We start from the raw sequence: 41,605 nt of genomic DNA on the forward strand, positions 1-41,605 counted from the left end.
GGGTCGAACTCGCAGATCTCGGCCTGCTGCCCTCCCGGCCCGACTGGGCCAAAGGATTGCGCGAGACATGGCAGCCGGGCGAGGCCGGCGCGCTGAAGCGGCTGCTCCGCTTTCTCGGCGGCGGCTTGCATGGCTATGCCGAGGGTCGGAACCGGCCGGACCTGCCCTCGACCTCCATGCTCTCGCCCCACCTGGCCGTGGGCGACATCTCCGTGCGGCGCGTCTGGCAGATGACGGAGCAGGCGCTGGCGACGGGAGAGACGCGCGGCACGAACGAGGATGTCGAGAAATTCTTTTCCGAACTCGGCTGGCGCGAATTCGCCTATCACCTTCTCTACCACTACCCCACGCTCGCAACCGTCAATTACCAGCCAAAATTCGATTCCTTCCCCTGGGCCACGAACCCGCTGGCACTGGCCGCCTGGCAGAAGGGGCAAACCGGCTATCCGATCGTGGATGCCGGCATGCGCCAGCTCTGGCAGACCGGCTTCATGCATAACCGCGTGCGAATGATCGTTGCCTCGTTTCTCATCAAGCACCTGCTGATCGACTGGCGGGCGGGCGAGGCCTGGTTCTGGGACACGCTCTGCGATGCCGACCCGGCGAACAACGCCGCGAGCTGGCAATGGGTGGCCGGTTCAGGCGCGGACGCAGCCCCCTACTTCCGGATTTTCAACCCCATCACGCAAGGTGAGAAATTCGATCCGGATGGGAATTTTGTCCGTGCTTACGTTCCGGAAATTGCTAAGCTTCACGGAAAGTTGATCCATCGCCCCTGGGAGGCGCCCGGCGCCATCCTCACCCGTGCCGGCATCCGGCTCGGCGAAACCTACCCCCGGCCCGTCGTTTCGCATGAAGATGCGCGCGAAAGGGCCCTTGAAGCCTTCAAGTCGCTGCCGCCGGCAGCGTCCAACGTCTGACAGAAGGGACGCTCCATGCGCATTGCAGTAATCGGCAGCGGGATTTCCGGCCTCGGCGCGGCCTTTCGCCTGAGCCGGCATTTCGGGCCGGAAGCCGTGACGGTCTTCGAGAAGGAGAACCGCCTCGGCGGCCATTCCGCGACGGTCGATATCGAATATGCGGGCGTGCCGGTTTCGGTCGATACCGGCTTTATCGTGTTCAACACCCTGAACTATCCGCTGCTGACGGCCCTTTTTGCCGAACTCGGGGTGGCCACGCATCGTTCGAACATGGGTTTCTCGCTCTCGCTGGATGGCGGGCGGTTCGAATGGTCGGGGCAGGAAACGAATGTCATCTCCTCGTTTTTCGCGCAGCGCTCGAATGTGCTGAACCCCCGGCTGTGGCGCATGCTCTCGAGCATGCGGCGTTTCTCGGCCGAGGCGATCGAGGATCGCGCCGCCGGCCGCGTGGGCAAGGGGTCCTTGCGTGATTATCTCGCTGAAAAGCGGGCCTCGCGCGAACTCATCGAGGATTACATCCTGCCGATGGGCGCGGCAATCTGGTCGATGTCGGCGGAAGCCGTGCTGGACTTCCCGGCGGAGAGCTTCATCGCCTTCTTCGACAACCATCGCCTGCTGCACTGGAACCGCCCGGCCTGGCGCACGGTAACCGGAGGCTCGCGCAGCTACGTGCGGAATCTCGTGGCGACAGCGGGTTTCAACACCCGCATCGGCGAAGGCGCGGCATCCCTCCGGCGCATGGCCAAGGGTGTCGAGATCATCACCACGCGGGGCCAGCGCGGCCTGTTCGATGCGGTGGTCTGCGCGACCCATACTGATCAGGCGCTGGCCTTGCTCGACGATGCCGGAACCGAGGAGCGGGCCGTGCTCGGTGGCCTCGCCTATGCGGAGAACGAGGTAATCCTCCACCGCGATCCGCGCCTCATGCCGAAGCGCAAGCGCGCCTGGGCCGCGTGGAACGTGCTGCGCGAATCTGGCGAGGTCGGCCGTCCGGTAATGGTCAGCTACTGGATGAACCGCCTGCAGGGCATCGATAACAGACACCCGCTTTTCGTCACGCTCAACCCGAGCATCGAGCCGGCACCGGAGACTGTGTTCGGCCGCTTCTGCTATGCCCATCCGCAATATGATGCCTCGGCGCTCGTGGCACAGAAGGCGCTTCCGGGCATCCAGGGGCGCGGCGGGCTGTTCTATGCCGGGGCCTGGACCGGCTACGGCTTCCACGAGGACGGCCTGCGCGCGGGCTTTGAGGCCGCGGACCGGCTGATCGCCGCGCATGGGCTGCAGGGGGGCACCAGCGTGCCGCAGCGCGCGGTAGGTGCGCCACCCCGCCTTTGAGCGCCATGGAACCGCGCTTCCTCCCGCCCCCGGATGCCGCGCTCTTCTATGTCGGCTCGGTGATGCATGCGCGCATGAAACCGAAGGTGCATCGCTTCACCTATTCGGTTTTCGCTCTGCTGGTCGATCTCGACCGGCAGGAGGAAGCGCATCGGCTCTCGCCGTTCTTCTCGATCGGGAAATTCAACCTCATCGGCTTCGATCTTTGCCCGCATGGCATCGCCAGGGGCTCGCCTAACCCGAAGGCGGATGTGGTGGCGGCGCTGAAGGCCGCTGGCCTCGCCGAGGAGCCTGCACGCGTGATGCTGCTCTGCTACCCGCGCGTGCTGGGTTTCGTGTTCAACCCCCTTTCGATCTACTTCGCCTATGCGGCGGATGGCCGGCTGATCGGGGTGCATTACGAGGTGCGCAACACTTTCGGCGAGCGCCATGCCTATGTGGAGCCCGTTGTGCCGGGCCAACTCACCGAAGCCGGCCTGAGGCAGGAAGCGGACAAGCTCTTCTACGTCTCGCCCTTCATGCCCATGGAGCAGCGCTACCATTTCCGCGTTCGGCCGCCGGGCACGGCCGACATCGCGGTGCGCATCCACGAGACGGATGCGGAAGGGCCGATCCTTGCGGCCACCTTCCATGGCAAGGCCGAGCGCATCACCGCCCGCTCCTGCCTGCGGCTGGCTTTCGCCATGCCCTTGATGACCCTGAAGGTCTTCGCTGGCATTCATTGGGAAGCGTTGCGCCTTTGGGTGAAGGGTGTCACATTGGTATCGAGGCCGGCACCTCCACCTGCGGCTTCTCACGGAGGGCGATTTCTGTCGGTTACGACCGACGCGACACGGAAAGTGCATCATGCAGGATAAGTCGACGAAGGCGCCCATCCGCCTGACGGACGCCAATTTCGCCGCCGAGACCCGTTTCGTGCCGCGCGCCAGCCGCGAAATGCTGCGTTTCGCGCTGGGCCTGAGCGTGGGCTCGCTGACGGTCACATTGCCCGATGGCCGGGTTTTCATGGTGGATACCGGCCAGCCTGGGCCAACGGCCGAAATTCTCATCCGAAACTGGCGCTTCGCGCGCCGCGTGATGTTCGCCGGTGATGTCGGCCTCGGTGACAGCTATGGCGATGGCGACTGGAACAGCCCGGATGTTACCGAAGTCGTGAAGATCTTCGCGATCAACGAGAATCTCACCGCAAATTTCCTGGCGCGCTCGCCCCTCGCACGTTTCGCCTTCCAGGTGCTGCATTTCCTGAACCGGAACACGAAATCCGGCTCGAAGCGCAACATTTCCGCGCATTACGACCTCGGAAACAGCTTCTACAGGGAATGGCTCGATCGCTCGATGACCTATTCCTCGGCGATTTTTTCGCCGGGCGACAACGATCTTTCCAGCGCGCAGGAGCGGAAATATCGTCGCCTTGCCGACGACATGGGTGTGAAGCCCGGAGAGCATGTGCTGGAAATCGGCTGCGGCTGGGGCGGCTTCGCGGAATTCCTCGCGCGTGAACGCGGCGCGAAAGTCACCGCGCTCACCATCAGTCGCGAACAGTTCGAATATGCGCAGAAGCGCATCCAGAATGCGGGCCTCTCGGAGCAGGTGGAAATCCGCTTCCAGGATTACCGTGACGAGCGCGGCACCTATGACCGCATCGGCTCGATCGAGATGTTCGAAGCCGTGGGCGAAAGCTACTGGAACAGCTATTTCTCCACTCTGCGCGACCGGTTGAAGACCGGCGGCACGGCAGGATTGCAGATCATCACGGTCGCGGATCGGTTCTTCGAGGATTACCGGCGGAACATCGATTTCATCCGCCGTTTCATCTTTCCGGGAGGCATGCTGCCCTCGCCCGGCAAACTCGCGGAGCTTTCAAGCAGCCACGGTTTCGCGAGCCAGTCCGATCTTTCGATCCGCCATGATTACGCGGAAACGCTTCGGCAATGGCGCGCGAGCTTTGATTCCGCATGGCCGCGCCTGCAGCCGCTCGGTTTCGACGATCGCTTCCGCCGGTTGTGGCGGTATTATCTCAGCTATTGCGAGGGCGGCTTCGATGCGGGCTCGATCGACGTCCACCAGTTGGTCTATCGCAAGATGTGAAGGACCCGGGCGGGCCATGGCCCTGCCTTTCCCGGCCCGCGCCGCTCAATGCGCACCAGTCGAGCGCTTCATGATCCAGAAATAGACACGATAGGGCAGAATTGCGAGGAACTTCAGCTGCCAGGCGAACCGGCGCGGGAAGAAGATCTCGAAACGCCCGTCATCGAGGCCATCGGCGATGCGCCGCGCGGCCTCGTCCACGGGCATCAGATAGGGCATCTCGAAGGCGTTCTGCGCCGTTGCCGGCGTTTCCACGAAGCCGGGATTCACCAGCTGGAACAGAATTCCACGCCGATCGCCATCGAATTTCAGGCTTTCGACCATGTTGATCAGGCCGGCCTTCGTGGCACCATAGGCCGCCGATGTCGGCATGCCGGTATAGCCCGCGACGCTGGCATTGACCGCGATCTGCCCGCCATGCACGAGCATACCCGGCACGATTGCCCCGAGCGCATTGACGACGCCGCCGAGATTGACCGCGAAGCTCTTGTGATACTTCGCGGTATCGAAAGGCTCGATCTCCACCGGGTAGAACACGCCGGCATTGAGAAAGGCGCGGGAAATCCGGCCGTGTCTTGCCTCAACCTCCGTCACCAGAGCGCGAATTGCGACTTCATCGGTCACGTCACAGGGGGCGGGAATGATCGCGTTCGGAATGGGCGACGCGCGGGCCAAGGCCTCGAGCTCGTCCGCACGCCGGGCGGTCGCGACCACGCGCCAGCCACGCCGCACGCATTCCAGCGCCAGTTCACGCCCGATGCCGGAGCTCGCCCCGGTGATCCAGAAAAGACCATCCGAGGGTTTCTGGGGCCGCGCCACGATCACGGCGTCAGTGCCGGATGAAGCGGTTGAGATACTTTCCGATGGGACCGGTGAGGCGCAACGGGGCATCCGTCACCGCGAAACACAGGCATTCCTCGCCCTCGACCGCAACCGGCGTATGGTCGACATGCTCATCGGTGATCGCGACCGCCCCGCGGCCATAATACCCAGTTTCGTCGCGGAACGCCCCACGGATGACGAGTGTCACTTCCGAACCCTCATGCGTGTGCTGGGGCATCTTCTTGCCCCCGCGGATGCGGTAGAGGATGGCCGTGGTGCCGTCATCGGTCTCGATGTGGCATTCCTTCACGCCCGGCAGGACCGTGCGGAATTCTAGGGATTCGATGCTCCGGCCCAGGAAATGCCGCAGCGCCCTGGGCTCATCCGACGGGGCTGCATCGGAGAGATGATCGCCGCTCACCCGGCTTTTCACCGGCTCGGCCGAGAAGATCTGGTCAAGACGCGCAAGACGGTTCTTCACGCTCACGGGCTCGACCTCATCCACGGAGGAAGCGAGCGCGGTTTCAAGCGCATGCACATAAACACGGCTATCCGGATTGAGCTCGAGATGCGAGCCGACCAGGGCATGCAGGGATTTCGGCAGGCCGCCGGAAGCGAAGGCCGCGAGCAACGCGTCCATGGCGGAACCCCGCACCTGCAATGGCGAATGCTGATTCAAGCCCTTATACTCCGAAGAGGTGTCAGACATTATCGATTACGCTGCTCTACGCGAGACTTTTGGCGCTGGATCACAATCAATAACGCTTCATACCCGTCCAGCCTTTCCCACTCAATTCCGCCGATTGACGCAGAGCAGCCGAACCGCCCCACGGCAACCCGCCCCGGCCGGTGCTTGCGCCGCAGGCCGCTGGCATGCCATGCCTTGTCCATGCCTTGTGCCTGACCAAAACGGCCGGCGCGGCCGCGCGAGCTTGATCCATGATTCCCGAACCGACTGAAATTATATCCACGTTTCCCGCAACGCAGATGATCTTCCGTGACGATGCCTATGCACGGGAGGCAGAGGCGACGGGATTGGGCGCCGCCGGTGATTTCCTCATCCTCGATGCGACGCTCTTCTACGCAGCGTCGGGCGGGCAGCCGGCCGACCATGGTCGAATCACATGTTCCTCCGGAGAGGTTCTGCCCATCACGGAAGTGCGCTTTCTCGATCCCGCCAAGACGCGGATCGGTCACATGCTGCCGCCAGGCGTTGCGGCGGGCCTCGCGGGGCAGAAGGTGCGGCTCATGCTCGATTGGGAGCGCCGCCACCGGCTGATGCGGGTGCATACGGCGCTGCACCTGCTTTCCGTGGTCCTGCCTTATCCCGTCACCGGAGGCGCGGTGAATGCCGATGATGGCCGGCTCGATTTCGACATTCCCGAGGCGGGGCTCGACCGCGAGGCGATCGAAGCCGAGCTCAACCGGCTGATCGCCACCGACGCCGCTGTGACCGACCGGCTCATCACCGAGGCGGAACTTGATGCCAATCCGGGCCTCGTCAAGACGATGTCGGTCCAGCCGCCACGCGGGACTGGCACGGTGCGGCTCGTGGAAATCGCAGGATCGGGTGAGAAACCGCTCGATCTGCAGCCCTGTGGTGGCACGCATGTGAAGAAAACAGGCGAGATCGGCCACATGACCGTTACGGCCATCGAGAAAAAGGGCAAGCTGAACCGCCGCGTTCGGATCGCCTTCGCCTGAGCGCGCGATCCGCAACAGGCACCACAATCCGGGAACAGCATGCCCTTCAACAAGATCCACGTCCCCACCGCCCTGCCCGCCGCTATGTGCGGCATGATCAACGAACAGCTGCACGAATCGCTCGTCGAGACCTGCGGTGTGAACCCGGACGACAATTTCTGCCTCGTCACGCGGTATGCTTCGGACGATATCATCCTCCATCCGACCTTCCTCGGCGAGCGCGACCCGGCCGGCACCATCGTGATCGAGGTCACGCTGCTGGCTGGCCGAACGGATCAGCAGAAGGAAGCGTTCTACAAGAACATCCGGCATCGGCTGCGGAAAATCGGGTTCGAACCGCGTAACTCGATCGTCTTTCTGGTCGAAAATCGGGCCATTGACTGGTCGTTCAGTGAAGCCGGCTCCGTGAAATCAGTTTTGGGACTGTGAGGCACCCGCCATGGCCAATCTTTTCGCTGAAATCCCGTTCGTTTCCACGTCTTGGCTCGCCGAGAACCATCACCGGCCCGAGGTGAAGGTGGTGGATGGCAGCTGGCACCTGCCGCCCGCGGGCCGCAAGGCGCCGCAGGAATATGCCGAGGCGCATATCACTGGCGCGGTGTTCTTCAACATTGACACCGTGGCGGATCTCTCCTCCGGCTTGCCGCACATGCTGCCGACGGCCGAGCATTTCGCGCGCGATGCCGGGGCGCTGGGCCTCTCCGAGAGCGATACGATCGTAGTCTATGACCAGCTCGGCCTCTTCACGGCGCCGCGCGTGGCCTGGATGTTCCGCATCTATGGTGCTCGCGATGTGCGCATTCTGGAGGGCGGGTTACCCGCGTGGAAGGCGGAAAATCGCCCGCTGGAAAGCGCGATCCCCTCGCTTCCGGCCGCGAGCTTCCGCGCGAGCCTCGATCGCAGCATGGTCGCGGCCTTGCAGGACGTGCAGGGGGCGCTGGCGAGCGGTTCCGCGCAGGTGGTGGATGCCCGGCCCGCCCCGCGCTTCCGGGGTGAGGCGCCCGAACCGCGCCCAGGCGTGCGCTCCGGCCATATGCCCGGCAGCCGCAGCCTGCCTTTCGATGTCGTCACGCAATCCGGCGCGCTGAAATCCCCGGAGGAGATTCGCGCGGCCATGGCGACCAGCGGGATCGACCCCTCGAAGCCGGTCGTCTGCTCTTGCGGGTCGGGCGTCTCGGCGGCCATCATCGCCATGGCGCTGAGCCGCGCGGGCGTGGAGGTTCAGGGGATCTATGACGGCTCCTGGGCCGAATGGGGCGCGCGCGAGGATTTGCCGCTCGCAACCGGGCCGGCGGATTAAGCCCCGCGGCGGGGAAGCCAGCCCGGCGTCAGCGCGAGATAGGCAAGGTATGGCGCACCAAACCGGCGGGCCAGTTCCTTTTCCTCGAAACGCGCCTGCGCGATCACCGCCACAATTCCGGCCACGAGGCAGATCAGCGAGAAGACCGAAGGCAGGGCAAGGAAAAACCCGATTTGCGAGATGAGCACGCCCAGGAACATCGGGTGCCGCAGCCTTGCGAAAGGGCCGGAGGTAATGAGGTTCGTCTCCGCGCGCTCCTCGACACCCGTGCGCCAGTCGCCCGCCATGTAGTGATGGACGTAGGAACACAGGGCGAAACCGACGAGCAGCAGGGCGAGACCGGAGAGCACCAAAGCCGGATGCATCAGCACCGGGAATACACCGATCTGCGCATCGAATTGCGGGAATGGCACGCGGATGACGGTCACGCCCCAAACCGCGAGCCGCAGCGTGCGGAACAGGGAATGCGTCACATGCTGCACCGTGCCGGGCCGAGCGCTGGCTCTCAGCGAGAAACCGGCGCGTGCCTCTGCGCCCGCCATGCGCGTGACATACACGAGCGCGAGCAGCGTAAAGAAGGTCGGCAATGCCGCGCGGGCAAAGTCGAGAGCAGGCACCGGCTTCCCCCTTCCGATGCGAATTTCACCTTTCTTCTTATGAGCCTGGCGCCCTGCGGGCGATAGCCCCCCGGGCGCTTATGTCGCGCCTGGTCGGGACATGCCGGAGGCAGGCGGCTGTGGCGGGCAGCCGAGGGGCCAGATTTCTCAATGCAGATATCTCAGTGCAGGATCTGGCTAAGGAAGAGCCTGGTGCGCTCGTGCTGAGGGTTCTTGAAGAAGGCATCGGGCGTGTTGATCTCCACGATCTGGCCCTGATCCATGAAGATCACGCGGTTCGCCACCTGCCGGGCAAAGCCCATTTCGTGGGTCACGCAGAGCATGGTCATGCCCTCTTCCGCGAGGCTCACCATGGTGTCGAGCACTTCCTTCACCATTTCGGGGTCGAGCGCCGAGGTCGGCTCGTCGAACAGCATGATCTTCGGGCTCATGCAGAGCGAGCGGGCGATCGCCACGCGCTGCTGCTGGCCGCCCGAGAGCTGGCCAGGATATTTGTTCGCCTGCTCGGGGATCTTCACGCGGGTGAGGTAGTGCATGGCCACCTCTTCCGCCTCCTTCTTCGGCATCTTCTTTACCCAGATCGGCGCGAGCGTGCAGTTCTCGAGGATCGTGAGATGCGGGAAGAGGTTGAAGTGCTGGAACACCATGCCGACATCGCGACGGATCTCGTCGATCTTCTTGACATCGTTGGTAAGCTCCACGCCATCCACCACAATGTGACCCTTCTGGTGCTCCTCCAGACGGTTGATGCAGCGGATCATGGTCGACTTGCCGGAACCCGAGGGGCCGCAGATGACCACGCGCTCGCCCTTGGCGACCGTGAGGTTCACATCCTTGAGCACGTGGAATTCGCCATACCATTTGTGCACATCCGTGAGCTTCACGGCCGTGTCGGTCTTGAGCGGGGTGGGCTTCAGGTTCGCAATGGCCATCGAGATGCTCCTTAACGCTTGTCGCCCACGGAGAGCCGTCGCTCCATCGAGCGCGCATAGACGGCCATCCCGTAGCAGAAGATGAAATACACGATCGCGGCGAAGGCATAGCCGGTCGCCGAGGTGGTGGGCGCCGCCCATTGCGGATCGACGCGGGCGGTCTCGATGGCCTTCAGGAAGTCGAAGATGCCGACGATCAGCAGCAGAGACGTATCCTTGAACAGCCCGATATAGGTGTTGACGATGTTCGGGATAGTGATCTTCAGCGCCTGCGGCAGGATGATGAGACGCATCATCTGCCAGTAGCCGAGCCCCATCGCCATCGCGCCCTCATACTGGCCCTTCGGCAAGGCCTGCAGGCCGGCGCGCACCACCTCCGCCATGTAGGCGGAGGCGAAGAGGCCGATGCCGACGAGCGCGCGCAGCAGCTTGTCCACCGTGATGTTGTCCGGCAGGAACAAGGGCAGCATCGTGTTTGCCATGAAGAGCACCGTGATGAGCGGCACGCCACGCACGAATTCGATGAACAGCACCGAGAAGAACTTCACCACCGGCAGCTTCGAGCGGCGCCCCAGCGCGAGCAGGATGCCGAGCGGGAGCGAAGCGACGATGCCGACGCCGGCGACCACCAGCGTCACCATCAGCCCGCCCCAGCGGGCGGTATCCACCGGCGCAAGGCCCAGGATCGACGAGCCGCTCAGCAGGAAGAACGAAACGATCGGCAGCACCAGGACAAAGTAGTAGAAGCCAATGTCGCGACGCGGGGCCTTCTGCCACAGCATCCACGCCACGCCGATCGCGCCGAGCAGGAAGAACAGGTCCACCCGCCAGCGTTGGTCGATCGGGTAGAACCCGTAGATGAAAAAGGACAGACGATCACGCACGAAAGCCCAGCACGCGCCGGGCACAACGCCATTCCTGGCGATGCAGGCCTCGCGATCCGCGCCGCTCCACACCGCATCGGTGATCAGGAAGCTGATGAAGCCGGGCAGGACCCAGAGCGTCAGCAGGGCTATGGCCAGCGTCAGAACCGTATTCGCCGGCGAGGAGAACAGGTTCGCACGTATCCAGCCCACCACGCCGACCATGCTGGCGGGCGGCGGCAGGACCTGGGCCGGTGTCGCGCGCACGAAGGCGACGGATTGTCCCGAGAAGGTTGCGGTTTCAGACATGGCGCCCTCCTCAGCGTTCCACCAGCGCCTTGCGGCTGTTGTACCAGTTCATGAACAGCGAGGTCGAAAGGCTGATCGTGAGATAGACAAGCATCGTGATCGCGATCACCTCGACCGCCTGGCCGGTCTGGTTCAGCACCGTTCCGGTGAAGACCTGCACCAGATCCGGGTAGCCGATGGCGACCGCGAGCGAGGAGTTCTTCGTGAGGTTCAGATATTGCGAGGTGAGCGGCGGGATGATCACCCGCATCGCCTGCGGGATCACCACGAGATCCAGCGTGGGACCCGGTCTCAGTCCAAGCGCATAGGCAGCCTCGGTCTGCCCCTTGCTGACGGCCTGGATGCCGGCGCGCACGACTTCCGCGATGAAGGCCGCCGTGTAGATGACGAGGCCGACGACCAGCGCCACGAATTCCGGGAAGATCTGCAATCCGCCCTGGATGTTGAAGCGCCCGAGATTGGGATAGGTCAGCGTCAGCGGTTGCCCCGCGAGGAAGTAGACCGCCAGCGGCAGCACGAGGATCAGCCCGATCGCCACGGGCAGGGAGCGGGCCTGCTGGCCCGTCGCATCCTGTCGCCTCTTCGCCCAGCGGCTATAGAAGAAAAAGGCGATGCAACCCAGCAGGAAGACGTAGGTGACATACTGGAAGCTCGACCCGAAGCTCGGATCCGGCATGAACAGGCCGCGATTGTTCAGGAAGGCGCCGCCCGGCAGGGCCGCGCTGTTGCGCACTTCCGGCAGGGCTTTCAGAACCGCGTTGTACCAGAAGAGCAATTGCAGCAGCAGCGGCGTGTTGCGGATGAGTTCGACATAGACCGTCGCGATCTTCTGCACGAGCCAGTTCCTGGACAGGCGCGCGATGCCGACAATGAAGCCGAGAAACGTCGCCAGCACGATGCCGATCGAGGCGACCAGCAGGGTGTTCAGCAGGCCGACCACGAAGGCGCGGCCATAGGTCGAGGTGTTCGAATATTCGATCAGCCGCTGGCCGATATCGAAGCCCGCCGTGACGTTCAGGAAGCCGAAACCAGATGCGATCTTCTGCTTGGTCAGGTTGTCGATGGCGTTCGACGTCGCTTCATAGACGAGGAAGGCCACAATCAGAAACAGAACAAATTGGAAGGCGTAACCCCGTTTTGCGGGGTCGTTCCAGAACGCGACCTTCGGCGGCTCATCAGCCGGAACGGTCGCCGAGGCTTGTTGGCTTGCCACGAATCTCACTCCCCAAGACGATGGCTCTCCCCGCCATCGATCCGGCGCCACAGGGGGCGCCGACCCCGACCACGCATCCGCGATCCGGCATCAGAGGCCACGGTTCTCCCGAAACCGCGACGGACGCCAGATGCTCCCACCCAAGGGAGCACCCCGGAATGTCTGAGGCCCTCATTCGCCGATCCCGGACCGCCGGCTGCCGTCCGGGAACGCTTCTGGAAATGACCAGTCGCAACGACATCCGACATGGTCCGAAGGATCAACGAAAATCGGGGGCACCCAGGCTCGGGGCGCCCCCGGATGATGGCGATGCCGCTCAGCGGATCGGCGGGGCGTATTGCAGGCCGCCCTTGTTCCACAGCGCGTTCACACCGCGGGCGATCTTCAGGCGCGAGCCCTGACCAACGTTCCGCTCGAACACTTCGCCGTAATTGCCCACGTGCTTGATGATCCGGTAGGCCCAGTCATCGGTCAGGCCGAGCATTTCGCCGAACTTGCCTTCGGTGCCGAGCAGGCGCTTGATTTCCGGATTGGCGGACTTCAGCTGCTCATCCACGTTGGCCTTGGTCACACCGAGCTCTTCCGCGTTCAGCATGGCGAAGTGGGTCCACTTGATGAGGTCGTTCCACTGGGGGTCGCCCTGCCGGACGGACGGGCCGAGCGGCTCCTTCGAGATGATTTCCGGCAGGATCATGTGGTCATCCGGGCTCGTGAGCTTCAGGCGCTCGGCAAAGAGGCCCGAGGCGTCCGTGGTGAAAACGTCGCAACGGCCGGCATCATAGGCCTTGATGGTCTCGTCGGAGGTGGCGAAGATCACCGGCTCATACTTCAGCTTGTTGGCGCGGAAGAAGTCGGCAAGGTTCAGTTCGTTCGTCGTGCCCTGCTGCGAGCACACCGAGGCGCCCGAGAGGTCCATCGCGGACTTCACGTTGAGCTTCTTGCGCACCATGAAGCCCTGGCCGTCATAATAGTTCACAACCGCGAATTCGAGGCCGAGCGAGGTATCGCGCGACATCGTCCAGGTGGTGTTGCGGACGAGCAGATCCACTTCACCCGACTGGAGCGCCGTGAAGCGATCCTTCGCGGAGAGGGGAACGAACTTCACCTTGGCCGGATCATTGAAGATCGCCGCCGCGACGGCCCGGCAGAAATCGACGTCAAGGCCCGTCCAGTTGCCCTGCGCATCCGGCTGGCCGAAGCCGGCGAGGCCGGTATTCGAGCCGCATTGCAGAACGCCGCGCTGCTTGACCTGGTTGAGGGTCTGCGCCGAAACTGCGCTCGCGCTCATCGCAAGAGCCGCGCCAGCCGCGACCGTCATCATAATTTTCTTCATGGAACTCGTCTCCCCGAGTGTTGATGGTGGTCCAGCGCCCGTGATCCGATCAACTGCCGGATGGGGGCTCGATCGCCGGTCTGCCCTTGTCTGCGATCTGAAGATCGCATGCAAAGGGAGTTTGGGCGAGCGGTCAAGACCTACATGTACTAAATCGAACGGGAAGCGGGTCCATGATGCAATTTTTGCATTGGAATTGCCGAATGGGGGAAAACTTCCAGGCAAAACCAGAGTTTCCATCTAACATTCGACCAAAAAACGGGATGATTTTTCCGTAAATAACTCATATTTTAGAATTCAAAGCCATAAGTCATTCAAAAGGCGGAACAGAAATGCGGAAGCTCGAAAAGCGCATCGCGGAAACCCTGAAATCGGCAACAAAACTCGCGATGAGAGGCCGCAGACCGGAAGAAACCTTTGGTTTTGTCAATGTTCCGCCCTTCCGCGGCTCGACCGTGGTCTATCCGGATGCGGAATCCTGCCTCGCGCACAAGAACCGCTACACCTATGGCCGGCGCGGTAATCCCACCTCCGAGGCCCTCGAAGAGCTCTGGAACGAGCTGGAGGGTGCGGCCGGCACGGTGATCTGTCCGTCTGGTGCATCGGCGGTCACCACGGCGATGCTCTCGGTCCTGAAATCGGGTGACCATGTTCTCGTCGTGGATAGTGTATACCGCCCGACGCGCAACTTCTGCGAGAACCATCTTCGGCGCTACGGGGTCGAGACAACCTATTATGATCCGCTCGTCGGGGCCGGGATCGAGGCCCTGGTCAAGCCCAACACGCGCGCCATCATGATGGAAAGCCCCGGTTCGCAGACCTTCGAGGTGCAGGATGTGCCGGCCATCGTCGCGGTTGCGAAAAGGCACGGCATCGTCACGATGATCGACAACACCTATGCGACGGGCCTGCTCTTCCGGCCACTCGATTTCGGGGTCGACATCTCCATCAACGCCGCCACGAAATATCCTTCCGGCCATTCCGATGTGCTGATCGGCCTCGTGGCCGCGAATGAGGCGCATCTGCCGGCGCTCAAGGCGACACATGGCGATCTCGGCATCTATCTCGGGCCGGACGACGTGTTCCTCACCCTGCGCGGCCTGCGCACCATGAATATCCGCCTGAAGGAGCAGGGCATCAACGCGCTGCATGTCGCGAAGACGCTTGCAACCCGCAAGGGCGTGAAGCGCGTGCTGCACCCCGCTTTGCACTCCTGCCCCGGCCACGAGATCTTCCAGCGTGATTTCAAGGGCCCTTCGGGGATGTTCTCGATCATCCTCGACGTGATGAGCGACAGGCAGGTTGCCGCCTTCCTGAACAATCTCGGCCTCTTCGGCATGGGCTATAGCTGGGGCGGGTTCGAGAGCCTTGCCGTGCCCTTCGATTGCACGCCCTTCCGCACGGCCACGACCTACGCGCCGGGCGGGCGCGGCATCCGCTTCTCGATCGGCCTCGAAGATCCGGAGGATCTTATCGCGGATCTCGATCGCGGGCTCGCGGCGATGCATGCAGCGGGTTGATCACGGCGCGAGCCAGCGGGCGGTAAGTGCGCCGCCCGCATTCCATGAAAACAGCGCGCGCCGATGCCCCGCGAAGGCGAGATACAGGCTTTCGAGGCTCTCGATCTGCATCACCACGGCGGAAAAATGCGCGCGACCCGCTTCCAGCCCCTCCGCGTCGTCCGGGCTCGGCAGCGCGAAAGCGTCACCGGCCTCGATCTCCGAGCCCGGCGCCGGCGCGGTGCCGTAACAGACGCGGCTCATGGCGCGCGAGGCCTGCCAGGCGGCCTCGGCCACCGCATCATCGTGATGCAGGCTCACGCGGCCCAGGAGACGGATCTGCAGCTTCTGCCCGGCATCATAGCCGAGAATGAAGACACGCGGATCGGCGCGCCATTCCGCGATCTTCTCCGAACGCATATCGGTATGGACGCGCAGGCTGCGCGCCGCGATGTCCACCCCGCGCAGGATCATCACCCGCGAGCGCGGCGCCCCATCGAGCCCGATGCTGGAGATCACGGGATGGTGGAAACCCGAGCGGCGATCGGCCACGCCGCGCGCGAGGAAGCTCCAGCACGCGGCCAGCGTGCCGGGAAGATCATCCTGCCAGGAGGGCAGAGGCGCCCGGCCGGTCATGTCACTCCCCGCCCTCGATGCCGACCTTGCCGCGCTGGCGGCGTTCCTTGGCGATCAGCGCAAGATTGCGGAAATAGATGAAGAACGACAGGGTCTGCCCCAGGATGATCACCGGATCGCGTCGGTGAATGCCGTAGGCCAGCACGATGGCCGCACCACCGATCGAGAAAAACCAGAAGGCCAAGGGCACCACGGAACGTCCGGCCCGCTCGCTCGCGATCCATTGCACCACGAAGCGCGCCATGAAGAGCAGCTGGCCGAAAATGCCGATCACCGCCCACCACGTGAAATTCGTGACGAACACATCATGCAGGAAGCCGTCGATGGATTGGGAGAACTGGATGAGCATCAGTTTTCCTCCCGCGTCGGGGTATCCGGCTTGCGGCGACGGACGAGCCACCACACGCCGATGAGATCGACAATCGCGACCTTCGCCCGCGCCAGGGACGCGTAGTTCGAGACACCCGAGCCGCGCGCGCGATCCAGCACGTCGAGATGGGCGATCTTGTGCCCGTCGCGCACCATCAGCGCGGGCGTGAAGCGATGGAGAGCATCGAAATACGGCAAGCGGAGATAGGCCGCGCGGCGCATCACCTTCAGGCCGCAGCCGGAATCGCGCGTGCCATCCTTCAGCATCGCGCCACGGACCTTGTTCGCGATCTTCGACTGGAACTTCTTGAAGCCGGTATCGGTGCGGCCCACGCGCTGGCCCTGCACGAGCGCGATGGCCGGATCGGATTCGAGCAGGCGGATCATCGCCGGCAGGAAGGCGGGGTTGTTCTGGCCATCGCCATCCAGCGTGCAGAGGATTTCGCCACGCGCCAGGCGCGCGCCATCGCGGATCGCCGCGGATTGGCCCCGGTTCTCGGCATGGTGAAGCACCCGCAATTGCGGATAGGTGCCGCGCAGGTTCACAAGGACCGTTCCGGTTTCGTCGGTCGAACCGTCATTCACCGCGATGATCTCATGCGCTTCGTCTTCCAGCGCATTGGCGATCTCCGCGATGAGGGGGGCGACATTTCCCTCCTCGTTCCGCATGGGGATGATGACGGAAATGCGCGGCAGGAGGGGTTCGGCGCGTGTCACGCCGGCTTCTTCAGGCATGGAGGGCTCGCTGTTTCAGCGCCGCACATACACCGCGATATCCAGCACGCGCAACCGCCGCTGCTTGTCGAAGGCTGCGTTGAGGTTCACTCCGCGCACCCGCGTGACCAGAGCCGGGGCGGAATCGCCCTTGAGCGCGGCACGGAAAGCCTCCTCGAAGCGCCGCTCCACGAAGGCGATGCGGCAGCCCGGACCCGCCCGCTCGAGGAAAGCCGCCGCCTCGGCCGGCTCGGCCATCAGGATATCCGTGCGCGTGAGGAAGACGAGGCTCGGCTCGCGATAACCCACGGTCACGAAGGCGGGATCCACGCAACCTGTCGCGCGCGCGGCTTCCGCGAGGCGGGGCGAGAGGTTGATCGCCTTGAGCATCGGCATGCCCAGGGGATAGGCCGCGACGATCAGGCCGGCGGAGGCGAAGGCGCCCAGCAGCAGGGCCCGCACCGGTCGGCGCTGGACGAGCGAATAGGCGCCCGCCAGGCCGAGCAGGAAGGCCACCACCAGGAAGGGCAGCGCGAGGAACGGCAGGCGGAGGATCGCCAGCCCCTCCTCCATGATCAGGAAGAGCGCGGGCGCTCCGATGAGGAAGACCAGCGGCACGAGCAGCATCAGGAACGCCGCCACCCCGCGCAGCGCGCGATTGAGCACGAGGCCGGTGCGTTCAACCGCCAGCATCGCGAGGCTGGCGATCGCCGGGTAGACCGGCAGCACGTAATGCGGGAGCTTGGTCGGCACCGCTTCGAGGATCAGCCAGAACGGCACGATCCAGGCCAGCAGGAAGGCCACGCCGTCATCGCGCCGCTCGCGCCATGCGAAGCCCAGCGACAGCAGCACCAGTGGTGCTGCCGGCCAGAAGGTGACCCAGAAGACGCCGAGATAGGTGCCCGGCGGCGCGCCATGCTTTTCCTGCGCGCTACCCACCTTCGCGAGCATGTCCTTGCCAATCGAGTCCTCGAGGAAGGATCCGCCCGACTTCATCAGGATCATCACGAGCCAGGGCAGCACGATCAGCGCCACGATCAGCAGACCGAGGCCAGGGCGCAACCCCTTCAGCCAGCCCGCGCCGCGATCGCGGATCGCGAGCGTGCCGATCGCCAGTGTCGCGACGAGCGGTGTAATCGGCCCCTTCACCAGCACGGCCGCACCAATGGCCACCCAGAACAGGATGAGGTGACGGTTGGCGAGCACGGGTGCAACGCCCGGCGCCCGCGCCGCGAGATAGGCCCGCGCCAGGAACCCCATGGCCGCGACCGAAAGCGCGCCCAGCACCGCATCGGTTTTTGCAAGGCGCGCCTCGACACCCAGCAGCACGCTGGCCGCCATCATCAGGCCGGCGAGCATCGCGCCCTCGCGCGAAAGGAAGGCGAGCGCCGCCCAGTAGGTCAGCAGCACCATCGCGACCGCGCCGAGCAGGGAGGGGATGCGATAGAGCCAGATCTGCCGCCGGGCATCGCTGACGCCCAGCGCCTCGCCGATCGCCACACTGGCCGATTGCAGCCAGTAGATGCCGACAGGCTTCTTGTGGCGCGCCTCCTCCTGGAAGCGGATATCGACAAAGTCGCGCGTCTCCAGCATCTGCTTCGAGGCCTGCGCGAAGCGTGGCTCGTCCCGGTCCATCGGCTGGAGCGACATTTGGCCAGGCAGGAAGAAGCAGAAACTGACGATGGTCAGCGCGAGCAGCGCCCGCGCATGGCTGAGCGTGAGGCGATGGAAACGTTCCCGCCATTCCAATGCTCCAAAGCGGCTCGTGAATGCCCGCATGGCCGGCTCCGCCTCCCAGGGTTGGACGCCTGCCTTTCGACATGAGCCTGAGCGGAAGATCAAGCGGAAAGGCGTGTATCATTCCGGCCGCTTGCGGGCCGTGGCGCAGGAACCGATTCCGCTTCCTCATGCACTAAATCACGGCGTGCAGATTTTTTCGTGGCGGACTCTTGACGCCCGTTAGCGATCCGATTCATTTAGGGCGCATCATCGATTTCGCACCTGCGAAATGCGGGTCGGGAAGGGCGATCGGCTTTTTTGGGTCGTTGCGGACCTGATTTCGAATTTGCCCAGATAAAGGCGCGGAACTTCAATCCCACCTCTTTTCATCTGCGGCATGCCTTCGACCGGAAACGAATCTCGGTTGAAGCACTTGAGCCTTGCCGCTCAGGTGCCGGAATCATTTTCTGAAGAACCGGAATCAAAATGCGAAGGGCTTCCCAATCTGGCTGAACCCCTCGATTCAAATTGCGAGAAACACCTCGTAACCCTTTGACAACCATAAATTTTTGGCGACCCCTGCAGGGCTCGAACCTGCGACCTAGTGCTTAGAAGGCACTCGCTCTATCCAGCTGAGCTAAGGGGCCGGCAAAGGCAGATTTTGATCGTCCAGAAGTCGAGAAGCTGCGGGAAACACGGCTGGCGGGCCGGGTTCAATGCGTCCAGGCGCCAATGCGGTTATGCTTGAAATTGTCCGAATAGGCGGCCGGCCGGCGCTTGGCCTCCTTCGGTTCCTCGATGCGATAAGCGAGCCCGTTGCGCGTGGCAAAGGCGATGGCTTCCTCCTTCGTGTCAAACCAGAGCTTTACTTGGCCGAGCGTGTCGGAGGAGGAGGTCCAGCCCATCAGGGGCTCGATCGTGCGGGCGGCGCTGACTTCGAATTCGAGAAGCCAGCGGTTGCTCTTGGCAGTGCCGGACTGCATCGCGGTCTTGGCGGGACGGGAGATACGGGCCGTCATCGGTGGACTCCGGGGCGGTGGATCAGGCGGGAGGCACCCCGCTTCCGCCTCGTGATACTGGCACTTTCCGCGCGAGGCAACCGCGGCCTTGGTCGCTGGGCAAGCGCAGATTGACAGCCCTCCCCGCCCCTGACACGGATGGAGCGGACGGGGAGACAAGCATGGCCGAGCGCCCGAGCCTCGAGACCTACCTCATGGGCTTTGCCCGCCACGCCGCGTCGCGCTCGAAAGACCCGACGCAGGTGGGCGCGGCATTGATCGGACCCGATGGAGAAGTTCGGCTGACGGGTTAAAATGGGCCTCCACGCGCCGTTGTCGACAGTCCGGACCGCTTCGAACGGCCGCGGAAACATCTCTTCGCCTCGCATGCCGAGCAGAACATCGTGGCCTTCGCCGCACGTGAAGGCATATCGACAAGGGGCTGCACGATTTATGTGACGCACCACCCCTGCAGCGCCTGCGCCCGTTCGATCATTCATGCCGGCATGGCCTGCGTGGTGATCGGCGATGGGGTGACCTCGATGCCACCGGAGGAATTCGAGGCTGCCGCCGCCATGTTTGCCGAGGCGGGCGTGATGGTGCGGAAATTCGCCGCTGCCGAATAACGAAATGAGATGGTCGGGGTAGCAGGATTCGAACCTACGACCTGTAGTACCCAAAACTACCGCGCTACCAGACTGCGCTATACCCCGAATTCAAGAGCCGCTACCACTTGTTCGTGGAACGGGCAAGGCATGGAAAACCTTGTCCGCCTCACCGGAACATCGGGTGCACGACGCGATCGCCGGGCCGGATGCCCAGGCGCTCGGCCGTGCCGGCATTCAGTTCGAGCACGGCCCGCACCGGCACGCCGGAGGAAATGGTCCGCTCGCTCTCAACCTCCGTGCGATGCTCGATCCGATGGATGCGGCCATCCGCGAAGATGAAGAGCATGTCGAGCGGAATGAAGGTGTTGCGCATCCACATCGAGACCATCTGGTCGCGTTCGAAATCGAAGAGCATGCCCTGATCCGCCGGCATGGATTGCCGGAACATCAGGCCCCTCGCACGGTCGGCATCGGTGCGGGCCATCTCGATGCGGAAATTGTGGCGCTTGCCCCCGGAATCGATGGTGAGCGGTTCAAGCCGGATGCCGCCCTCGGCCTGCCGGGCGCGCGCGGCATCGCGCTCGGCCATGCGGGTGAGATTCGTGAAAACCGAAATGCCCGCCACCGAGAGCATGAAGCCGACGAACAGGATCAGGAACACGCGGCCACGTATGAGACCGGAAGGCTTGGATTCGCCGGGCATCGCAACACTCATCAGGGCTCGACCGCGTCACGCGGCCATGCGAGGCGCTATGGGATGTTCCGCGGCGGGAATCAACCCGCCCGCCAACCCTTCAGTGCGAGTTCGGCGGATCGCCCTCGTCACCCAGCCGGATTTCGGAAGCCATCAGGCCCTTCGGACCCTTGCCGAAGCGGACATAGACCGTATCACCCGGAACAAGCTCGGCGACGCCGGTCCGGCGCAAGGTTTCCATATGGACGAAGATATCCTCCGTCCCCTCCCCGCGCGAAACGAAGCCGAAGCCGCGCAGCCGGTTGAACCACTTCACCTCGGCCTTTTCGAGCCCGCTCGTCGCTGTCACATGCACATGCGTGCGGGCCGGCGGCAATTGGGAGGGGTGGACGGCGGTGGAAAGATCCATCGAGAGGATGCGGAAGGCCTGGTATCCGCGCGGACGCTCGATCGCTTCCACCACGATCCGCGCCCCTTCGGGCGCGGTCTGGTAGCCGTCGCGGCGGAGACAGGAGACATGCAGCAGCACATCGGCCAAGCCGTTATCCGGCACGATGAACCCGAATCCCTTGGAGACATCGAACCATTTGATCGAGCCGGAAATCTCGACAAGGTCGAGTGGCTGATCATCCGGGCGCCCCTCGGAATCGCGACCGAGAGATGGAACCATGAAGCGGTTCCCGAATGCCTTGGCTCCGAAATCGTCACCCATGAACGTGTCCGACCCGCGTTTTCCATCGGCGTCGCTTCCGATTGGGAGAGCCGACGCACGACGAATCTTTGTTACTGAGGACTTAACCATAACATTGATTGGGATGGCTTTCGCAATCCCCTTTCGCGCGGCATTTCACAGGCCAGAGGGAGCAAGGCCCCGGTCTTTTGGCTCCCGGAACGAAAGGCCGGCAAAGGCCTCTCCGATTTCGCCACGCACGACGAGATCTGCGGCCGGATCAAGCGGGGTCTGCTCGCGATTGACAATGACCAGCGCGGCGCCATTCGCCTTCGCCACGAGTGGCAGTTGCGCGGCGGGATGCACCACGAGCGAGGAGCCGATGACGAGGAACAGATCGGCTTCCCGCGACCATCGGTCGGCCTGCCGCATCGCGGCTTCGGGCATGCGCTGGCCGAAGGAAATGGTCGCGCTCTTCACCGGCCCGTCACAATCCTCGCAGCGCGGCGCGCGTCCCGTGGCCTCGAACACCGGGCGGATCACATGCAGTTCGTGGCGCATGCCGCAATCGAGGCACGTGGCATAGGTGCCGTTGCCATGAAGCTCCACCAGTTTCTCCGCCGGCGTCCCCGCCTGCTGATGCAGCCCGTCGATGTTCTGCGTGACGAGGCCGATCGCCCTGCCCTCACGCACGAAATCCGCAAGCAGGCGATGCACCGGCGAGGGTTTCGCGCCGGCGAAACTGTCATCCATCGTGAACTTGCGCCGCCACGCCTCGCGGCGGGCCTCGGCGCTCGCGAGAAAGGCCTCGAACGGAATGGGCTTGTTCGCCGTCCAGGGCGAGCCGGGCGTGCGGAAATCCGGCACGCCGCTCTCGGTGGAAAGCCCCGCGCCCGTGAAGATCACGAGCCGGCGGGAGGCCAGCACGGCATCATGCAGGGCGAGGCGGAGGGCGGGCGCGACCATGCCCCGATTGTTGATCGCGCGAGCCAGGCATTCAAGCCCCTGGCATCAGGCGCGGGCGCGCAGGGCCGCCGCTTCCGTCGAGAGGCGCGTGATCTCGGCCCAATCGCGGTTCGCCAGCGCCGCCCTGGGCACAACCCACGAACCACCGACGCACATCACGTTGGGAAGCGCGAGATAATCCGGCGCATTGGCGGGCGTGATGCCGCCCGTCGGGCAGAATCGCAGTTCGGAAATGGGCCCCGCGACGGATTTCAGGTATTCGCGGCCGCCCGCGGCTTCGGCGGGAAAGAATTTCATCTCCCGGAAGCCCATCTCCATCAGCGCCACCATTTCGGAAAGCGTGCCAGCACCAGGAAGCGCCGCGATGCCCTGATCCGCCAAGGCACGGCCCAGCCTCTCGCTGGTGCCGGGGGTAACGAGAAACCGCGCACCGACATCCACCGCCTGCTTCACCTGTTCGGGCGTGAGAATGGTGCCGATGCCGAGCACGACATCCGGGCATTCCCTCGCAATGGCCGCGCAGGCAGCCAACGCGACCGGCGTGCGCAAGGTGACCTCGATGACACCCAGACCACCTGCATGCAGGGCGCGCGCCAGCGGCACGGCCTCCTCCAGATGTTCGATCGCGAGAACCGGGATGACGCGCGCTTCACCGAGCAGGGGCGCGAAAAGGGGGCGCGGCATGGTCACTCCAGCAAGAAAACGGTTGGCAGAAAAGCGGTTGGCAGAAAAGCGGTTGGCAAAAAAACGGTTGGGCGGGCGCGGGAGTTAGCCCGCCCGAAAATCGGGATAGCACCTATGTAGGAAAAAATCATCATATTTTTGTTTCCTACTTATGGTTTCAGGCTTATGGTTTCAGGGCATTTGCCGCGTCCGCCGCCTTGCCATTGGTTGGCCTGCCGCACCATATGGAAAGGACATTTCCACCCGGAGCGCCGCCATGGAATACCTGCACACGATGATCCGAATCCGCAACATCGAGGAGAGCCTGAAATTCTTCTGCGATGGCCTGGGCCTCGTGGAAACACGGCGCACCGAAAGCGAGAAGGGCCGCTACACGCTCATCTTCCTCGCGGCACCCGGCGATGTGGAGCATGCCAGGGCGCATCGCTCGAAAGAGGTGGAGCTCACATTCAACTGGGATGACGAGGAGTATCAGGGCGGGCGCAATTTCGGCCATCTCGCCTATCGCGTGGATAACATCTACGACACCTGCGCGCATTTGCAGAAGCAGGGCATCACCATCCTCCGCCCGCCGCGCGAGGGCCGCATGGCCTTCGTGAAGAGCCCGGACGGCATCTCGATCGAGCTGCTGCAGAAGGGCGACAATCTGCCCGTGGCCGAGCCTTGGGCCAGCATGCCGAATACCGGGAGCTGGTAACGGCACGGGTTGCCTCCTGCCCTCCCGCGCTGCACAAAGCTGGCATGATTTCTCGTGACCCTCAGGCCGGCGTGACCGGCATCGCCGCGCGCCTCTCGCCCGAAGCCTTCCGGGCCGAGCAGGAGGCGCTTGGCCAATGCTGGACCTTCCTCGGCTTTGAATGGCAGGTGAGCCAGCCGAATGACTGGTTCCGCACCATGCTCGGCGGGCGGAGCATCATCGTGCAGCGTTTCGAGAAGGGTATCTCGGCCTTCGAGAACAAATGCGCGCATCGCGGCTTTCCGCTGCGGCACGAAGACAGGGGCAGCGGCCCGCTGATCTGCGGGTTCCACCACTGGCGCTACAATGCCGAGGGCCTGGCACTCGGCATCCCCGAATGCCCGGCCCAGTTCAGGGTGACACCGCGCGAGGTGGATGCACGGTTGAAGCGCGTGGAGATCGCCGCCGCCGGGCCGATGCTGTTCGGGCGGCTCGCGGGCGGGCCGGACGTTTCCTTCGAGGAGTGGATGGGGCCGGGCCTGCCGATCCTGAAGCATCTCGCGGGGCAGGTCGCACCCTCGAAAGCGATCTACGAGCGCGTGGTGAAAGCCAACTGGCGCTACATGATGGATATCTCGCTCGATGATTACCACATCGTCGCGGTTCACCCCTCGACCTTCGGCAAGGACGGGTATCTGAACCCGGACAACGTGCATTACGCCCGGTTCGGCGCGCATAGCGCCTATCTGCCGGGCGGCGCGCCGGGCGCGCTGGATGCCATGGCAGAGGCCTGCGCGCGAGGCGACTATACACCGCATCGCTATCGCATCTTCCAGTTCTTCCCGACGCTGATCTTCGCCATCGTGAAGATCGCAGATGCCCTGGGCGACACCTACTGGGCGCTGACCGTCCAGCGTCTGGTGCCCGAAGCGCATGATCGCACGCGGTCGATCTCGACCTTCTTTCCGCTCGCGCCGAAGCCCGAGGGCGGAGGGCATAAGGCCATCCAGCGCCGGCTCACCTGGCCGGGCATGCTCGCGGGCTTCAAATACTACGGCGCGAAGGTCCACAACGAGGACAATGAAGCCTGCGAGAAATTGCAGGCCAGCGCACGGCTCGACGACCCCACGCCCTACCTCGCGAAACACGAGGAGCGCATCGGCTGGTTTGATGACAGCTATCGCCGAATTCTCGCGGGCGAAGAGGTCCGCGCCTGAGGCGCGAACCGTTTTCGGGGCTTCAGGCCCGGCCATATCCGCCCGGCGTGGGCGGGATGATGATGATCGCCTCGCCTGGCTTCAGCACCGTCTGGTCGCAGCCCTTCAGCGTTTCGATTGCCCCGCCGAGGCGGCGCACCTGGTTCTTGCCGATCTGGCCGTTCTCGCCACCATTCAGGCCGAAGGGCGGCACGCGCCGGTGCCCAGAGAGCAAAGCGCAATCCATCTCCTCAAGGAAGCGGATCTGGCGATGGGTGCCGTCGCCGCCCCGGAACCGGCCCTTGCCGCCCGAGCCGCGCCGGATGTGGAAATCCTCCAGCACCACGGGAAACCGCAGTTCGAGAATCTCCGGATCCGTCAGCCGCGAATTGGTCATGTGGGTATGCACGCCCGGCGTGCCATGCCAGCCCGGACCGGCCGGGGAACCGGAGCAGATCGTCTCGTAATACTGGTATTTCGCATTGCCGAAGGTGAGGTTGTTCATGGTGCCCTGCGCGGCCGCCATCGCGCCGAGCGCGCCGAACAGGCAGTTCGTGACCGCCTGGCTCACCTCCACATTGCCCGCGACCACCGCCGCCGGATAACGCGGCGAGAGCATCGAGCCTTCCGGCACGATGACCTTGATGGGCCGGAGGCAGCCCGCATTCATCGGGATGCTGTCTTCCACCATCACGCGGAACACATAGAGCACCGCCGCGCGCGTCACCGGTTCGGGCGCGTTGAAATTGTCGCTGCGCTGCGGCGAGGTGCCGGTGAAATCGACGGTCGCTTCCCTTTTTTCCCGATCCACCGTGATCTTCACCTTCACCTTGCAGCCCTGGTCCATCTCGTATTCGAAGACGGCATCATGCAGCCGCGCCAGAACGCGGCGCACGCTCTCGGCGGCATTGTCCTGCACATGGCCCATATAGGCCTGAACGACAGCAAGGCCGAAGCCGTCGATCATCTTTTCAAGTTCGGCGACGCCCTTCGCGTTGGCCGCGATCTGCGCCTTCAGGTCGTTGATGTTCTGGACGATGTTGCGGACCGGATGTTTTGCGCCGGTCAGGAGCTTCACCAGCGCCTCCTCGCGGAACTCGCCTTCATCCACGAGCTTGAAATTGTCGATATAGACGCCCTCCTCCTCGATATTCACCGCGAGCGGCGACATCGAGCCCGGCGCGATGCCGCCGATATCCGCGTGATGCCCGCGCGAGGCGACCCAGAAGAGCAGCGTCTTGCCGGCATCATCGAAAACCGGCGTGCAGACCGTGATATCCGGCAGATGCGTGCCGCCATTATAAGGCGCGTTGATCGCGTAAACATCACCCGGCCTGATATCGGCATTGCCCTTGATGATCGCCTCGACGGAGCGATCCATCGAGCCGAGATGCACCGGCATATGCGGCGCATTCGCCACGAGTCGCCCCTCCCGGTCGAAGACCGCGCAGGAGAAATCGAGCCGCTCCTTGATGTTCACGGAATAGGCCGTGTTCTGGAGCGCCACGCCCATCTGCTCCGCGATGGACATGAAGAGGTTGTTGAAGATCTCGAGCAGCACCGGATCAGCCTCGGTGCCGATGGCCTTCACGCGGTCGAGCGCCTCCCTGCGGGCGAGCACGACATGGTTCTTCGGCGTGATCGCCGCTTCCCAGCCCTGCTCGACCACGATGGTCTGGTTCGGCTCGATCAGGATCGCCGGGCCCATGAATTTCATGCCAGGCTTCAGATTGGCGCGCAGGCAGACCTGCCCCGCGCGCCATGCCCCCTGGCTGAAGAAGCGCACGGGCCTTTCCGGTGCCGGCATGTCCTTCGCGGTGGCGAAGCTCGGCTCGTCATGGCCGGAGCCGCCGCCGATGGCTTCCACATGGATCGCCTCGACGACAATCGGTTTGGCTGAATCCATGAAGCCGAAGCGGGCGAGATGCGCGGCCTCGAAACGCGCCCGCAGCGCCTGTGGAACATCCCCCGCGCGCCATTCCACCTCGATCGGGCTATCCGTGCCAGCATAGCGCAGATGCAAGGCGGTCACGAGTTCGATCGCGTCGCGGACAATTCCCTGCCCCTCGACCTCGGCCACGGCCTCGTTGCCGATGGTGGCCTGCGCGCGCGCGACATGTTTGCCGACATCGCCGCCAAGCGGCACTTCCACTGCCAGCTGGCGCGTCGAGCGGATCGCCGCGAGGCCCATCCCGTAGGCCGAGAGGAGGCCGGAATAGGGGTGGATGAGGATCTTCGTCATGCCGAGTTGATCCGCCACGAGGCAGGCATGCTGACCGCCCGCACCGCCGAAGCAATTCAAGGCATAGCGCGTGACATCATAGCCGCGCTCGACCGATATCTTCTTGATCGCATTGGCCATATTGGCGACGGCGATGGCGATGAAGCCGTCGGCGATCTCCTCCGCGCTCTTGCCCGGAACCTTGGAAACGAATTCCGCGAAGCGCTTTCTCACCGCCTCGACATCCAGCGGCTCGCCCCGATTGGGGCCGAAGATTGCGGGGAAGAATTCAGGCATCAGCTTGCCGGTCATCACATTGGCATCCGTCACGGCGAGCGGGCCGCCATTGCGATAGCAGGCCGGGCCGGGATCAGCACCGGCGGAATCCGGCCCGACGCGGAAGCGCGCGCCGTCATAATGCAGGATGGAGCCGCCGCCGGCCGCGACCGTGTGGATGCGCATCATCGGGGCGCGCATGCGTACGCCCGCCACTTCCGTCTCGAAGGCGCGCTCGAACGTGCCGTCATAATGCGCGACATCGGTCGAGGTGCCGCCCATATCAAAGCCGATCACATGGCTGAACCCGGCGCTGCGCCCGGTCTCGGCGAGCGCCACCACGCCGCCGGCCGGCCCCGAGAGAATCGCATCCTTGCCCTGGAAGAGATCCGCCGCCGTCAGGCCCCCCGAGGACATCATGAACATCAGGCGCGCACCGGAATTCTCGAGATCGAGTTCTTCCGCGACCTGAGTGACGTAGCGCCCGAGGATGGGGGACAGATAGGCGTCCACGACTGTGGTATCGCCGCGCCCCACCAGCTTGATCAGCGGGGAGACCTCATGGCTGACCGATACCTGCGGGAAGCCCATGCCGCGCGCGATTTCCGCGACACGCTTCTCATGCGCCGGATAGCGATAGGCATGCATGAAGACGATGGCGATGGCCTGAACACCCCTGTCCTTCAAAGCCTTGAGCGCCGCCATGGCGGCGGCTTCATCGAGGGGCTTTTCCACCATGCCGTCGGCGAGGACGCGCTCGTCGATCTCGATCACATCGGAATAGAGAAGCTCGGGCTTCACGATCTCCTTGGCGAAAATGTCGGGCCGCGCCTGATAGCCGAGTTCGAGGGCGTCGCGGAAACCCCTGGTGGTCACGAGCACGGTCTGCTCGCCCTTCCGCTCGAGCAGCGCATTGGTGGCAACGGTCGTGCCCATGCGCACTTCATGCACCACGCCATGCGGGAATTTCTCGCCGGGCCTGAGGCCGATCAGCTCGCGGATGCCCTGCACGGCTGCGTCGCGATAGGAGCGCGGATTCTCGGACAACATCTTCTTCTGATGAAGTCTCCCGGCCGGGTCACGCCCGATCACATCGGTGAAGGTGCCGCCCCGGTCGATCCAGAAATCCCAGGCCCCCTGCCCATCGACCCTGCCATTCGCTTCCACGGAGGCCTCCCTTGCGCTTTTCATGGTATTGCGATTTCGCATTTAAAACGTCGATATTTTATTGACAAGATGATTTTGTAAGTTAGCCTCATCTTCTGTGAAGCCGGCGCGGAAAGGCGCGGGTGGAAAGGCGCGGGCAGAAAGGCGCGGGCAGAAAGGCGCGGGATGGGGTTGGGAGCCCCGCCCGGACCCCTTTCTGACCAGGGAGGCGCAGGATGAACGCACAGGTGCAGACCACCGAAGCGAACGGGCGGCCGGGCCGCGATCTTCCGCCCGAAGAATTGCGCATGCTGATCCGTTCCGGGCGGTATCAGGGTGCGACATCGGGCCTCGCGCCGGGTTTCGTGCAGGGCAATCTCGTGATCCTGCCGAAGGGGCTTGCGAGCGATTTTCTTGCCTTCGCGCATCAGAACCCCAGGCCCTGCCCGGTGATCGGCCTTTCCGAGCCCGGTTCGCCGCGCGTGCCCGATCTGGGCAGCTCCATCGACCTGCGCACCGACCTCCCCCGCTATCGGGTGTGGAAGAATGGCGAACTCGTCTCGGAAGTCCCCGATATTCGCGACGATTGGCGCGATGATCTCGTGAGCTTCGTCATCGGCTGCAGCTTCTCCTTCGAGGAGGCCTTGCTGGAGGATGGAATTCCGCTGCGTCATGTGGCGTGCGGCGCGAATGTCGCGATGTATCGCACGAACATCGCCTGCGCTCCGGCCGGGCCGTTTGCCGGGCCGATGGTGGTTTCCATGCGCCCCCTGAAGCCGGCGGATGCAATCCGCGCGATCCAGATCACCTCGCGTTTCCCGGCAGTGCATGGCGCGCCAGTGCATCTCGGCGACCCGGCGCTGATCGGCATCGAGAACCTCGCCAGGCCGGATTATGGCGACCCGGTCGAGGTGAAGGATGATGAAATTCCCGTTTTCTGGGCCTGTGGCGTCACCCCGCAGGCGGTGATCGCGGCAGCGAGGCCCGCCTTCGCGATCACGCATGCGCCGGGTGCCATGCTCATCACGGACAAACGAAATTCGCGGATGTCGGCCTTCTGACATCCGCGGGGAGAGGTGCCGGGCTCGGCCTGGCGCGGGGATCACAACAGGGAGACCACAATGAACCAAATGCTCCGAATGACCGCTGCGGCCGGTTTTGCCGCGCTTGCGACCGGCGCTTTCGCCCAGACCAAGTGGGATATGCCGACCGGCTATTCCGACGGCACCTTCCAGACGCAGAACGTGCGCAGCTTCGTGGACGACGTGGCGCGCCTATCCGGCAACAAGCTCGCGATCACCGTGCATTCCAACGGTTCGCTCGTGAAGATGCCGGAAATGAAGCGTTCGGTGCAGTCGGGTCAGGTCCCGATGGCCGAAATGCTGGTGTCGGTGCTCTCGAACGAGAATGCGATCTTCGGCTTTGATTCCGTGCCGGGCCTCGTCGGCTCCTATGCGGAAGCCCGCAAGCTCTACAACGCGGCCCGCGCGCAGCTCGCGGAGACGCTCGACAAGCAGGGCCTCGTGCTCCTTTATTCGGTGGCTTGGCCGCCGCAGGGCGTCTACACGGCGAAGCCGATCACCGCGCTCGCGGAGCTCAAGGGCACGAAGTTCCGCTCCTTCAACCCGGCCACCGCGCGCTTCGCGGAACTGATCGGGGCCGTGCCAACCACCATCCAGGTGCCGGAAATCGCGCAGGCCTTCCGCACGGGCGTGCTCGACGCGATGATCACCTCGGGGGCCACGGGCGTGGACAGCCAGGCCTGGGACTTCCTGAAATACTTCTACGACACGCAGGCCTTCCTGCCGCAGAACATCGTGATCGCGAACAAGCGCGCCTATTCGGCCCTGCCCGATGACGTGAAGACGGCCATCCAGAACGCGGCCAAGACGGCAGAGGATCGCGGCTGGAAGATGAGCGAGGAGCTCAACGGCACGCACAAGAAGACGCTGGCCGAAAAGGGCATCAACGTTCTTCCCCCCACCGACGCCATGAAGGCCGAACTGAAGAAGATCGGCGAGACCATGGCCGCCGAATGGGCGAAGCGCGCGGGCGCCGAAGGCGAGAAGATCCTCGCCGAATTCCGAAAGTAATCGCGGGCTCTCCCCGAGACCTCGCGGGACCGTGGCGACGCGGCCCGCGAGGGTTTCTTCCTTTGCTCCAGACGTGCTTCCGCGGGAGAACCCGGCCGAATGCCGGGTTTCGGGAGCGGGTTTGCGTGTTTTTCCAGGGAGGTGGTGCCATGCGCCGCGCACTTGATTCACTTTACAAGCTCTGCGGGGTGCTGGCCGCGGCCGCCATGCTCATGATTGCGGCACTGATCCTCGCTCAGGTCTTCCTGCGGTTCTTCGGCAGCCAGATCAGATCGGCGGATGACATTTCCGGCTGGGCGCTGGTCGCGACCATCATCCTCGGCCTCGCCCCCACCTACCGGCACAACGCGCATATCCGCGTGACGCTGCTGATCGACCGGTTCCCGCTCGGCACGCCATTCCGCGCCTTCCTCGAACGAGCCGTGACGGCGCTGTCGATCGTTCTCGTCGGCTGGGCGGCCTATGTCAGCGTCCATTTCGTCTGGGAAAGCTACATCTACAACGAGCTGAACCAGGGCCTGCTCGCGGTTCCCATGTGGATCCCGCAATTCTTCATGGCCTTCGGCTTTCTCGTCTTTCTCATCGCGCTCGTGGACGACCTCGTGGTCGATCTCATGGGCGGCAGGCAATCGCATCTCGCAGCCGCGGCAGACGGCGACGAGATGCCGGTCGAACGCTGATCCGGGGGCACATCATGGAGCCTTCAAGCGCATCTCTCCTTCTCATTGTCGTGATGTTCGTCACGCTGGCCTGCGGCCTGTGGATCGGGCTCGCGCTCGGCCTCGTGGGCTTCATCAGCTTCGCGGCACTGACCAATTCCGACCCCGCGCTCTCCTTTGGCACGACCGTCTGGGGCAGCCTCAATTCGTGGACGCTGACCGCCCTGCCGATGTTCATCTTCATGGGCGAGATCCTGTTCCGGTCGAGCCTTTCGGACGACATGTTCAAGGGTCTCGCACCCTGGATGCAACGGCTCCCGGGCCGCCTGCTGCACACCAATGTGTTCGGCTGCGGCATCTTCGCGGCGATTTCCGGCTCCTCGGCCGCGACCTGCGCCACAATCGGCCGCATGACCATCCCGGAACTCAGGAAGCGCGGCTATGACGACATGATGTCGCTCGGCTCGCTCGCCGGCTCCGGCACCCTGGGCCTGCTCATCCCGCCCTCGATCATCCTGATCGTCTATGGCGTGGCGGCGGAGGTTTCCATCGCGCGGCTCTTCATCGCGGGCGTGATCCCAGGCATCGTGCTGATGCTTGCCTTCTCGGTCGTGCTGATGATCTGGGCGACGCTCCAGCCGCAGAAGGTGCCGGATCGCGACGCGCCGATGACCTTCCTGCAGAAGCTGAACGAGAGCCGCCGGCTCATCCCCATCGTCCTGCTCATCATCATCGTGCTCGGCTCGATCTATGCTGGCATCGCCACGCCAACCGAGAGCGCGGTGCTGGGGGTCGTGGGCTCGCTGGCGCTGACCCTTGCAACAGGCACCTTCTCGTGGAAGATGTTCACCGACAGCGTGATGGGCGCCGTGCGCACCAACACGATGATCGGTCTCATCCTCGCGGGCGCGGCGTTCCTGACGACCGCCATGGGCTTCTCCGGCCTGCCCCGCATCTTCGCGGATTGGGTGAACAGCCTCGGGCTGAGCCAGATCGGCCTCATCATGGCGCTGACCTTGGTTTACATCGTGCTCGGCTGCCTGATCGATGGCATCTCGATGGTGGTGCTCACCGCTGCCGTGGTCCTTCCGGCCGTGAAGGCCGCGGGCATCGATCTCGTGTGGTTCGGCATCTTCGTGGTGCTGGTGGTGGAAATGGCGCAGATCACCCCGCCCGTGGGTTTCAACCTGTTCGTCATTCAGGGGCTGACAGGCCGTCCGCTTGGGTATATCGCTCTCGCCGCCCTGCCCTTCTTCTTCGCGATGCTCGGAATGGTGGCGATCATGGTGATCTTCCCTGATCTCGCGACCTGGCTTCCGAACCAGATGCTCGGGCAGAAATGAACCAGCCAGAGGAGGCGATCATGTCGAACCGCAAGGAGCCGGATGCCATCAGCGCCCGCGCTTCCGATCCGCTCGGCCCGATTGTCTCCTCCGCGCATCTCGCCTCGGGCGCGAGCCCTTCGCTTTCGGAATTCGAATTCGGGCTGATCCTCGTCAGCCACGCCTTCGAACGCTGGATGGTGCGCTGCATGGCCGCAGCCGGCGTGAAGGATGTCTCCGCGCTCGACGTGCTGGTGCTGCACACGGTGAACCACCGTGGCCGTTCGAAGAAGCTCGCGGATATTTGCCTCGTTCTGAACGTCGAGGACACGCATACCGTCGCTTATGCCATCAAGAAGCTCGAACGGCTGAAACTGGTGAAATCCGGCAAGGCGGGCAAGGAAAAGACGGTCATGATCACCGCTGCGGGCGAAGCCGCCTGCCTCACCTATCGCGAGATCCGCGAGGCGCTGCTGGTGCGCACCATCCGCTCTCTCGGCCTCGAGGAGAGCATGCTTCATGACGTGGCGCAGCGCATGCGCGCACTCTCCGGCCATTATGACCAGGCTGCCCGCTCGGCCGCGAGCCTCTGACAACCTTCTGGCAAAGACCGTGTATCCGTCTGATGCGCGGGCGACGCCCATGGCGGCTTGACCTCGCCCCGCCACGACCTTGGAATCAAGGGGTGCGTCTTGCCTCGGCGTCTGGGCTGTTTTTCGCCGTGGGGGGCCTCTCACGCGTTTCAGCCGCATCCGGCAAGCGACGAGCGAGACCGTCGCCCCCGTCGAGGCGAGGCCGCCCGAGCGGTCAGGCCTCGACCCGGCGCAATCCGAACCCGGCCCTGAGCGCATCGAAGCTCAGGTTGAAGCGATCCGCCCGGAAGAAAAGCTGCGTATGCAGCACGCCTCGCCCGATGGAATCATAGAAGCTGCGCGCAATCGACAGAACCGGGTCGCCGCCCGCGAGGCCGAGCATCCGCGCCACTTCGCCCTGCGCGGCCTCCGCTCCAGCCACCTGCAGGCCGCGTTCGACGGGGTTATCCGCGCCGATCAGCGGCCCGAGCAGCCAGTCGCTCGCAAGATCCGCCTCCGAAAGACGATCCGCCAGCCGGCGAGGCACATAATCCACGCCGAACGCAAAGATCTGGCCGCCGCGCATGCGCTGCCGCGCGATCCGGCGCACGCTTTCGCCGGGCCGCAGGCGCAAGGCACCGAACACGGGCAGCGGCGGCACCACATCCTGCACATCGATGCCTTCGATCTGGAGACCGGCCGACAGATCTTCCATGCGCCCAAGCAGGCTCGCCAGATCAAGGATGACCGGTCCGTTGAAACCGCGATCGCGCAGGAAGGTGCCCGCCCCGGCGCGGCGCTCGACAATGCCCTCCGCCATCAGCCGATCCAGCACGCGTCGAAGCGTCACGCGCGAAACGCCCAATTCCCCGGCGAGTTGCGGCTCACCCGGCAAACGGTCGCCGGGAGAAAGGTTGTCCTGACGAATGCGCGAACGCAATCGCTGATACGCCTCCTCCGATCGCGAGGAACGCTCCCCAACCGGCATCTCGTCCATGGCCATGTTCGATACTGCCCGCAGCCCCTGGCGGCAAGGCCGGGAAACCGCCCTGGAACCCGCCCTGGAACCCGTCTGCCTCGGGAATTTCCTAGAATATAATCTGTCAGGGAGGATCGTTCCAGCGTCAATCTTCAGATCGTTGAATTGCCGGGACCCGCACGAACTGCCGATGCAAATCGTGCATTCAACCGATTTCGACGGAAGAACCAAACCGATCGGAAGAAGCGACCCGGCTCGTGCGCCGCCCGCCGGCGGTGACGTGCCTTCATGCGCCGATCTTCTTCCGCACCGATCGGCCGATTGCCTGTTGGATAGCCGTCCCTGCACACGCCATGAAGGCGAAGGCGGCCAATCTCGCAACCCGGAATGACTTTGTGGTCCGGGTTGCAGCCAGAGCAGGTTTTCGAACTTGCCGAACACGCTGCGTGTCGAGATGCCGGTGAAAAAGGCCCGTTCATGCCCATTGATTGGGCAGGCCGCGGCGAAAACTGCCAGATGCGCGCGCCGGAGAGCCGCCCGCTCCGCATGCCATGCGAAATTTCGATGACCGCAAGGCCGGAAAACTCCTGTCGCGGCGAGAGGAAGAGGGGATGCAAGCGGGTCGGTCGCGTTCCTCCTCAAGAACAGGCCAAACCGCGGGCCGGCCGAAACCGATCGGGGTTGATCAGCATCAAGGGCCCATCCCTCTTTTCAGACACAGAATATCAACGCAGGATGATGGAACAAAGCGGCGTTCTGGCGGGAGGTTTTCATGAACGAGGCAGTGAGCGAGTTGCCTGCGCGGCGCGACCCTGTCGTGCGGGCCGTGACACAGTCCGATATTGCCGAGGCGATCGGCGCGGGCCTGCGGGATTTCCAGGCAAAACCGGTCTACGGCATGGTTTTCGGCGGAATCTATGCGCTGGGCGGCATGGCAATCGTGCTCTCGGTCACGGCCTTGCAGATGACCTATCTCGCCTATCCGCTCGCCGCGGGCTTCGCGCTGATCGGACCTTTCGTTGCAGTCGGGCTTTATGAAGTCAGCCGGCGGATCGAGAGTGGCGAGGCCATCAGCTTCGGCAGCATCTGGCGCAAGGTGCGAAGCCGCGCGGAGGTCGGCTGGATGGCCTTCGTCACGCTCTTCATCTTCATCATCTGGATGTATCAGGTGCGGCTGCTGATGGCCCTGTTCTTCGGCCTCAACATCAATTTCTCGACCCTGCCGGAATTCATCAACGTGGTGTTCTCCACCAGCCAGGGACTGGTTTTCCTGATGATCGGCAACGTGATCGGCGCGGCCTTGTCGGTCATCCTGTTCTCGCTCACGGTGGTGTCCTTCCCGCTGCTGCTCGACCGTGATGTCGATTTCGTGACCGCGATGATCACCTCGGTGCGGGCGGTGATGACCAGCCCGCTGCCGCTCGTCACCTGGGCACTGGCGATTGTGGCCTTGCTGATTGTATCAGCCCTGCCCTTCTTCCTCGGGCTCATCATCACGCTGCCGGTGCTGGGCCATACGACCTGGCATCTCTACCGGCGTCTGGTCGAGCAGGAAGGCAAGTGACCACGATCCCGACAGCACCGAGGGCCGTGCCGAACATGGGCCGAGCCGAAAAAGGAAGAGGCAACAGGAATGGCGTGGGAGTGGCGCGCCCTACGGGAATCGAACCCGTCTTTACAACGTGAAAGGCTGTCGTCCTAACCGATAGACGAAGGGCGCCGCGAAGCTCAATTAGCGAGGTTCGGCGGGCGGGGCAAGCGGGCGCGAAAAGTTTTTCAGGGCTGCCATTTTTCACGGCTGCGATGCGGTGCCATGCAATCATGCGATGATTGTGCTTGCCCGCGGAATGCGCGCGTGCTCATCAGGAAGCCCGCCGGTTGCGGCCGGCCCCTTGCGCAAGCCCGTTTTCGATGTCCGATCCCAAGCTTTCGACTGACGCCCTCCCCGATCGCGCGCTGGCCGGCATCGGCCTGATGCTCGCGGCGATGTTCGCCTTCTCCCTCAATGATGTGATGGGAAAATGGCTGGTCGCGACCTATGGCGTTGCGCAGATCCTGCTGATCCGCTCCTTCGCGGCGGCGGCGATGCTTGCGCCGGCGATCAGCCGGATCGGCTGGCGGGCCGTGGTGGTCCAGGATCGGCCTTGGCTCCATGCCGCGCGCGCCATCTGCTCCACGGCGGAGGTGGCCTTTTTCTACTGGGCGGTCATCTATCTGCCGCTGGCGGATGCCGTGGCCTTCTATCTCGCCTGCCCGATCTTCGTCACGCTCTTCGCCATCGTGTTCCTGAAGGAGCAGGTGGGCTGGCGGCGCTGGCTGGCGATCGTCATCGGCTTCGTGGGTGTGCTGGTGGCGGTGAACCCCACGGGGGAGAGCTTCACCTGGCCGGCGCTGATCGCGCTGTCGGGCACGATCCTGTTTGCGGGGCTCAACATCCTCACGCGCATGCTCGCGAACACCAACGAAGTGGCCTTGGTGAGCTGGCAGGTGGCAAGCGCGCTTCTCTTCGGGTTGCTCGTCGCGCCCTTCCGCTGGGTCACGCCGAGCCTTTTCGATTTCGCCTGCCTCTGCCTGCTCGGGATTGTCGCGAACCTCGCGCATATGGGTGTCAATCGCGCGCTGAAATATGCGCCGGCAGCGGTCGTCGTGCCCTATCAGTACACGCTGATCGTCTGGGCGGTGATTCTCGGCTACCTGTTCTTCGGCGACATTCCAAGGATGAACGTGTTCATCGGCTCGCTGATCATCGTCGCGGCGGGGCTCTACATCTTCATGCGCGAGCAGGCCCGCGCAAGGGAAAGGGCAGCGAAGGCCTCATAGCCGCGCAAGATCGACCAGCCGGAAGCTCACCTTCACGCGCCCGCCCCATTGGTCGAGGCTCGCGGTTCCGGCAGCATGCACCATTTCGCCGCGCGCGGCGAGAAGTGCGTCACCGAGCGGCTTGCCGGCTGCACGGAAGGCCATGGCCTCGATGCGGGTGCCGCCGGTGCTCACGAGATTGGCCTTGAGGTGCCCGCCCCTGAGTTCCATCACCTCGGCCACGCGATGCGAGGGCAAAGCGAAAACCGGCTCGGGATTGCCTGATCCGAACGGGCCCGCGCGGGCAATCCCGGTGACGAAATCCGGTGTGAGGCTCTCGGCCGAGAGTGCGGCATCGATCGAGAGCGCATCCTCGGCCCGTGCGATCCGCACGGAAAGCGCGAGCCGCTCCTCCAGGAAATCCGCGAAAGCCACGACCCCGCCCGGCGGAAGCGTGACACCGGCCGCCATGAGATGCCCGCCGCCCTTCAACGCGATTCCCGCTTCCACCGACGCGCGCACGGCCCCGCCCAGATCGACTCCGACGATGGACCGGCCGGAGCCCGTGAGCGCGCCTTCATAGGCGGCGATCGCGAAAGCCGGGCGGCGGAAACGTTCCTTCAGGCGCCCGGCGATGATGCCGACAATGCCCGGGTGCCAGCCCTCGCCGGCGACCACGAGCACCTCGCGATCCTCCTCCGCGAGGCCGAGCGCGAGCAGCGCCTGCGCTTCGGCCTCCAGCAGCATGGCTTCTTCCACCGCCTGCCGCTCGCGGTTCAGGCCGTCGAGCGTCTCGGCGATGCGGCGCGCTTCCTCCGGGTTATCGGAGAGCAGAAGGCGCGCGCCGAGGGCGGCATCGCCGATGCGGCCACCGGCATTGATGCGCGGGCCGAGGAGATAGCCGAGATGCCAGGCCTCCGGGGCCGAATCGAGCCGGGAGACATCAGCCAAAGCCGCAAGCCCGATGCGCTCGCGGTTCTTCATCACCTTCAGCCCTTGCGCCACGTAAGCCCGGTTGAGGCCCGTGAGCGGCACGACATCGGCCACGGTCGCCAGCGCCACGACATCGAGCTGCGAGAGCAGATCCGGCGCCGCGAGCCCCTGCTCGCGCAAGGCGCGGTTCAAACCCGCAAGCACGAGGAACACCACGCCCGCCGCGCAGAGATGTCCGAGGCCGGAGAGATCATCCTGCCGGTTGGGGTTCACGAGGGCCGCGACATCCGGCAAATCCACCGGCGCCTGATGATGATCGAGCACGATCACATCCATGCCGAGCGCTTTGGCTTCCGCGAGAGGCGCATGGCCGGACGTGCCGCAATCCACGCAGACGAGAAGGCGCGCGCCCTCGGCTTTCAGGCCGCGAATGGCCTCGGAATTCGGGCCGTATCCTTCCGTCAGCCGGTCCGGGATATGGATGAAGGGCCGGAGCCCGAAATGCCGAAGATAGCCGGCGAGCAGGGCCGCCGAGCAGGCACCATCGACATCGTAATCCCCGAAGATGGCGATGGGCTCGCGCGAGACGATGGCCTCGGCCAGCCGGGCAATCGCGCGTTCCGCATCCAGCATCACCAGCGGGTCGGGCATCGCGGATTTGAGGCGCGGCTCGAGGAAATCAAGCGTGTTCGTCACCTCGGCCCCGCGCCCCGCGAGAATGCGCGCGAGCGTGTTCGGCAGGCCGTGAATATCCGCGATGGCCTCGGCGCGGCGCGCGCCCTCGGCATCAAGGCGATCCACCCACGCCCGTTGCAGGGCGGAGCGCGTGACTTTCAGGAAGGGCGGCTTCGGGCTCACAGATTGTGTCGATAGACGATGAATCCCGAGCGGTCAGCCAGCTTGTTGTATAGCACCTGCGCTTCGGCATTGGTTTCATGCGTCTGCCAGTAGACGCGGCACCAGTTCTGCCTGGTGGCCTCGGCATAGACATGCTCGATCAGCGCGCGGCCCACGCCCTTGCCGCGCGCCTCCGGCACGGTGAAGAGGTCCTGCAGATAGCAGACATCCTGCAGAAGCGAGGTATTGGCATGAGGGAAGAAATGCACGATGCCGAGCAGCTTCTCACCCTCGAAGGCCCCGTGGGCCTGCACGACATGCGCCTCGTCCATGAAGCGGCGCCAGCATTCATCCCGCACTTCCTGCGGCAGGCTGCGCTTGTAGAAGGTGAGATAGCCGATGAAAAGCGGCTCCCATTGGGCGCGATCGGCAGGGGTGAGGGGGCGGATATCGAGGGGCATGGGAAACCGTCATTGCGAGGAGCGAAGCGACGAAGCAATCCAAGATTTCCGTTTAGTCTGGATTGCCGCGACGGGCTACGCCCTCCTCGTGAATGACGGAACGGAACCTCAATCCAGATGGAACTTCGTGAGTTCCCGATGCTCGCCCAGAATGCGGCGCACGGTGCCCGTGAGCGAGCGATAGACGATGGTCTCCGTCTCGATGATGTCGCCCGAGAACTTCACGCCCTTCAGCAGCGCGCCATCGGTGACGCCAGTGGCGGCGACGACCGTATCGCCCGAGGCGAGATCAAGCAGGTCATATTTCTTCTTCGGTTCCTTCACGCCCATGGTGGCAGCGCGCGCCACCTTCTCGGGCGTATCGAGGATGAGGCGACCCTGCATCTGGCCGCCGACGCAGCGCAAAGCGCCCGCCGCGAGCACGCCTTCCGGCGCGCCGCCGATGCCGAGATAGATGTCGATGCCGGTCTTGGCGGTTTCCGCGCACTGGATCACGCCGACCACGTCGCCATCAGTGATGAGGCGGATGGAACAGCCGAGCGCGCGCAGCTTCGCAATGAGATCGGCATGGCGCGGGCGATCCATCACGAGGGCGGTGATTTCATTGGCCTTCACGCCCTTGGCCCTGGCCAGCGCATGGATGTTGTCTTCCACTGGGGCGTCGAGGTCGACGATACCCTTGGGGTAGCCCGGGCCAATCGCGATCTTGTCCATGTAGACATCCGGCGCGTAGAGCAAGGTGCCCGCCTGCGCCATGGCCATCACGGCGATGGAGCCCGGCATGTCCTTCGCGCAGAGCGTCGTGCCTTCCAGCGGATCGACCGCGATATCGACCTTCGGGCCCTTCTTGGTGCCGACCTTCTCGCCGATATAGAGCATCGGGGCTTCATCGCGCTCGCCCTCGCCGATCACGATCGTGCCATCGATGGGGAGCTTGTTGAGTTCGCGGCGCATGGCATCCACCGCCGCCTGGTCGGCCGCCTTTTCGTTGCCGCGCCCGCGCAGCTTGGCCGAGGCCACGGCCGCGCGCTCGGTCACGCGGACAAGTTCCATGGTGAGGATGCGTTCGATGATCTTGTCTTCGGTGACAACGAGGTCGGTCATGGGGGGCTTCTTCGGGTTGGGGGGAACAGAGGCGGGTCTCTAGCAGGGAGCGCCGCCGGGGTCATGCGGAAAGAGGCGGGTTCCGGCCCACCTTTCGACGCGGATCACCTTTCGATGCGAATGACTTGCGGCGGGCCATCGAGCACGCCTTCCTCGGCGATGGCCGCCACGGCGTCACGCACGCGCAATTCGGTCGTGGCATAGGTGATGAGGATCACCGGCACGGCGCCCGAAGCGCTGCGCGGCGTGCCCCTGCCCTTCTGGAGGATGGATTCGAGGCTGATGCCGCGCTCGGCCATGCGGCTCGCGATGGTCGCGGCGGCGCCGGGGCGGTCGAGCACCTGCAGGCGAACGTAATAACCACCCTCATGCTGCTGCATCGGCGCGCGGATCGGCTTCGCCAGCGCGCCCGATGGCCGGCCGAAGACCGACACGCGATGGCCGCGCGCGAGATCGACGATATCGCCCACGACAGCCGAGGCCGTGGCACCACCACCGGCACCAGGCCCCACGAGGGTGATCGCGCCCACCGGTTGCGCCTGGATTTCCACGGCGTTGGTCACGCCCATCACGCCGGCGAGCTGGCTGGTGCGCGGCACCATGGTCGGATGGACGCGCTGCTCGATGCCCTGCGCGGTGCGCTCGGCGACCCCCAGCAGCTTTATACGGAAACCAAGTTCTTCCGCCATCAGAAGATCGAGCGGTGTCACGCCCGAAATCCCTTCCACATATACCGCATCGCCATCGACCTCCGTTCCGAAGGCGAGCGCGGTGAGAAGCGCCAGCTTGTGGGCGGTGTCATAGCCCTCGACATCGAAGGTCGGGTCGGCTTCGGCATAGCCCAGTTCTTGCGCCGCCTTCAGGCATTGGGCGAAATCAAGCCCCTCCTCTTCCATACGGCTCAGGATGTAATTGCAGGTGCCGTTGAGAATGCCCGAAACACGGGTGATCTCGTTGCCCACGAGCGCCTCGCGCAGGGCCTTGATGACCGGGATGCCCCCGGCAGCGGCCGCTTCGAAGGCGATGGTCGCGCCATGGCTTTCTGCACGGCGCGCCAGATCACGCCCATGCGTGGCCAGCAGCGCCTTGTTCGCGGTTACCACCGCGGTGCCGTGATCGAGCGCGGCCTCGACCGTCGCGCGCGCGCTTCCTTCGGCACCCCCCATCAGCTCGACGATGACATCGATATCCGTACGACAGGCCATCTCGACCGGATCGTCATACCAGCGGTAGCCCGAGAGATCGACGCCGCGATCCTTGCCCCTGGAACGGGCGGAAACCGCGACGACCTGGATGGGGCGTCCCGCGCGCTCCGCGAGTTCGTTCGCAGCCTGG

General features: G+C 64.2%; 40 protein-coding genes, 3 tRNA genes and 1 pseudogene. 19 read left to right on the forward strand and 25 right to left on the reverse strand.

Annotated features, from left to right (window positions below):
* From ACKODO_RS02640 to ACKODO_RS02655, 4 genes are all read left to right on the forward strand, one after another.
* On the forward strand, window positions 1-920 hold a 920-nt coding region (locus ACKODO_RS02640), incomplete at its 5' end, for a cryptochrome/photolyase family protein (protein WP_408981904.1).
* A gap of 15 nt (window positions 921-935) precedes the next feature.
* Window positions 936-2,258 carry an NAD(P)/FAD-dependent oxidoreductase gene (locus tag ACKODO_RS02645; protein ID WP_408981905.1) on the forward strand — a complete coding sequence of 441 codons (1,323 nt, stop codon included), beginning with the start codon at window positions 936-938 and terminating at the stop codon, window positions 2,256-2,258.
* Between the two features lie 5 nt (window positions 2,259-2,263).
* Window positions 2,264-3,115 carry a DUF1365 domain-containing protein gene (locus ACKODO_RS02650; RefSeq protein WP_408981906.1) on the forward strand — a complete coding sequence of 284 codons (852 nt, stop codon included), beginning with the start codon at window positions 2,264-2,266 and terminating at the stop codon, window positions 3,113-3,115.
* Window positions 3,105-4,346, forward strand: coding sequence for a class I SAM-dependent methyltransferase (locus ACKODO_RS02655; protein WP_408981907.1), 1,242 nt, complete (start codon window positions 3,105-3,107; stop codon window positions 4,344-4,346). Before ACKODO_RS02650 ends, ACKODO_RS02655 begins: the two co-directional genes overlap by 11 nt.
* 45 nt (window positions 4,347-4,391) lie before the next feature.
* On the opposite strand, the gene ACKODO_RS02660 is transcribed toward ACKODO_RS02655, so the two are convergent.
* Window positions 4,392-5,168, reverse strand: coding sequence for an SDR family NAD(P)-dependent oxidoreductase (locus ACKODO_RS02660; protein ID WP_408981941.1), 777 nt, complete (start codon window positions 5,166-5,168; stop codon window positions 4,392-4,394).
* Between the two features lie 7 nt (window positions 5,169-5,175).
* Window positions 5,176-5,808, reverse strand: coding sequence for a ChrR family anti-sigma-E factor (locus ACKODO_RS02665; RefSeq protein WP_408981908.1), 633 nt, complete (start codon window positions 5,806-5,808; stop codon window positions 5,176-5,178).
* Window positions 5,809-6,155: 347 nt separating this feature from the next.
* On the opposite strand from ACKODO_RS02665, the gene ACKODO_RS02670 reads away from it, so the two are divergent.
* From ACKODO_RS02670 to sseA, 3 genes are read left to right on the forward strand one after another with little or no spacing between them, the layout of a single operon-like run.
* Complete coding sequence (locus ACKODO_RS02670) at window positions 6,156-6,872, forward strand: alanyl-tRNA editing protein (protein WP_408981909.1); 717 nt, start codon at window positions 6,156-6,158, stop codon at window positions 6,870-6,872.
* 39 nt (window positions 6,873-6,911) lie between these two features.
* A complete protein-coding gene (locus ACKODO_RS02675; protein WP_408981910.1) occupies window positions 6,912-7,301 on the forward strand; it encodes a tautomerase family protein in 390 nt (129 codons plus the stop codon).
* 10 nt (window positions 7,302-7,311) lie between these two features.
* Window positions 7,312-8,172 carry a 3-mercaptopyruvate sulfurtransferase gene (sseA, locus tag ACKODO_RS02680; RefSeq protein WP_408981911.1) on the forward strand — a complete coding sequence of 287 codons (861 nt, stop codon included), beginning with the start codon at window positions 7,312-7,314 and terminating at the stop codon, window positions 8,170-8,172.
* Here the strand turns inward: sseA and ACKODO_RS02685 are convergent.
* From ACKODO_RS02685 to ACKODO_RS02705, 5 genes are all read right to left on the reverse strand, one after another.
* A complete protein-coding gene (locus ACKODO_RS02685; RefSeq protein ID WP_408981912.1) occupies window positions 8,169-8,789 on the reverse strand; it encodes a methyltransferase family protein in 621 nt (206 codons plus the stop codon). The genes sseA and ACKODO_RS02685 overlap by 4 nt on opposite strands.
* 161 nt (window positions 8,790-8,950) lie before the next feature.
* Window positions 8,951-9,721: an amino acid ABC transporter ATP-binding protein gene (locus tag ACKODO_RS02690; RefSeq protein WP_408981913.1), complete on the reverse strand. Its 771-nt coding sequence runs from the start codon at window positions 9,719-9,721 to the stop codon at window positions 8,951-8,953.
* Window positions 9,722-9,732: 11 nt separating this feature from the next.
* The gene (locus ACKODO_RS02695) at window positions 9,733-10,893 is read right to left on the reverse strand and encodes an amino acid ABC transporter permease (RefSeq protein WP_408981914.1); all 1,161 of its coding nucleotides are present in this window, start codon (window positions 10,891-10,893) and stop codon (window positions 9,733-9,735) included.
* Between the two features lie 10 nt (window positions 10,894-10,903).
* Window positions 10,904-12,106, reverse strand: coding sequence for an amino acid ABC transporter permease (locus ACKODO_RS02700; protein ID WP_408981915.1), 1,203 nt, complete (start codon window positions 12,104-12,106; stop codon window positions 10,904-10,906).
* A 316-nt stretch (window positions 12,107-12,422) separates the two neighbouring features.
* The gene (locus tag ACKODO_RS02705) at window positions 12,423-13,424 is read right to left on the reverse strand and encodes an amino acid ABC transporter substrate-binding protein (protein WP_408981942.1); all 1,002 of its coding nucleotides are present in this window, start codon (window positions 13,422-13,424) and stop codon (window positions 12,423-12,425) included.
* Between the two features lie 347 nt (window positions 13,425-13,771).
* On the opposite strand from ACKODO_RS02705, the gene metC reads away from it, so the two are divergent.
* Window positions 13,772-14,959, forward strand: coding sequence for a cystathionine beta-lyase (gene metC, locus ACKODO_RS02710; RefSeq protein WP_408981916.1), 1,188 nt, complete (start codon window positions 13,772-13,774; stop codon window positions 14,957-14,959).
* On the opposite strand, the gene ACKODO_RS02715 is transcribed toward metC, so the two are convergent.
* The 6 genes from ACKODO_RS02715 to ACKODO_RS02740 form a co-directional block, all read right to left on the reverse strand.
* Window positions 14,960-15,574: a pyridoxamine 5'-phosphate oxidase family protein gene (locus ACKODO_RS02715; protein ID WP_408981917.1), complete on the reverse strand. Its 615-nt coding sequence runs from the start codon at window positions 15,572-15,574 to the stop codon at window positions 14,960-14,962.
* A gap of 1 nt (window position 15,575) precedes the next feature.
* Window positions 15,576-15,923: a lipid-A-disaccharide synthase N-terminal domain-containing protein gene (locus ACKODO_RS02720; RefSeq protein ID WP_408981918.1), complete on the reverse strand. Its 348-nt coding sequence runs from the start codon at window positions 15,921-15,923 to the stop codon at window positions 15,576-15,578.
* On the reverse strand, window positions 15,923-16,678 hold the full coding sequence (locus ACKODO_RS02725) for a glycosyltransferase family 2 protein (protein WP_408981919.1): 756 nt from the start codon (window positions 16,676-16,678) through the stop codon (window positions 15,923-15,925). Before ACKODO_RS02725 ends, ACKODO_RS02720 begins: the two co-directional genes overlap by 1 nt.
* A 15-nt stretch (window positions 16,679-16,693) precedes the next feature.
* Window positions 16,694-18,436, reverse strand: a complete 1,743-nt coding sequence (locus ACKODO_RS02730; RefSeq protein WP_408981920.1) for an ArnT family glycosyltransferase — start codon at window positions 18,434-18,436, stop codon at window positions 16,694-16,696.
* A gap of 510 nt (window positions 18,437-18,946) precedes the next feature.
* Window positions 18,947-19,023: transfer RNA gene (locus ACKODO_RS02735), tRNA-Arg, on the reverse strand.
* A gap of 66 nt (window positions 19,024-19,089) precedes the next feature.
* Window positions 19,090-19,395: an ETC complex I subunit gene (locus ACKODO_RS02740; protein WP_408981921.1), complete on the reverse strand. Its 306-nt coding sequence runs from the start codon at window positions 19,393-19,395 to the stop codon at window positions 19,090-19,092.
* 161 nt (window positions 19,396-19,556) lie between these two features.
* Here ACKODO_RS02740 and ACKODO_RS02745 point away from each other — a divergent pair, with 161 nt between their 5' ends.
* Together ACKODO_RS02745 and ACKODO_RS02750 are read left to right on the forward strand one after the other, a co-directional pair.
* Complete coding sequence (locus tag ACKODO_RS02745) at window positions 19,557-19,688, forward strand: hypothetical protein (RefSeq protein ID WP_408981922.1); 132 nt, start codon at window positions 19,557-19,559, stop codon at window positions 19,686-19,688.
* A gap of 66 nt (window positions 19,689-19,754) precedes the next feature.
* Window positions 19,755-20,000 (forward strand): annotated as a pseudogene (locus ACKODO_RS02750) (deaminase); the annotation flags it as partial.
* Between the two features lie 10 nt (window positions 20,001-20,010).
* On the opposite strand, the gene ACKODO_RS02755 reads toward ACKODO_RS02750, so the two are convergent.
* The 5 genes from ACKODO_RS02755 to eda form a co-directional block, all read right to left on the reverse strand.
* Window positions 20,011-20,087: transfer RNA gene (locus ACKODO_RS02755), tRNA-Pro, on the reverse strand.
* A gap of 61 nt (window positions 20,088-20,148) precedes the next feature.
* Complete coding sequence (locus ACKODO_RS02760; RefSeq protein ID WP_408981943.1) at window positions 20,149-20,571, reverse strand: DUF192 domain-containing protein; 423 nt, start codon at window positions 20,569-20,571, stop codon at window positions 20,149-20,151.
* A gap of 205 nt (window positions 20,572-20,776) precedes the next feature.
* Entirely contained in the window at window positions 20,777-21,346 is a 570-nt protein-coding gene (locus tag ACKODO_RS02765) for a cold-shock protein (protein WP_408981923.1), read from the reverse strand.
* A gap of 177 nt (window positions 21,347-21,523) precedes the next feature.
* The gene (locus tag ACKODO_RS02770) at window positions 21,524-22,312 is read right to left on the reverse strand and encodes an SIR2 family NAD-dependent protein deacylase (protein WP_408981924.1); all 789 of its coding nucleotides are present in this window, start codon (window positions 22,310-22,312) and stop codon (window positions 21,524-21,526) included.
* Window positions 22,313-22,357: 45 nt separating this feature from the next.
* Window positions 22,358-22,996: a bifunctional 4-hydroxy-2-oxoglutarate aldolase/2-dehydro-3-deoxy-phosphogluconate aldolase gene (gene eda, locus ACKODO_RS02775; protein ID WP_408981925.1), complete on the reverse strand. Its 639-nt coding sequence runs from the start codon at window positions 22,994-22,996 to the stop codon at window positions 22,358-22,360.
* 256 nt (window positions 22,997-23,252) lie between these two features.
* Here eda and ACKODO_RS02780 point away from each other — a divergent pair, with 256 nt between their 5' ends.
* Window positions 23,253-23,693 (forward strand): VOC family protein, encoded by a 441-nt coding sequence (locus ACKODO_RS02780; protein WP_408981926.1) that lies wholly within the window; start codon window positions 23,253-23,255, stop codon window positions 23,691-23,693.
* Window positions 23,694-23,737: 44 nt separating this feature from the next.
* Window positions 23,738-24,889 carry an aromatic ring-hydroxylating oxygenase subunit alpha gene (locus ACKODO_RS02785; RefSeq protein WP_408981927.1) on the forward strand — a complete coding sequence of 384 codons (1,152 nt, stop codon included), beginning with the start codon at window positions 23,738-23,740 and terminating at the stop codon, window positions 24,887-24,889.
* Window positions 24,890-24,911: 22 nt separating this feature from the next.
* On the opposite strand, the gene ACKODO_RS02790 is transcribed toward ACKODO_RS02785, so the two are convergent.
* On the reverse strand, window positions 24,912-28,532 hold the full coding sequence (locus ACKODO_RS02790) for a hydantoinase B/oxoprolinase family protein (protein WP_408981928.1): 3,621 nt from the start codon (window positions 28,530-28,532) through the stop codon (window positions 24,912-24,914).
* 215 nt (window positions 28,533-28,747) lie between these two features.
* On the opposite strand from ACKODO_RS02790, the gene ACKODO_RS02795 reads away from it, so the two are divergent.
* From ACKODO_RS02795 to ACKODO_RS02815, 5 genes are all read left to right on the forward strand, one after another.
* Entirely contained in the window at window positions 28,748-29,572 is an 825-nt protein-coding gene (locus ACKODO_RS02795) for a putative hydro-lyase (RefSeq protein ID WP_408981929.1), read from the forward strand.
* 60 nt (window positions 29,573-29,632) lie between these two features.
* Entirely contained in the window at window positions 29,633-30,604 is a 972-nt protein-coding gene (locus tag ACKODO_RS02800; RefSeq protein ID WP_408981930.1) for a TRAP transporter substrate-binding protein, read from the forward strand.
* Between the two features lie 149 nt (window positions 30,605-30,753).
* Complete coding sequence (locus ACKODO_RS02805; protein ID WP_408981931.1) at window positions 30,754-31,284, forward strand: TRAP transporter small permease; 531 nt, start codon at window positions 30,754-30,756, stop codon at window positions 31,282-31,284.
* 14 nt (window positions 31,285-31,298) lie between these two features.
* Window positions 31,299-32,606 carry a TRAP transporter large permease gene (locus ACKODO_RS02810; protein ID WP_408981932.1) on the forward strand — a complete coding sequence of 436 codons (1,308 nt, stop codon included), beginning with the start codon at window positions 31,299-31,301 and terminating at the stop codon, window positions 32,604-32,606.
* 20 nt (window positions 32,607-32,626) lie between these two features.
* The gene (locus tag ACKODO_RS02815) at window positions 32,627-33,178 is read left to right on the forward strand and encodes a winged helix DNA-binding protein (RefSeq protein WP_408981933.1); all 552 of its coding nucleotides are present in this window, start codon (window positions 32,627-32,629) and stop codon (window positions 33,176-33,178) included.
* 214 nt (window positions 33,179-33,392) lie between these two features.
* Here ACKODO_RS02815 and ACKODO_RS02820 read toward each other — a convergent pair whose 3' ends face one another.
* On the reverse strand, window positions 33,393-34,160 hold the full coding sequence (locus ACKODO_RS02820) for a GntR family transcriptional regulator (RefSeq protein ID WP_408981934.1): 768 nt from the start codon (window positions 34,158-34,160) through the stop codon (window positions 33,393-33,395).
* Between the two features lie 748 nt (window positions 34,161-34,908).
* Here ACKODO_RS02820 and ACKODO_RS02825 point away from each other — a divergent pair.
* On the forward strand, window positions 34,909-35,700 hold the full coding sequence (locus tag ACKODO_RS02825) for a DUF2189 domain-containing protein (protein WP_408981935.1): 792 nt from the start codon (window positions 34,909-34,911) through the stop codon (window positions 35,698-35,700).
* A gap of 81 nt (window positions 35,701-35,781) precedes the next feature.
* Here ACKODO_RS02825 and ACKODO_RS02830 read toward each other — a convergent pair.
* A tRNA-Glu gene (locus tag ACKODO_RS02830) sits at window positions 35,782-35,856 on the reverse strand.
* A gap of 191 nt (window positions 35,857-36,047) precedes the next feature.
* Between ACKODO_RS02830 and ACKODO_RS02835 the strand changes: the two genes are divergently transcribed.
* Window positions 36,048-36,956 (forward strand): DMT family transporter, encoded by a 909-nt coding sequence (locus ACKODO_RS02835; RefSeq protein WP_408981936.1) that lies wholly within the window; start codon window positions 36,048-36,050, stop codon window positions 36,954-36,956.
* Here the strand turns inward: ACKODO_RS02835 and recJ are convergent.
* The 4 genes from recJ to ACKODO_RS02855 all read right to left on the reverse strand — a co-directional run.
* The gene (recJ, locus tag ACKODO_RS02840) at window positions 36,951-38,726 is read right to left on the reverse strand and encodes a single-stranded-DNA-specific exonuclease RecJ (RefSeq protein WP_408981937.1); all 1,776 of its coding nucleotides are present in this window, start codon (window positions 38,724-38,726) and stop codon (window positions 36,951-36,953) included. The two genes, ACKODO_RS02835 and recJ, sit on opposite strands and share 6 nt — an antisense overlap.
* Window positions 38,723-39,166, reverse strand: a complete 444-nt coding sequence (locus tag ACKODO_RS02845) for a GNAT family N-acetyltransferase (protein WP_408981938.1) — start codon at window positions 39,164-39,166, stop codon at window positions 38,723-38,725. Before ACKODO_RS02845 ends, recJ begins: the two co-directional genes overlap by 4 nt.
* A gap of 108 nt (window positions 39,167-39,274) precedes the next feature.
* Window positions 39,275-40,270 (reverse strand): class II fructose-bisphosphatase, encoded by a 996-nt coding sequence (glpX, locus tag ACKODO_RS02850; RefSeq protein WP_408981939.1) that lies wholly within the window; start codon window positions 40,268-40,270, stop codon window positions 39,275-39,277.
* Window positions 40,271-40,374: 104 nt separating this feature from the next.
* A partial coding sequence (locus ACKODO_RS02855) for a homoserine dehydrogenase (RefSeq protein ID WP_408981940.1) occupies window positions 40,375-41,605 on the reverse strand: 1,231 nt, incomplete at its 5' end.

This window comes from Rhabdaerophilum sp. (genome assembly GCF_046092605.1).
GTDB lineage: Bacteria > Pseudomonadota > Alphaproteobacteria > Rhizobiales > Beijerinckiaceae > Rhabdaerophilum.

Bases quoted from the DNA above. Each gene is read 5' to 3' on its own strand.
- ACKODO_RS02645 (WP_408981905.1), top strand. From the start codon at position 936: ATGCGCATTGCAGTAATCGGCAGCGGGATTTCCGGCCTCGGCGCGGCC.
- ACKODO_RS02650 (WP_408981906.1), top strand. From the start codon at position 2,264: ATGGAACCGCGCTTCCTCCCGCCCCCGGATGCCGCGCTCTTCTATGTC.
- ACKODO_RS02655 (WP_408981907.1), top strand. From the start codon at position 3,105: ATGCAGGATAAGTCGACGAAGGCGCCCATCCGCCTGACGGACGCCAAT.
- ACKODO_RS02665 (WP_408981908.1), bottom strand. From the start codon at position 5,808: ATGGACGCGTTGCTCGCGGCCTTCGCTTCCGGCGGCCTGCCGAAATCC.
- ACKODO_RS02670 (WP_408981909.1), top strand. From the start codon at position 6,156: ATGATCTTCCGTGACGATGCCTATGCACGGGAGGCAGAGGCGACGGGA.
- ACKODO_RS02675 (WP_408981910.1), top strand. From the start codon at position 6,912: ATGCCCTTCAACAAGATCCACGTCCCCACCGCCCTGCCCGCCGCTATG.
- sseA (WP_408981911.1), top strand. From the start codon at position 7,312: ATGGCCAATCTTTTCGCTGAAATCCCGTTCGTTTCCACGTCTTGGCTC.
- ACKODO_RS02690 (WP_408981913.1), bottom strand. From the start codon at position 9,721: ATGGCCATTGCGAACCTGAAGCCCACCCCGCTCAAGACCGACACGGCC.
- ACKODO_RS02695 (WP_408981914.1), bottom strand. From the start codon at position 10,893: ATGTCTGAAACCGCAACCTTCTCGGGACAATCCGTCGCCTTCGTGCGC.
- ACKODO_RS02705 (WP_408981942.1), bottom strand. From the start codon at position 13,424: ATGACGGTCGCGGCTGGCGCGGCTCTTGCGATGAGCGCGAGCGCAGTT.
- metC (WP_408981916.1), top strand. From the start codon at position 13,772: ATGCGGAAGCTCGAAAAGCGCATCGCGGAAACCCTGAAATCGGCAACA.
- ACKODO_RS02715 (WP_408981917.1), bottom strand. From the start codon at position 15,574: ATGACCGGCCGGGCGCCTCTGCCCTCCTGGCAGGATGATCTTCCCGGC.
- ACKODO_RS02720 (WP_408981918.1), bottom strand. From the start codon at position 15,923: ATGCTCATCCAGTTCTCCCAATCCATCGACGGCTTCCTGCATGATGTG.
- ACKODO_RS02725 (WP_408981919.1), bottom strand. From the start codon at position 16,678: ATGCCTGAAGAAGCCGGCGTGACACGCGCCGAACCCCTCCTGCCGCGC.
- ACKODO_RS02730 (WP_408981920.1), bottom strand. From the start codon at position 18,436: ATGCGGGCATTCACGAGCCGCTTTGGAGCATTGGAATGGCGGGAACGT.
- ACKODO_RS02740 (WP_408981921.1), bottom strand. From the start codon at position 19,395: ATGACGGCCCGTATCTCCCGTCCCGCCAAGACCGCGATGCAGTCCGGC.
- ACKODO_RS02745 (WP_408981922.1), top strand. From the start codon at position 19,557: ATGGCCGAGCGCCCGAGCCTCGAGACCTACCTCATGGGCTTTGCCCGC.
- ACKODO_RS02760 (WP_408981943.1), bottom strand. From the start codon at position 20,571: ATGGCCGAGCGCGATGCCGCGCGCGCCCGGCAGGCCGAGGGCGGCATC.
- ACKODO_RS02765 (WP_408981923.1), bottom strand. From the start codon at position 21,346: ATGGTTCCATCTCTCGGTCGCGATTCCGAGGGGCGCCCGGATGATCAG.
- ACKODO_RS02770 (WP_408981924.1), bottom strand. From the start codon at position 22,312: ATGGTCGCGCCCGCCCTCCGCCTCGCCCTGCATGATGCCGTGCTGGCC.
- eda (WP_408981925.1), bottom strand. From the start codon at position 22,996: ATGCCGCGCCCCCTTTTCGCGCCCCTGCTCGGTGAAGCGCGCGTCATC.
- ACKODO_RS02780 (WP_408981926.1), top strand. From the start codon at position 23,253: ATGGAATACCTGCACACGATGATCCGAATCCGCAACATCGAGGAGAGC.
- ACKODO_RS02785 (WP_408981927.1), top strand. From the start codon at position 23,738: ATGATTTCTCGTGACCCTCAGGCCGGCGTGACCGGCATCGCCGCGCGC.
- ACKODO_RS02795 (WP_408981929.1), top strand. From the start codon at position 28,748: ATGAACGCACAGGTGCAGACCACCGAAGCGAACGGGCGGCCGGGCCGC.
- ACKODO_RS02800 (WP_408981930.1), top strand. From the start codon at position 29,633: ATGAACCAAATGCTCCGAATGACCGCTGCGGCCGGTTTTGCCGCGCTT.
- ACKODO_RS02805 (WP_408981931.1), top strand. From the start codon at position 30,754: ATGCGCCGCGCACTTGATTCACTTTACAAGCTCTGCGGGGTGCTGGCC.
- ACKODO_RS02810 (WP_408981932.1), top strand. From the start codon at position 31,299: ATGGAGCCTTCAAGCGCATCTCTCCTTCTCATTGTCGTGATGTTCGTC.
- ACKODO_RS02815 (WP_408981933.1), top strand. From the start codon at position 32,627: ATGTCGAACCGCAAGGAGCCGGATGCCATCAGCGCCCGCGCTTCCGAT.
- ACKODO_RS02820 (WP_408981934.1), bottom strand. From the start codon at position 34,160: ATGGCCATGGACGAGATGCCGGTTGGGGAGCGTTCCTCGCGATCGGAG.
- ACKODO_RS02825 (WP_408981935.1), top strand. From the start codon at position 34,909: ATGAACGAGGCAGTGAGCGAGTTGCCTGCGCGGCGCGACCCTGTCGTG.
- ACKODO_RS02835 (WP_408981936.1), top strand. From the start codon at position 36,048: ATGTCCGATCCCAAGCTTTCGACTGACGCCCTCCCCGATCGCGCGCTG.
- ACKODO_RS02845 (WP_408981938.1), bottom strand. From the start codon at position 39,166: ATGCCCCTCGATATCCGCCCCCTCACCCCTGCCGATCGCGCCCAATGG.
- glpX (WP_408981939.1), bottom strand. From the start codon at position 40,270: ATGACCGACCTCGTTGTCACCGAAGACAAGATCATCGAACGCATCCTC.